Origin of the sequence: Olleya sediminilitoris (genome assembly GCF_016785945.1) — a bacterium.
GTDB classification, from domain to species: Bacteria; Bacteroidota; Bacteroidia; order Flavobacteriales; family Flavobacteriaceae; genus Olleya; species Olleya sediminilitoris.
Genome location: NZ_JAEMEF010000006.1, coordinates 1 through 57,671 on the forward strand (window position 1 = coordinate 1; position 57,671 = coordinate 57,671).

Below are 57,671 nucleotides of genomic sequence, written 5' to 3' on the forward strand. Positions count from 1 at the left end.
CTACATACACCGAAAGATTTAAGGTGATTATAGCGATGGGGCTCACCTCTTACCATTCCGAACAGAGAAGTTAAGCCCATTTGCGCCGATGGTACTACATTGTGGGAGAGTAGGTCGTCGCCTTTTTTAGAGAATCCTCAACATTTATTTGTTGAGGATTTTTTTTGTTCTATACTTTACTACAATCTTAAATAGGATATGATTAGAATACTTGTCATAGCTTAAACTAATTACAGAATTATTGAATACTTTAATCCTCCAAAGTGTGTTAATCTATTTATTAAGAATAAGAGTTTAATACACGAGGTCATATCCATTTAATTTAGGTCATAATGTGACAAGTTTACTAGTATTAAAACCAAAGACTATTACTGTAGAATAAAATAAACTTAATAAGAGTTTAAAACACGAAATCAAATTTATATCAACAGCTAGATACTAAATTTGAAAATTAGATGTTTTATTATAGTCTTTAAATAAGATTGTCCAAAAAAGATTATTTATACTTCTTACTTTTAAATATACTATCTAAAATAGTATTGATACCTTTAAATATAAATATTACAGCTATACAACATATGATTATCGATATTGTTAATAGCAAATAAAAGAATGGTCGTTCTCTGTTGGTTAATACTAAATGTAATAAAGTAGGTCCAAGTATTAATAGTGTAAGTGCAATACCTAATTGTTTTATTCCTTTTACTAATATATCTTTATCTGTAGATTTAGTTTTCATTGTTGTAAGTATTTATTGCTTTACGAACCGTTTTATGTTTTGTAAGTAATGAGTTAGCTTCAGTGTATGGTACATTTAATTCGCTCATGATCATTTTTATACCTCTATCAACTAATTTATCATTGCTTAATTGCATATCAACCATTTTGTTGCCTTTTACTTTTCCTAATTGAATCATTGTTGAAGTAGATATCATATTAAGTATTAGTTTTTGAGCAGTTCCTGCTTTCATTCTAGAACTACCAGTCACAAATTCAGGTCCTACAATTACTTCAATTGGGAATTGTGCTGTTTGACTTAACGGACTGTTTTTATTACAAGTAATGCATCCTGTAATTATATTGTTTTTATTGCATTGTTGTAATGCTGAAATTACATATGGAGTTGTACCTGATGCTGCTATCCCAATAACTACATCATTATCTGAAATTTTATGTTTTTGTAAATTTGTCCAACCTTGGTTTGTAGAGTCTTCAGCAAACTCTACAGCCTCTCGGATTGCTTTATCTCCTCCAGCTATTAACCCTATTACCAAATCATATGATACTCCGAAAGTTGGTGGACATTCTGATGCGTCTACGATACCTAATCTTCCGCTTGTTCCTGCTCCAATATAAAATAATCTTCCTCCTTGCTTTAACTTTATGACTATTTGATGTACTAAAATTTCTATTTGGGGAATGGCTTTTTGAACTGCAAGAGGTACTGTTTGGTCTTCTTTATTTATATTGTTTAACAGGTCTGACAAGGACATTTTTTCTAAATGATTGTAATTTGAATCTTGTTCGGTTGTTTTTATAAATGACATTGCTTAATTATTGTTGTGTTTTGCGTTAGGGATTGAGGCATTTGTTGAAGCTCCTCGCAGAGAGCGACTGCCGAAAGCGCAACCCTTGTGGTAAAGCCCAAATTTTATTGTACAATATAGGTAAATTGATAGGCTTGTGAAACCCTAAAGTATCCTAATGGATAGTTTTCTGGATTTGTTATATTCACACAGTTTCCTCTAACTGTTGCTGGTTGTGTTTCAAAAGGACCTCCAGAATCAGAACTTGATTGTTGTAATAATAGATCCATGAATTGATAGAACTGTTGTGAGATACCATAATTTGTGATTGTTACTTCGTCTCCTGATTGTAAGTCTTCTTCTGTATAGAATGCAAAAATTTGGTTTCCGTCTGTAAATTGATCATCATATACTTCAAGATTTGGTATCTGTGCTATGTTTGTTTCGAATTGATAGAAGTAATAATTATTGATGTTTGCTGGATCTGTGTAATAGGCTTTAAGTTCTATATCTTCTCCAGAAAATCCGCCTTCATCATTTTGTTCTATATAGTCTACAGCTGTTGTTGTAATTAATGTTTCTGTACCAACATAGGTTTGATTATTATAAATAATTGTTAGATTATATTCTTGATTTATTTCTGGTATAAAATTGTTTGTTTGATAGATTCCTGTGTTATTAATTTCTGTAAAATTAAATAGGTTTCCGTTTGTATCTTCAACGTTTATTATAGCATTATTTGCTGGTGGAACCTGACTGTCAAAAAAAGGAGCTGATAGTGATAGTTTTATTTGTTGTTGAGATCCATCTGTACCTTCAAACCAATTTAATGAGGCCTCTATTACTAATTTTGGATCTGCAGTTGGTAAATCTAAATCTATTACGTCCTCACAATTAAATAACAATATTGTTATTATTAAGTATATTGTTTTTTTCATGTTATTAAAATTTAAAATTGTAAGATACAGAAGGAATTAGCCCGAAAATAGCAAGTCTTGTTGCTTCGTTATTACCTGACATTCTATTTTCTCCAAAAGTTATTGAAGCAGCATTACGACGATTATACGCATTATAAATACTAAATACCCAATAGCTTTGCCATCCCTTACTTGTTTCGGGTTTAGGTGTGTAATTTGCCGAAAGGTCTAAACGATGGTAACTTGGTAATCTATCGGCATTACGATTACTATAACTTGGTATACTTATATTATTATAAATATATTGACCATTTGGATACGTTGTTGGTTGTCCTGTTTGATATAAGAAATTAGCGCTAAACACCCATTTTTTATTAAAGTCATAACTAGTTGTTATTGATATATCATGAGTTTTGTCATAAGCTGTATTGTACCAATTACCATTATTTATTCCTGTTTCTTGTGGTGTTCTTCCAGGTGTTTTTTGTTCTGATTTAGATAATGTATAGGATAACCATCCTTTAAATTTACCTTGATTTTTACGAAGTAATACTTCTAATCCGTAAGCTCTAGCTTCTCCGTTTAAAATGACTTGCTCTATTGCATCATTTGCTATAAGATCTGCTCCATCTATATAATCAATTCTGTTTTTATTTTTTTTATAGAAACTTTCTACTTCTAGTGAGTATTTGTCTTCATTTATACTTTTAAAATAGCCAATTGCAACTTGATCTAATTTTTGAGGTTGTATGTATTTACCACTTGGAGCCCAAACATCCAAAGGTGTAGGAGAGGATGTATTGGATAATAAATGTAAGTATTGAGTCATTTTATTATAACTGGCTTTTACAGATGTATCTTCATTTAATTGATAGGATAATGCAAATCTTGGTTCTAGATTTGTAAAAGTCTTTATTATGTGACTACGATTAAAGCTTTCAGTTCCTGTGGGTTCAGCTTTTTGATAAATTTGAAAATCTTCATTAAATACTATAGCTTGATTGTTGTTGTATGTGTTTAATTGATCTTGCCCTAATCTTAAAAACGAACTTAATCTAAATCCATAACTTAAAGCTAATTTATCGTTTATAGTATGTTCTGCATCTACATATAATGCATTTTCAAAAGCATATTTGTCTGTAAGTTTAAAAGAATTAATACCAGATGATGGTGTTGAAGGTTCTATTTGTCCAGGATTAAATTTATAATACATACTATTTAAACCATATTGTAACTTAAATTGATTTGAAACATAGTGCTTAAGATCGTATTTGAAATTAAAATTTTGAATACCTGAATCCCAATCAAATTCGACAAAATTTAATTTTAAACCATAATAATAGTCCGAATAAATTAAAGACATATTAGAAAATAATTTATCAGAAAATAAATGATTCCATCTAAAATTTACTACTGTATTTCCATAGGTATTGTCAAAGCTATCTGCAATTCTAAATACATCTCGGCCAAAATATCCTGATAAGTAAATGCTGTTATTATTATCTAAATCGTAACTTAATTTAGTATTTAAATCATAAAAATAGGCTTTGTTATCTATATCAAAAAGTGGTAAAAATAGGTGAGCGTAGCTACTACGACCTCCAAATAAAAAAGAACCTTTGTCTTTTTTTATAGGTCCTTCTGCCAATAGTCTGCTGGACACTAAGCCAATTCCACCATTCATATGAAACGCTTTACTATTTCCTTCTTTTTGGTAAATATCTAAAACAGAAGACACACGTCCTCCATAGCGTGCAGGTATTCCTCCTTTATATAATTTTAAATCTTTTATGGCATCAGGATTAAATACCGAGAAAAAGCCGAAAAGATGTGAAGAGTTAAAAACTGTCGCTTCGTCTAAAAGAATAAGGTTTTGATCTACTGCACCACCACGAACATTAAAACCAGAAGACCCTTCTCCAGCATTTGTAACTCCTGGTAGTAATGTAATTGCTTTAATTACATCTGCTTCACCAAGTACTACAGGTATGCTCTTAATAGTTGATGCACTAAGTGCATTAACACTCATTTGAGGTTTTTTGATATTTAATTTTTCGATGTTTTCAGTAATAATTACTTCGTCTAAGTTTTCAAAAGATTCTTCTAAGCTAAAGTTTTTACTAATATTTTTATTTAAATCAATAGTTTCGGTTATATCCGAAAATCCTAAATATGAGACAACAACTTTATAATTTCCTTTAGGGATTGTAATAGAGTAGAAGCCATATTCATTTGTAACTGTACCAGTATTTAATTCTGGAATAATCACATTTACACTAATTAAAGTTTCATTACTACTAGCTTCTGTTATTTTTCCGCTTAAAGTATAGTTTTCTTGGGCAAAAATGTTTACTGCAGATAATAGGAATGCGATTAGGAGTCCTTTTCTTATTAATTTCATTTTTTGATTTTGAATAGTAAAAATAACTAAAAATCAAGTTATATATTACTTTTTAATGTTTTCAAATTGTTGTTTATAACAAAAAAAAAGCTTCTTTAAAAAAAGAAGCTTTTTATATTATTTTAAAAGTATGTTTTATATACTTTTTAATAAGTCATTAAATAATTGAATAGGCCTCATGGCTTTAGACGTTAATGTTTCGTTTGGAGAATAATATCCTTCAATGTCAACAGCAACTCCTTGTATATCATTTAAAGCTGAAACTATAGTATTTTCTTCTGCTTTAAAGGCTAATGCAACTGGTCCAAATTGAGCTTTTAAATCAGCATCTTTTTCTTGATTAGCTAAAGCTTCTGCCCAATACATTGCTAAATAAAAGTGACTTCCTCTATTATCAATTTCGCCAGCTTTTCTTGATGGTCCTTTTTTGTTTTCTAATAATTTCTCTGTAGCATCATCTAATGCATCACCTAAAACTTTAGCTTTTGGATTATTATTCACTTGGCTAAAATGCTCTAAAGAAACTGCAAGTGCTAAAAATTCTCCTAAACTATCCCAACGTAGGTGGTTTTCTTCAACAAATTGTTGTACGTGTTTTGGAGCAGATCCTCCTGCACCAGTTTCAAATAAACCTCCACCATTCATTAATGGAACTATAGATAACATTTTTGCAGAAGTACCTAATTCTAAAATTGGAAATAAATCTGTTAAGTAATCACGTAAAACGTTTCCTGAAACAGAGATTGTATCGTCTCCAGCTTTTACTCTTTTTAAAGTAAATTCTGTTGCTTTTATTGGTGATAATATATGAAGTTCTACGCCTTCAGTATCATGATCTTTTAAGTAAGTATTTACTTTGGTAATTAACTCAGCATCGTGAGCTCTGTTTTCGTCTAACCAGAAAACTGCAGGAGTTTGAGAGGCTTTAGCACGTGTTACTGCTAATTTTACCCAGTCTTGGATTGGTGCATCTTTAACCTGACACATTCTCCAGATATCTCCAGATTCTACAGTATGCTCAATTAATACTTTTCCGTCAGCATCAATAACCTGAACTTTTCCATCTACAGAAATTTCAAATGTTTTATCATGAGAACCATACTCTTCAGCCTTTTGAGCCATAAGTCCAACATTTGGTACAGTTCCCATTGTTGTTGGGTCAAAAGCCCCATGTTCTTTACAAAAATCAATAGTTGCAGTATAAATCCCAGCATAACTACTATCTGGTATTACAGCTTTAGTATCTTGAGATTGTCCATCTGCATTCCACATTTGACCAGAGTTTCTTATCATTGCTGGCATTGAAGCATCAATAATAACATCACTTGGTACATGTAAGTTTGTAATACCTTTATCACTATCTACCATTGCTAAAGATGGGTTTGCTTTAAAAGCAGTATCAATATCAGCTAAGATTGTATTACGTTCAGCTTCTGGTAATTCATTTAAATTACTTAATAAGTTTCCAAAACCATTATTTACATCTACACCAATTTTTTCAAATGTTGCACTATGTTTAGCAAATACATCTTTAAAAAACACACGTACTGCATGTCCAAAAATAATTGGATCTGAAACTTTCATCATTGTTGCTTTCATGTGTAATGAAAACAATACACCAGTTTCTTTAGCGTCTTTAACTTGTGCTTCTAAAAATGATAATAACGCTTTTTTACTTAATACAGTAGCATCAATAATTTCGCCTTTTAATAAAGCTAAATCACTTTTTAAAACTGTTTCAGTTCCGTTATTGTCAGTATGTACTAATTTAACTGTTGTAGCATCAGCTAAAGTTACAGACTTTTCGTTATGTGCAAAATCTCCTTCGGTCATTGTTGCTACATGTGATTTAGAGTCTTTTGACCATTTACCCATAGAGTGTGGGTTTTTCTTAGCGTAGTTTTTAACCGCTTTTGGTGCACGTCTATCCGAGTTTCCTTCACGTAAAACTGGGTTTACAGCGCTACCTTTAATTTTATCGTAACGTTGTTTAGCATCTTTTTCTTTATCGTTAGTTACTTCTTCAGGATAACTAGGAATAGCAAAACCTTTAGCTTGTAATTCTGATATAGCAGCTTTTAACTGAGGTATAGAGGCACTAATGTTTGGAAGTTTGATAATATTTGCTTCAGGTGTTTTAGCTAAGTCTCCTAAATATGCTAAATCATCAGACACACGTTGGTCTTCTGTCAAGTAATCAGGAAATACTGCTAAAATACGTGCAGCTAATGATATGTCTTTGGTTTCTAAACCTATTCCAGAAGAGGCAGTAAATGCTTGAACAATTGGTAAAAATGAACGCGTCGCTAATGCAGGCGCTTCATCTGTAATAGTATATATTATTTTTGATGAGTTTGACATAAATATAATTTAAATTTTGTTTAGTTTTAAGCTTGGCGAATATACAAAAAATAGAAGGTTTTTTAAAGCGAAAACGTTTACTTAACATCTATATTTAGTTGAATATTAGCCACAACGACGTTTATTGCGGATTTAATAAAATATAGGTGTTTTTTTAAGAAATATTAATTTTGTAATGTTCCAGGAGTCCTTCAATTTGGTCTTTCGAAAATTTAGCACCTTTAATTCTATTATTTTCAGGATTAATAATATAATTATAAGCTGTAGTAAAATCTGCTTCTTCTAGATTGGTGTTAAAAAAAATAGCTTTTCTAAAGTCACAATCTTTAAATATAGATTTACTTAAATTAGCTTCTGTAAATTCAGTTTTATTAAAAACACATTTAGTAAATAGGCTATTAGTTAATTTTAATTGATAAAATGATGCAAAATCTAGTTGGCAATTTTCAAAATTAATAGCCATTATTAATTGGTTACAATCATTAAAAAGCATGCCTAATAATTTACAATTTATAAATTTTACATTATTTAGTGTAGTATCTGATGTTTTACAATTACTTAAATTACAATCTATAAATTGGCAATCTATAAAGTTTATCATAGATAAATAGCAATCGCTTAAGTTACAATTGATAAAAGTACAATTATCATACTCAGCTTTTTGTAAAGCAGTTGTAGTAAAATCTATATTTTTAAAGTCTTGATCAGCTATAAATGGTGCACTCATGATTAGTATTTATAGTAAAAATACAAGTTTTAGGATTATTAAAAGTTAAAAGCCATAACATAATAGAATTAACTATTTTTTGTTATGGCTTTTTTGAGATAACATTTAGCTGTCTTATTTAATTTTCATTAAATCAATCCAAAACTATTGTTTTACATTTTGTCAGATCAAGCTTTTAGTTAAATCAAGAGTACATTTATGTGTAACTTTCAAAATGTATTGACCTGTTACTAATTGTACTTGTAAAATTGTTTTTTTTGATTGATTATAATATTTATTTCACTAAATATTAAAAATCTAAGGTTTGTATTTAAAACTTAATGTGACTACACCTATATTTAAAATAAAAAAAACAATTGAACTAAATCAAATTCAACATTTAATTGAAACCAATATTGCTATTGTAATTAATTGTTGTACTAATTTAACTATTTTTCTAATTAGATTTTAATATTTAACTATTTATATATCAACAATTTACAAACAGTAATTATTAACAAAAGTTAATAACTAAAAAAGCCTAACTTAATTAAGTTAGGCTTTTTAATATATTTCAGGTCAAAAAAATTACTTTCTTCTAGCTTCTTTAATTCTAGCTTTTTTACCTGTAAGGTTTCTAAAGTAAAAGATTCTTGCTCTTCTAACTTTACCTCTTTTATTAACTTCTACTTTTTGTAAAGCAGGTAAGTTGATAGGGAAGATACGCTCTACACCAACTGTTCCTGACATTTTTCTAATTGTGAAAGTTTCAGAAGATCCTGTTCCTCTTCTTTGTAATACAACTCCTCTAAAAAACTGAGTTCTTACTTTTTCTCCTTCTCTAATTTCGTAGTACACAGTGATTGTGTCTCCAGCTGAAAATTCAGGAAAGTCCTTTGTTGTTACAAACTCGTCCTGTACAAATTTAATTAAAGATTCCATCTTTATTTTATTTTAAAATGATTGATTCAGAGCAACATTCACGTATCTCGCCAGAGGTTAATCCGAAATTGGGTGCAAATATAAGTAAATTGTAAAACTTATAAAGTAAAAACTTTAAAAATATCTAGTTCTTTTTTATAGTCTATAATTTTAGTCGTCTAATAAGTCTGGACGTCTCTCTTTGGTACGTTTATAAGCTTGATCTTCTCTCCATTTATCAATATTTGCTGCATGTCCTGTTAATAATACTTCCGGAACATCTAAGCCTTTATAACTCCTTGGTTTTGTATAAATTGGAGGTGCTAATAAATTATCCTGAAAACTATCTGTTAAAGCAGAAGTTTCATTTCCTAAAACCCCAGGAATTAATCTTATAATTGCATCACAAAGTACAGCTGCACCAAGTTCTCCTCCAGATAAAACATAATCACCAATACTAATTTCTTTAGTAATAAAAAGATCGCGTACACGTTGGTCAACTCCTTTATAGTGACCACATAGTATAATAATATTCTGTTTTAACGACAAGTGGTTTGCAATACCTTGATTTAAAGTTTCACCATCAGGTGTCATATATATGACCTCGTCATAAGTTCTTGCTTCCTTTAATTTTGTAATGCATTTGTCTATAGGTTCAATACTCATAACCATTCCTGCTCCACCACCAAATTGAGTATCATCAATAGATTTGTAGTTGTCTGTAGTATAGTCTCTTAAATTATGAAAATGAACTTCAACTAAGTCAGCTTCTATGGCACGTTTTAAAATGGAAGCTTCAAATGGACTTCTTAATAATTCAGGTAAAACGGTTATAATGTCAATTCTCATAATTCTATTTTAATGGTTGCAAATATAGAAGAAATGTTTGAGTAGAAATTGCTGCATAGTCTTAAAATGATATTTAGTATTTAATAAAAATTAAGTTTTTTGTGTTCATTATAAAAAAAAAAGAATATTTATTGAATAACTAGCTTATATACTAATTTAGTCTTAATATCTTAAAATTTTGTGAAAAGACTGTATATTATTTAATAATATTGGATTATTTAACCTTTTTGTAGTTTTTTTTATTAAAAAAAAGGTGTTTTGTTGCGAAATATTTAATAAGTTTTTTTGATATGTTCTTTTTTTTTTTAATTTTGTAATTCCTTAAAACTTAATTAATTTAACCACGCTTATTATGAAAAAAATTACTAAAACCTTATTTGGTACTTCACTTCTTGTTGTAGTACTTTTTACATCTTGTAAATCAGAGCAAGAAAGTGCTTCTCAAAATTCTTATCAAAATAGAGATATGATAGTAAAAGCCAAATTAGAAAAAAGAATAAAATCAAAATTAGAATATCCAGATAGTTACGAGTTTGTTGAACTTACATTAAAAGATTCAGTTTTATTTAGTGATAATGTTAAATACAACAAAAATTACTACTCACAAATTATAGAAGCTGACAAAAAAATTATACAAAAACAAGAAATGTATAAAAAAGAAGGTTCTTCTTCATATAAACAAGAAAAGGTAGAGCGTTTACAAGCAGCTATTTCTAAAAACGAAAAAATATTAGCTGAAATAGAGAGAGTATCTTCAGGTTTAGGAAACAAAGCTTATGAAACAGCTTCTTGTACTTATACTTATTCTTTTAAAAGTAAAAACACTTCAGGAAAAGATGGTTCTTACACTTATGTTGTACAAGCAGAACATGCGCCTGAATACAAGGTGACTATGGTTGCAAAAGAGTCTAATTTATTAGCATCTAATTCTCATTATTTCCCAGGTTATGATGAAATAATGAAATCTTTTGAATAATTAATATTTCTACATAATACATTAATATAGTCTTAAAATTATATAACAATTAAAGGCCAGATTTGATTAAGTGTAAAACACTTTTTCTAATCTGGCCTTTTGACTTTTAGTAATTATAAGTACGTATTTGTATTAAATACTAGTCTTTTTATTACTTTCGCAACTTAAAAAACAGACCATGATTTCTATAGATAATTTAGCAGTAGAGTTTAGCGGAAGTCCACTTTTTAGTGATGTATCTTTTGTTATTAATCCAACAGATAAGATTGCTTTAATGGGTAAGAACGGAGCAGGAAAATCTACAATGATGAAAATTGTTGCAGGACAACAAAAAGCAACAAGAGGTCATGTTAGAGCACCTAAAGATGCAGTTATTGCATATTTACCACAGCATTTATTGACTGAAGATAATTGTACCGTTTTTGAAGAAGCAGCAAAAGCTTTTAAACATGTGTATGCCATGAAAGATGAAATGGACGCACTTAATAAAGCTTTAGAAACTAGGACAGATTATGAGAGTGATGAATATATGTCAATTATTGAAAAGGTCTCTGATCTTGGTGAAAAATACTATGCTTTAGAAGATGTAAATTACGATGCAGAAGTAGAAAAAGCTTTAAAAGGTCTAGGTTTTAAGCAAGAAGATTTTACAAGATTAACTAACGAGTTTTCTGGTGGATGGCGAATGAGAATAGAGCTTGCTAAGATTTTATTACAAAAACCTGATTTAATTTTATTAGACGAGCCTACAAACCATATTGATATTGAATCTGTAATTTGGTTAGAAGACTTTTTAATAAATAAAGCAGATGCTGTTATGGTAATATCGCATGATCGTGCATTTATTGATAATATTACTAATCGTACAATTGAAGTTACAATGGGTCGTATTTATGACTATAAAGCTAATTATAGTCATTATCTACAATTAAGAGAAGATAGAAGAAGTCATCAAATTAAAGCGTATCAAGAGCAACAAAAATTTATTGCAGATAATATGGCTTTTATCGAGCGTTTTAAAGGAACATACTCTAAGACAAATCAAGTAACTTCAAGAGAACGTATGCTAGAAAAGTTACAAATTATTGAGATTGATGAAGTCGATAACTCTTCCTTAAAATTAAGTTTTCCTCCAGCACCAAGATCTGGTGATTACCCAATTACTGTACAAAATTTAATTAAAAAATACGATGATGTTGTTGTGTTTAGTCAGGCTAATATGTCTGTTAAACGTGGTGAAAAAGTAAGTTTTGTAGGTCGTAATGGAGAGGGTAAGTCTACCATGATTAAAGCTATTTTAGGTCAAATAGATTATGATGGCGAATGTAGTTTAGGTCATAATGTTAAAGTTGGTTATTTTGCACAAAACCAAGCCGCTTTATTAGATAATGATTTAACTGTTTTTCAAACGGTTGATGATGTAGCTAAAGGAGATATCAGGACTGGAATTAAAAATATTTTAGGTCGTTTTATGTTTAAAGGTGATGATATAGATAAAAAAGTTGGTGTATTATCAGGAGGTGAAAAAACTAGGTTAGCTATGGTAAAGCTATTATTAGAGCCTGTTAATTTGTTAATTTTAGATGAGCCAACCAATCACTTAGATTTAAAATCAAAGGATGTTTTAAAAGATGCGTTGAAAACTTACGATGGTACTTTGGTTTTAGTGTCTCACGACAGAGATTTTTTACAAGGATTATCTGAAAAGGTTTTTGAGTTTAAGGACCAACGTGTTATTGAGCATTTTGAAACTATTGATGTTTTTTTAGAACGCAACCGAATTAAAAGTATTGCAGATATAAATTTAATGAAATAGATTATAAACCTAAACGGTCTTCGATATTACTAACGGTTTGTTTTAAAAACTTTGGTGGATTAAATCTATATCCAAAATAAAGACTAGCATAACTTTTATCATTTACCATACTTTGTTTTAAATCTTTATTTACTGCATTGTTATCAAAGTTAAATCGTGCTCCTGCACTTATAGTTTCAGAGGTGTATCCAAACTGAAATGTAAGGTCTAAAGATCGCGTAATAAACGTATCTTTTTGTGTGTTGTCGTTTGATTTTTCAGTTGTGAAGCGTACACCAATAGCAGGAGCAATAGAGGAGGATATAAACCAATACTTTTTAAAAGCCCAAGTATAATAGTAAGCAGGAGCAATGGATAAGTCAAAACTGTTTTCTACTACTTTTTGAGCATCAATATTATTACTTAATCTATTAAAACCATAATGTAGTGTTGGTGTAAAACTACCAGCAGTTACACGTTGCCATTCTGTTAAATGAGTTAAGTGTTTTAAAGAAAAATCATGATTTAATACATAAGAAGTTGTACCAGTCCAGCTTGTTGTTTTTAAATCCGGAAACTCAGCCAATTCTTGTGCATTGGTTTCTTGGTAAAAACCTTGAACTTTACGGTATTCAAAACTTTGAATCCATTGTTTAATAAAAATATTTAATTGCGGATTTAAAAACTTTGATTTTAACCCAGAAGACTTGTTACTTGGTGAAAAACCAATTTTTAAGCCTAAAAATTTGTAATTAGCACCAACTTCTAGTCGGTATGTATTATTAGCATTAACTAAAATAGATTGTCCATTGTCTTGTACAGAAAAAGATTCGGTTTGTGTATTAATATTAGATTTTAATAATAGTTTTTCTTTAAATGAAAGTACGCTATTTTGACCATAGGTTATGGTACTTAGTAAACCAATAACTAACAAGTGTTTAATGGACATAGTTATAATATTGAAATAAAAGTATTCATACCGTTTGTAGCTGTTTCAGGAATAACTGTTAAGTGCTTAGTACTAGAAATTGATGGATTAGGGTCTATAAAATACTTTGGTGTACTTTCTGGCACATAATGCATTAAGCTTGCAGCAGGATAGACCTGTAACGAAGTTCCAATAATTAAAAGTAGGTCTGCTGTAGCACAAATATCTACAGCTGTATCAATTAAAGGCACAGCTTCTCCAAACCAAACTATATGAGGACGTAACTGGTTTCCGTTTTTGTCTAAATCACCTAAATTTAAGTCTTCTTTCCAGTCCAAGATAATAGTTTCATCTTTAATGCTTCTAGCTTTTAGTAATTCGCCATGTAAATGGATCACGTTTGTGCTTCCTGCACGTTCATGTAAATCATCTATGTTTTGTGTTACAATAGTGACTTTAAAGTGCTTTTCTAAAGTCGCTAAGTCTATATGTGCTTGATTAGGATTTACAGTTAATAATTGACGTCTGCGTTGGTTATAAAATTCTAAAACAAGTTCTGGATTGGTTTTAAAACCTTCAGGAGATGCGACTTGCATAACATCGTGTCCTTCCCAAAGTCCATCTGCACCTCTAAATGTTTTAATACCACTCTCTGCACTCATACCAGCACCTGTTAAGACTACTAAATGTTTCATTTTTTTAATTAACGCTTTTAAGTTTCCAGTTTTTATAGCTTTTAGAGTCTACTAAGGGTTGTAGTATGTTTAAGCCAAAGGCATCATTTTCTTCAATGTAATTAATAATGTCTTGTTTTGCATAACCATCTTTTATTAAAGACGCTACATATTTAGTGGCTTTATCATAATTTTTCATCATAACTAAAGTGCTTAAATAACCAGCTTGACCTTCAAAAAAATCAGGATAATTATCAATAGTATATTTATAATTATTTAATGCAAAGTCATAATTTTTGTCTTCAAAGGCAACATTAGCTTTTAGGTAATTTAAAAAATCATCCTCAGTTTCTACTTGTAATTGATTAATCACTTGAATAGCTTCAAAATATTCGTTTTTATAAATATGATAATCAATTTTATTTAAAACAATAGTTGGGTCGTTTGGGTAAGTGTTTATTAATTCTTCTAAAGCAGCTAAATATTTATTATCATCTACATTACTTGCAATAAGTGTTTTAAAAATTAAAAAAAACTTATCCTTACTAACTTCAGATTTTATAGTATTTATTAGTTTGTATGCTAGCTCATAATGACCAGAGTTTTTAAATTTCAAGGCAACAAAAAGATTGTCAATATCTTTGTTTTTTGGCGAGTCTACTAAACCTAATATTTTGTCTTTTGGTGTGACATAGCTCATTAACCTTGACATGGTTTGTGATAAATTTTCTCCTGAATAATAAATATAGGCGTCAGAAAATAGCATTTCGCCATTTTTTTTGTGCACTCTAAAATCATGATAATTCATGCCACCTTCGGTTGAATATAGTCTAAATAATAAATAATAAGTTTGCAAATATTGATCGTATCTGTAATTTACAAAGTCATAATAAGAACCATTTTGGACTTCTGTAACAATCTCGTTTGGAAATTTATCTAATCCTTTTTTGATACCACTAACAAAGGTTTTGGCGTAATCAGCAGTCATGCTGCCAGAATTTGGGTTTAAATCAATGATACGTTTAATAAATACATTTTTATACCATTTGGAAATAAAATCATCCACCTGATTGTTATGGACAGCAGCTTCAATAGCGCTACCCAAGGCAACTACTTTTTCGCTGTTACTATCATTATAAGTGATAGTGTCGTTAGGGTTGATTTTAAAAGTCTGTTGCGCATCAACTGTCTTAGATAATAGTAATAATATAACTAAAGAGGATATGAGTTGTTTTAAAGCCATTAATATTTTATTACTTTTGGTGTTTAGATTATAAACTTAAGATTAATCCCTTTACTATCTTAATGCTTTGCAAAAAAAAGTTGATATTTAAATATTAATCTCTAATAAATATAAAACACTTTTGTTAATTATTAAAATACTGTTTTTATAAATTGTTCAGATAATAGTAATTAAGACCAGATTGCTATTTTAGATTTTAAAATTTTGATATTAAAGACTCTAACAACTAAGTTTTTTATTTTAAATATATGGTAGACTTACAATTATTAAAACATTTAGAGACGTATTTAACGGATCATAGATTACAACGTTTTACAAAAGTTTTAAAACAACGCACCAAACATTTTACAGTTGCAACAGAAGATGTGTATCAATTACATAATACTAGTGCTGTAATGCGTAGTTGTGATGTTTTTGGTATACAAGAAGTTAATATTGTTGAAGAAGTTAATAGTAAAAGTATTGATGGAGAAATAGCAATGGGAGCACAAAAGTGGGTAGATTTAAATAGATACCATTCCGTTACCAATTGTATAACCGATTTAAAAGCTAAAGGTTATCAAATAGTTGCAACGACACCACATACTGAAGATTGCGAATTATATGATTTTGATGTAACAAAAAAGTCTTGTTTTTTCTTTGGAAGAGAAACCGAAGGTTTATCTGACGAGGTTATTAAACAAGCAGACAGTTTTTTAAAAATACCTATGGTTGGTTTTACTGAAAGTTTAAATATATCTGTCAGTGCTGCCATAATATTACAACATGCTACATCTAAATTAAAAAAAACTAATATTGAATGGCAATTAACTGAAACCGAAATATTAGAAAAACGACTTGATTGGTGTAAAAAAACAATCAAGAGTTATGATGATATTGTGACTAGATTTTATGAGAATAATTCTATAAATCAATAGGATAGGATAAGACATGAAAAAACTCAAATTTAATAATTTGAGTTTTTTTATGTCTTATTGTGTGTACAATTAAATTCTTTTTTTACGACCTCTGTTTAGTACTTTATACTCTTCATAACACTCACTAATTGCATCTAATATTTGAAGGTCATTGGCTGTTGTTACAAATTCTTGCGAATAATTACATTGGCTAACAATCTCATCTAAGTCAACTTTATTGACACCAAGTAATGCTGTTAGCATTTCTCTGTCAAATCGTGTTGCTAAAGTGTTTCGGATGTTATCATCATCTTTCATCTTTTTTAGTTTACGTAACTCTTTACCTTTAGAGCTAAACGTATTATATAAAAAATCTAATGGATTAAATATAGAGCCTAAAACCTTGGTAACTGCACTTGGTTGTCTTTTTCCAGCTTCATAACCATTTGATAAACCAGAGATGCTATATCTGTAATTTGTATTTATATTAACCTGTTTAATGTCTACTTCTAAATAGCCAGTTAATTGTAAACCTGTAACAACAACTTCTTCTAAAGCTAAAGCCAACTCTGTTAAAGTGATGGTAGATTTTTCAATTTTATTCACCCAATCGTTAGTTACTTTTACCTTAATAGATTTAAATCCTAAATAGGATAGGTGTAGTGTATCATTAGCTTGTGCACGTAATTCAAATTCACCTTTATTATTTGTTGCAGTACCAATAACTTGATTTAAGTTAACAATATTTACATTTTCTAAAGGTCTTTTTGAAGTGGCATCAATAATAATACCTTTTACAGTTGAGTCTTTATTGATAGATGTCGAGTCTGTATTTTTTTGTGTAGTTGCAACAGTCGTTTGGCCTTCAGATTTTACTTGTGCTAATCCAAAAGTTGTGCTTAAAGCCAACAGAACAATTAATAGGTAGTACTTCATGTATATGTTTATAAATATAAAAATACAAAGAAAACGCTAAATATGGCGTTTTCTTTGTATTTTGACTAAATATTAACAGAAAGGTTTAATTAAAATTAAACTAAAGTTTAGTTTTAATCTTTACGTCTAGAGCGTGTTGGTCTAGAGTGAGAAGTTTTAAAAACCGATTTATCTCTATCTCCACGTCTTTCTCTTCCTTCTGAGTTTCCATCGTTATTTCTGCGTCTATCGCTTCTGTTTCCAGAGTTGTCATCACTACGTCTAGAACGTCTATCTCCTCTTGGTTTATCATCACGACGTCTACGGTCTCCACCATCACGACGTCTTCCGCCACCTCTATTTCTGTCGCGTCCACCACGACCACCACGTCCACCTCTGTCTTCTGTAACTTCTACATTAACAAAGCGTCCATTGTCTTTATAATCTGTGAAAAAAGCTAATACTTTTTCTTGGTGTTCTTTTTCTGTATTGAAAAAAGAGAAAGTTTCTTTTACATCTACTTTAAATACATCATCACGTCCTAAGTCTAAAACTTCTTTCAAGAAATCTTTTAACTTCATCCAGTCATAACCATCTTTTTCTCCTACATTAATAAAGTAACGTGTAGCGCTTCCAGAAGACTGACTTCTTCCTTCACGATTACTATCTCCAGCTGAAACATTTAAATTTTTAGCTTTTTGGTAGTAGTTAAAGAAACGTGTAAACTCAACTGAGAAAAACTTTTTAATTAATTCTTCTTTTGAAGTCTCTTCAAATAATGTGTTTATTTCTTCTAAATATGGATCAATCTCGCGATTGATTTCAGTAGTATGAATTTTGTTTGCTAAGGACTTAAGTTGTACTTCACAAATTTCCATTCCGTTAGGAATTTCTTTTAATTCAAACTTTTTATTTATAATACGTTCTATACTTTTTAAACGACGCATTTCGCTTCTAGAAACAATTACCATAGATACACCAGTTTTACCTGCACGACCTGTACGACCACTTCTATGCGTATATGTTTCTACTTCATCACTTAATTGGTAATTAATAACGTGTGTTACATCATCTACATCAATACCACGTGCAGCAACGTCTGTAGCTACTAACATTTGTATTTGACGTGTTCTAAATTGCTTCATCACAATATCACGTTGATTTTGACTTAAATCACCATGCAATGCTCCAGCACTATAACCATCTTCAATTAATTGTTCTGCAACTTTTTGTGTATCACGTTTTGTACGACAGAAAATAACAGAAAATATATCTGGATTAGCATCTGCTAAACGTTTTAAGGCCTGGTAACGGTCACGTGCATTAACCATGTAATATTCGTGAGAAACGTTACTTGTACTTTCATTTTTATGTCCAACTGTAATTTCCTTTGGATCTAACATGAATTTTTTGGCTATTCTAGCAACTTCTTTTGGCATTGTTGCAGAAAATAACCAAGTGTTTTTGTCTTCAGGAGTACCAGATAAAATTTCTGTAATATCCTCTTTAAAACCCATGTTTAACATCTCATCAGCTTCATCTAAAACTGAATATTGAATTTTTGTAATGTCAACTAATCGTCTGCTAATCATATCTTTCATACGACCAGGAGTAGCAACAATTATTTGTGCACCACGTTTTACTTCTCTAGCTTGATCAGTAATACTTGAACCACCATAAATAGCAACCACATTTAAACCTTTACAGTATTTACCATAGGCTTTCATCTCGTTTGCAATTTGTAAACAAAGTTCACGCGTTGGAGATAATATTAAACCTTGAGTTGTACGACTGTTAACGTCAATTTTTTGCAACATTGGAAAACCAAATGCTGCTGTTTTACCAGTTCCAGTTTGCGCTAATGCAACTAAATCTGTTTCTTCACTTAATAAAATTGGGATTGCTTTTTCTTGTACTTCAGATGGTTTTTCAAATCCTAAATCTGTTATACCTTTTAATAGATCTTCGTTAAGACCTAAATCTTGGAATGTGCTCATTCTTTAAATATGTATTTCAATGTCAATCTGTTTGGTGTTACAAATAGAAGTGCATTGAACATACTTAACCTAAAACTTCTAGTAACACATCCTCTCTCTGAGGAGTAATAAACCACTTGGGTTTTTCAAGTTGCAAAGGTACACTTTTATTTAACATTACTACTAAAGGGATGTTATTATTGCTTTAAGTTACTAATTGTACAGTGTTTAAAGGTAATTACAAAGGTTTTACATTTAAAAAAAAATGTTTAATTATAGTTTTAAAAATAAAAAAGCGATTCTGAAAACATCAAAACCGCTAGAGATTGTATTTTTTATGGTAAAATTTATGTTGCACTTTTGCTAAAGTACTTTTTACGCAACCAAAAGGACACACGTACTAATAGTATTAAAGCTGGTACTTCTACCAATGGACCAATAACACCAGCAAATGCTTGTCCAGAATTTAGTCCAAATACAGCAATGGCTACCGCAATGGCTAATTCAAAATTATTACCTGCTGCAGTAAAAGCTACAGCTGCTGTTTTATCATAATTGGCTCCCATTGCTTTAGTAAAGAAAAAGCCAATAATAAACATTAACGTAAAGTATATTAATAAAGGAATAGCAATGATTAAAACATCCATTGGGATTTCTACTATTAACTCGCCTTTTAAAGAAAACATGATTACAATTGTAAATAATAATGCGATTAATGTCATTGGTGAAATGGTTGGTATAAACTTATTATTATACCAATCTTCTCCTTTTAGTTTGACTAATAGTAATCTGCTCAAAATTCCTAATACAAAAGGGACACCTAAATAAATAGCAACACTTTCTGCAATTGTAGCTACAGATATGTCAACGATAGCACCTTCAAAACCAAAGTAAGGCGGTAAAACCGTTATAAACAACCAAGCATAAAAACTATAAGCAAACACCTGAAAAATACTGTTTAAAGCGACTAACCCAGCTCCATACTCGCTACTACCTTCAGCTAAGTCGTTCCAAACTAAAACCATTGCAATACAACGTGCTAATCCAATTAAAATTAAGCCAACCATGTATTCTGGATAATCTTGTAAAAAAGTTATCGCTAAAATAAACATTAAAACAGGTCCAATAACCCAGTTTAATAACAATGAAATAGAAAGAATTTTAGTGTTTCTAAAAACTTTAGGTAATAAAGAATAGTTAACCTTTGCTAGAGGAGGATACATCATTAATATTAATCCGATTGCTATCGGAATATTTGTCGTTCCGCTATTAAATGAATTGATAACATCCGGAAATGATGGAACAAAATATCCAATTGCAACACCAATTGCCATAGCGACAAAAATCCAAAGGGTTAGATTTCGGTCAAGGAAACTTAATTTTTTTTTAGTCATTTTTATTATATTAAAATTACTACTCAATTTGTATATCGCAATATTACGATTAATAAATTTTTACAACAAGCTATTTTAATTTAAATGTATGTTAAATTACATTGAGTTTAAAAAATCAATTAGAAGTTGGACTGCTTTACCACGATGACCTATGGTGTTTTTTTGTGTTAAATCCATTTGTGCAAAAGTTTTGTCAAATCCATTAGGTTTAAATATTGGATCATAACCAAACCCTTGGTTACCTTGTTTAGTAGATGTAATTTCTCCTTTACAAATCCCTGTAAATGTATTTAGTTTACCATCTAATTCTAAGGCTATGACAGTTTTAAATTGTGCGTCTCTTGTAGGTTTGTTGTTAAGATTTTTTAGAAGTAAATCCATGTTGTCCTGATCATTACGTTGTGGTCCAGCATATCTAGCTGAAAACACACCAGGAGCTCCATCTAACGCTTCAACTTCTAAACCAGTATCATCAGCAAAACAATCGTAACCATAATGTTGTTTAATGTAGTTTGCTTTTTGTTTAGCATTACCTTCAATGGTTGGTTGTGTTTCTGGTACGTCTTCAAAGCATTCAATATCTTTTAAGCTTAAAAGTTTGATATGACTAGGTATAAGACTTTGGACTTCTTTAACTTTATTTAAGTTGTTGGTAGCAAAAACAATTTGCATAATTTAAAATTTTAATTAAAATTGTGTAACAAAGTTATAGAATTTACGTCTTATCCAGTATGAAAAAAATAATTATAATCAACGCAGTTATTTGGGCAGCTTTTATATTGCTAGGCTCATATTTATTTAAAGACAATGCTAATTGGAAATATTTTTTTGGATTTGCATTAATGTCTGCTACAATAATGAACAGTTTACTATCAAATGCTTCTAAAAAGGAGATTAAATCCTGTAAGGTTAGAAGTAAAAAGTAACACCTGTTTTTTAAATTGAAATATAATATTACACACCAAGATTTAGAAAAAAGGAGTTATGGTATGTCTTTTAAGTACTATAATGATGATTTTTTGAATTATATAGACCTTCAAAAAAAGCAAAACAATCCTATTTTAAGTCATGCAAATATTAGTTTAATTGAACAGAAAACTTTAAAAAGTATCAATCAAAGTATTGTGTTATTTTCCGTTTTTGGTTTGTTAGCTATCAGCTATGGTGTGTTTGTTTTTATAAATTATCAACCTAGGTTAGCTGTAAATTTATATACTCAATTTCCTTACATTGATAATGGTTCTGTAACAATAGTTTTAGGTTTAGCTTGTTTAATCGGTAGTTTTATTAGTTACATAAAACGTGATGCTGTATTAATAAGTAAAGTTAAAACTAAACTAATTGAAGATTTAAAAAAAGAGAAAAACCATTATAAGCCTTCTACAGTTTCAAAAAAGCAGAAACGTTTCAGACAAAAGTTTAAACATCATAAAAAGTCTAAACGCTAATCATATCTTTATCTATGATGGTAAGGTTCGTTTCTTAAAATAGTAAATCCACGATATAATTGCTCAATAACAAAAAGGCGTACCATTTGATGTGAAAATGTCATTTTAGATAACGATATTTTACCTTGCGCTTTAGCATACACTTCAGGACTAAACCCATAAGGTCCACCAATTACAAAAACCACTTGTTTAATACCAGAATTCATGTGTTTTTGAAGGTAATTAGAAAATCCAACCGAGTCAAATTGCTTTCCATTTTCATCCAATAAAATCAAAATATCAGTAGGTTTTAGCTTATTTAAAATAAGCTCACCTTCCTTTTGTTTTTGTTGGTCTTCGCTTAAGTTTTTTACCTTCTTTAAATCCGGAATAATGTCTAAGTCAAATCCAATGTAAAAACCTAAACGTTTTGTATATTCATCAATTAAGTGTTGTAATTGCTTATTGTCCGTTTTGCCTATGGCTAGTAGTTTAATAGTCATACGCAAATTTACAATTTAAGATTTTACGGATTATACTTTTTTTATTCTAAAAATAGTATTTCAAAAATCAATTCTTATTTTTACATTAAATAAATACACAACATGATAAGTAAAGCTCAATTTGATAAAGAAATAGATTTAATTATTGCCAATGCAATCCGTGAAGATGTTGGAGATGGTGACCATAGCTCACTATCATGTATTCCTGCGTCAGCACAAGGTAAAGCAAAATTACTTGTAAAAGACGAAGGGATTATTGCAGGTGTAGCATTTGCTAAACAAGTGTTTAATTATGTTGATCCAAATATGACTGTGGAAACCTTAATTGAAGATGGAAGTCCTGTCAAATATGGTGACATTGTTTTTTATGTTACAGGTGCATCACAATCTATTTTAAAAGCAGAGCGTCTAGTGCTTAATGCTATGCAACGCATGAGTGCTATTGCAACTAAAACCAGACAATTTGTAGATTTACTTGAAGGTACAGGTACAAAAGTTTTAGATACACGTAAAACAACTCCAGGTCTAAGGGCTTTAGAAAAATGGGCAGTAAAAATAGGAGGAGGTGAAAATCATAGGTTTGCATTATATGATATGATCATGCTAAAAGATAATCATATAGATTTTGCAGGAGGTATTACCAAAGCAATAGATAAAACCAAACAATATTTAAAAGACACTAATCGTGATTTAAAAATAATTGTTGAAGCTAGAGATTTAAACGAAATTAAAGAAATTCTTGAATCTGATGGAGTTTATAGAATCTTGATAGATAACTTTAATTACGAAGATACTAAAACAGCAGTTAAACTAATAGGAGACCAATGCTTAACAGAAAGCTCTGGTGGTATTAACGAAAAAACAATTCGCGAGTACGCACTTTGTGGTGTGGATTATATTTCTTCAGGAGCATTAACACATTCAGTTTACAATATGGATTTAAGCCTAAAAGCTGTAGACTAAAAATATATTTGATGCCAGAAACAATAGAAGAGGAGCTGATTAAAGAACAAATGGTGGAAGAGCAGTTAAAAGAAAAATTGCTAAAAATACCAGTGCTTAATATTTTAATCAAACTACTAAGTAAAGTCAAGCTTCCAGGATTAGTAGGATTATCCTTATATGACTTATTAGAGCTTTACATCATAGGTATTGCAAAAGGAGCCCTAACAGCACGTGCAAGTGCAATTGCCTATAGTTTTTTTATGGCATTGTTTCCGTTTTTGTTATTTGTTATTATTGTTATTCCTTACGTGCCAATAGACGATTTTCAAACAGATTTTTTGATGTTTTTAGAGTCCTTTTTACCTCCAACAACATCAGATTTTTTCTCTGATAATATCTTTAATAACATTGGAGGTAACCAAAGTGGTAGTTTAGTGTCATCAGTTTTTTTGTTGTCTATATTCTTGATGGCCAATGGTATAAATGCTTTGTTTTCAGGTTTTGAAAATTCATACCATCAAATTCTTACAAGAAACGTTTTTAAACAATATATTTACGCTTTAGGTGTGGCATTAATTTTGTCTATACTATTAATGTTAACAGTAGCCTTTTTAGGATATTTTAATATTTATGTATTAGACAATTTAAAAGATCATGGTTTTATAGAAAAACGTCAAGTTAGCATCTGGAGCACTTTAGCACAATATGGCTTTTTTGTGTTAATGGTATATCTAGCAACAGCAGTATTGTATTACTTTGGAACAGCAGAAGGGAAGTCTTCAAGGTTTTTCTCGGTTGGTGCCTTATTTACTACAATATTAATTATGGTAACCTCGTTTTTATTTGGAATCTATATCGAAAATTTTGCCAAATATAATGAGCTTTACGGTTCCATTGGAGCCATTTTAATCTTGTTGTTTTATTTATGGTTAAACGCCAATATCCTTTTATTAGGATTTGAGCTAAACATGTCATTAAAGCAACTCCGTAAAAATTTTTAATTATGAAAAAAAGTATTTTAGTATTAGCCGTATTTTTAATCAGTTTATCAACTCAAGCGCAAAGTATATTTGGGCAATGGACAACAGTTGATGATGAGACTGGAGCCAAAAAATCTATTGTAGAAATCTACAAGAAAGATGGAAAAGTATTTGGTAAAATAGTTAAGATTTTTGATCCTGCTAAACAAAAAAATCTTTGCAAAAAATGTAAAGGAGAAGATTACAACAAACCAATTTTAGGATTACACCTTATTAAAGATATGACTAAAGATGGTAAGTATTACAAACATGGATCAATCGTAGATCCGCAAAACGGAAAAGTTTATGACTTACGTTTAGCTGTAACAGACGAGGACAAACTTCAAGTTAGAGGTTACATAGGGTTTTTATACTCGACGCAATATTGGGAACGCGTACAATAACACCCAATAATTAATCAAAAATATACGCATCCATTGCATTTTATAGATGTCATCCTTCCAATTCCTTTACAAAATCGCTTTACGTATAGTATAACGCAAGCAGAAAGTGGTTTTTTAAAGGAAGGAATGCGTGTTTCCATCCCTTTCGGGAAATCCAAAATTTACACAGGTATTGTAGCAGCAATACACCAAACCAAACCATTAATATACGATGCTAAGCAAATACATCAAATATTAGATGACACACCAATTGTAACTCAAAAACAATTGCAATTGTGGCAATGGATTGCAAAATACTATATGTGTACAGAAGGTGAAGTCATGCGTGCAGCTTTACCTAATGCTTTTTTGCTTGAAAGCGAAACTATTATTAGTAAAAACAATGCTATTCAATTAAATGAAACCGAGTTAAAAGACGACGAATATTTAATTTACGAAGCATTGCAACATCAGTCTTCACTTAAGATTCAAGATATATCTAATATATTAGATAAAAAAAATGTGCTTCCTGTAGTAAAACGTTTGGTAGAAAAGGAAGCTATAATTTTAAACGAAGAAATTTACGATAAGTATAAACCTAAATACGTTAGATACGTAAAATTAACCCAAGCTTATACTTCCCAAGATAGTTTAAATCACTTATTAGAAAACTTAAGTAGCAGAGCCACAAAACAACGCGATGTTATTTTAACTTTATTTTCAATAGCAGCAAAAACTAAAAAACCTGTAAAAGTAGCTGATGTAGTTGCAGAAAGTAATGCAACATCTTCTACAATAAAAACATTGATAGATAAAGGTATTTTAGAAGATTATCATATACAAATAGATCGTGTGGTTTATGAAGGCGAAGACAATGAAGCCTTAAAACAATTAAACCAGTATCAAACCGAAGCTTTGCAGCAAATACAGCAAAGTTTTAAAACCCAAAATGTGGTTTTACTTCATGGTATTACTTCTTCAGGTAAAACCGAAGTCTACGTAAAACTAATAGAACAAGCTTTATTAAATAATCAACAAGTATTGTACTTATTGCCAGAGATAGCTTTAACCACACAATTAGTGACGAGGTTGCAAAATTATTTTGGAGAGCAAGTGGCTGTGTTTCATAGTAAATACTCGGCTCATGAGCGTGTAGAGGTCTATAATCAAGTGCTTAGTAATTCCGCGAAAGCGAAAATAGTTTTAGGTGCTAGATCATCTATATTTTTACCATTTAGTGATTTAGGATTAATAATTGTGGATGAAGAACACGAGTCTTCCTTTAAACAATTTGATCCTGCGCCAAGATATCATGCACGTGATGCTGCAGTAGTTTTAGCTTCAATATTTAAAGCTAAAACGTTGTTAGGTAGTGCAACACCAAGTATTGAAAGTTACCATAACGCACAACAAAAAAAATATGGTTTAGTTAACATCAATAGACGCTATAATAATGTCCAATTACCAGATATAGAATTGGTAGATATTAAGGATAAGCAAAAGCGTAAAAAGATGAAAGGTCATTTTTCGGATAGATTAATTGAAGAAATGAATGAAGCCATTAAAGAAGGACATCAAATTATATTATTTCAAAATAGAAGAGGATATTCTCCAATTGTAGAGTGTAACACTTGTGGTCATTCTCCGCAATGTCCTAACTGCGATGTAAGTTTAACGTATCATCAATATCGTAAACAATTGCGTTGTCATTATTGTGGTTATAATAGTGCAATGTTAATTAAGTGTATGGCTTGTGGCACACCTGGATTAGATACGAAAGGTTTTGGTACAGAACAAATAGAAGCTGAGGTTAAATACATTTTTCCTGATCTTAAAGTGGGTCGTATGGATTTAGATACTACACGTGGTAAATTTGGTTATGAAAAAATAATTACAGCTTTTGAACAAAAAGAAATTGATGTTTTAGTTGGGACACAAATGTTAACTAAAGGTCTTGATTTTAGAAACGTAAAATTGGTTGGTATAATGAATGCCGACAATATGTTGAATTTTCCAGACTTTAGAGCTCATGAACGTAGTTTTCAGTTAATGCTTCAAGTGTCAGGAAGAGCAGGACGTACAGAAAAACGAGGAAAAGTATTAATACAAACCTATAATCCGTATCACAAAATATTACAACAAGTCTCAACTAATGATTATGTTGGTATGTTTAAAGAACAGTTGGAAGAGCGTTATAATTATAAATATCCACCATTTTACAGATTAGTAAAAATCACATTAAAGCATCGTGATTATAATAAAGTAGACATGTCTGCAGACTGGTTGGCAAAATCATTAACGCAATTGTTTAAACATAATGTTTTAGGACCAGAGTTTCCTCCAATTTCAAGAATTAGAAATCAATATCATAAAAATATTTTAATTAAAATACCTCAAGGACAACCTTTAGGGAAAACAAAAGAAGCCATTAAAAAGGTGCAAACGTCTTTTGAAGCTATTGGTAATTTTAAAGGTGTCAGGATTGTGGTAAATGTAGATAATTACTAAACAAAAAAAGCCTACTTGAATAAGTAGGCTTTTTTTTAGGGCTTATATTTTGTTAGTTAAATACTATTTAAAGCATCAACTAATTGTGTTTTTTTGTTTCGGCTTAAAGGTATTTCATAGGCACCAACTTCAACATTTTTACTATTAAATCTATCTACTTTGTCAAGGTTAACAATATAAGATTTATGGATTCTTAAAAACTTACCTTCTGGTAATTCGTGTTCAAATGCTTTCATTGTAGATAAAACAACAAGACTTGTATCTTCGGTCACTAACTTAACATAATCACCAAGTGCTTCAATCCATTTAATGTCTCTAATGTATACTTTACGTTTTTTTAGGTTACTTTTAACAAAAATATGCTCGCCTTCTTCTTGGTTAAAATCAAGTTTAAGTTTGTGTTGCTCTACAGCTTTATCAACCGCTTGACTAAAACGTTCTCTAGTAATTGGTTTTTGTAAATAGTCAGTAGCATCATAGTTAAAAGCTTTAAATGCATATTCTGTTTTACCTGTTACAAAAACAATCTGAGGTTTATTATTTAATACATCTAATAACTCAAAACCATTAAGTACTGGCATTTCTATATCTAAAAATATAAGATCAACCTTGTGTGTGTTTAATCCATTTTTAGTCTCTAAAGCACTGCTGTATTCCGCAATTAGATTTAGATGATTGTTATTTTCAATTAGCTTTACAATAGATAGTCTTTGTATTGCTGAATCATCAACTACTACACAATTTAATATCATAGTATATTTTTTAATAGGTTAATTTATCGACAATAGTACAAAAAATTCGGATTAAAACCAAAAAACATCGCTTAAATGTAAAAATTAACATTTTATTTATCATGTGTTGAATGTTATTTATTGATATGGATAAAAAACAATTTGTGAGATTAAATAAAAAGAAGTATTTTTGCACTCATTTTTAACACAAATAAATTAGATTTTTATGAATCATTATGAAACTGTTTTCATCTTAAATCCCGTTTTATCTGAGACACAGATAAAGGAAACAGTAAAGAAATACGAAGATTTTCTTGTTTCTAGAGGAGCTAAGATGGTATCAAAAGAAGATTGGGGACTTAAAAAGTTAGCTTACCCAATTCAAAACAAAAAAAGTGGATTTTATCACTTATTTGAGTACCAAGTAGAAGGAGAAGTAATTAATCCTTTAGAAGTAGAGTTTAGACGTGATGAGCGTTTTATGCGTTACTTAACTGTTGCAATGGACAAACATGCTGTATCATGGGCAGAACGTAGAAGAGTTAAATTAAAACAAAAAGCGTAATCATGGCAAGTATAGATCAACAAGCAAAAGGAAAAAAAGAAGGAGAAATCAGATATCTTACTCCTTTAAATATTGAAACTAACAAGAATAAAAAATATTGTCGTTTCAAAAAGTCTGGAATCAAGTACGTAGATTACAAAGATGCAGATTGGTTATTAGGTTTTGTTAACGAGCAAGGTAAAATTTTACCTAGACGTTTAACAGGTACCTCTTTAAAGTATCAAAGAAAAGTGTCTGTAGCTGTAAAAAGAGCACGTCATTTAGCTTTAATGCCTTACGTAGCAGATTTATTAAAATAAAAATAGCATAACAATGGAACTTATATTAAAACAAGACGTTGAGAATTTAGGATTTAAAGACGATGTTGTAACGGTTAAGAACGGTTATGGTAGAAACTTTTTAATCCCTACAGGACATGCAGTTTTAGCAACTAACTCTGCTAAAAAAGCATTAGAAGAAACTTTAAAGCAACGTGCTTTTAAAGAAGCTAAAGAAGTTGAAGAAGCTAATAAAGTTGCTGAAACTATCAAAGCTTTAGAAATTAAAATACCTGCTAAAGTTGGACAAGGAGACAAATTATTTGGATCTGTTAACAACATTGATGTAGCAGAAGCATTAGCTAAAGAAGGTCAAAGTATAGATAAAAAATTCATTTCTGTAACTACAGTAAAACGTTTAGGTAAGTATACTGCTGCTGTACGTTTACATAGATCAGTAAATGTTGATTTAGAATTTGACGTTGTTGCACAAGCATAATTTGTAATTTGTTAACAAAAAGTTAATAAATTACTTCTAAATATTAAAGCTACTCATATCGAGTAGCTTTTTTTATGTTAATTTTGTAAGATATTATGCACGCATAATATGTTTATAACATAACACACAACAACATGAAAAAATTACAATTAACTATTACTTTATTGTTATTCGCAGTTATGAGTTTTGCTCAAGTTACTACGTCTAATATCAAAGGTTTAGTCACAGACGACTCAAATGTCACCTTATTTGGTGCTAACATTGTCGCTGTACATGGTCCAACAGGTACTAAGTATGGTGCAATTAGTAATGTAGACGGTAGATATAACCTATTAAATCTTAGGGTTGGAGGACCTTATACGGTTACTATTTCTTACGTTGGATTTACAGATAAAACTTTTGAGAATGTTTATTTAACTTTAGGTAAAACAGCAAACCTAGATGCAACAATGAATACTAGCGAAGAGGCGTTAGATGAAGTTGTAGTTACAGGCTCATCTTCAGGTACTTTTGGTAGTGATAGGACAGGAGCCGAAACTAGTGTTGGAAGAAGAGAATTAACAAGATTACCTACAATTTCAAGATCAGCTTCTGACTTTACAAGATTAGAGCCATCAGCTTCAGGAAACTCTTTTGGAGGAAGAAACGATCAGTTTAACAATTTTACTTTGGATGGAGCTGTATTTAATAATCCATTTGGATTAGATGCTGCAACTCCAGGTGGACAAACAGACTCTCAGCCAATTTCTTTAGATGCAATTGACCAAATTCAAGTGTCATTAGCACCTTATGATGTTACCTTGTCTGGGTTTACAGGTGCTGCTGTAAATGCAGTTACTAAAAGTGGTACTAATGAGTTTCATGGTACAGTTTACGGTTTTACTAGAAACGAAGATATGACTGGAGGAAAGATAAAGGGAGAAGATGTTTTTCAATCTGACTTAAAACAAAACCAATATGGTGTAAGTTTAGGTGGACCAATTATAAAAAACAAATTATTTTTCTTTGCAAACTTTGAAAAAGATGAACGTTCTGATTTAGGTACAAACGGTTTTGCTCCTAATAGAGGCACAGGTGCTATTAATGAAACTCGTGTTTTAGAGTCTGATTTAATAACTGTTCAAAATGGGTTAGCTAGTATTGGATATGATACCGGAAGATATGAGGGCTTTAATTACGATTCTAACTCTACTAAAGGAATATTTAAATTAGATTGGAATATTAGTGACAATCATCGTTTAGCTGTAATTTACAATTTTTTAAATGCGTCTAAAGAAAAACCTGCACATCCATCTGCTTTAGGATTTAGGGGACCAAGTTTTGCTACCTTACAATTTGAAAACTCAGGTTATGAAATTAATAATAATATAAATTCAGTTCAATTAGAATTAAATTCAACATTATCAAGTCGTATTACTAATAAATTACAAGTTGGATATACTCATTTTGATGATTTTAGAAACCCTTTGTCATCTCCAATGCCTGCTTTTAGAATATTAGATGGAGCAGGAACCAACTATATTGTTGCAGGGCATGAACCCTTTTCAATTAATAATAAATTAGACCAAAAGGTTTTACAATTTTCTAATAATTTAAATTATGTTAAAGGAGATCACACTTTTACAGCTGGAGTATCTTATGAAAAATTTGAATTTGATAATTCATTTAACCTAGGTGCTTATGGTTATGGTTTTGGACCAGGTCAATACCCTGAGTATCCAGATGGTGGTTATGTAGGTGCTTTTTATGGTGATTTTGCTGATATTGAAGCGTTTAACACTGCTATTTCTAGCGGTATGCTAGCAGATGCTATGGCTAATGCGCAAAATGTTTATGATACAAATACAAATAATGACAGTTGGGCTTTAGCAGAAACTAATGTTGGTCAATTTGCTTTTTATTTACAAGACGAATGGAATGTTACTGATAATTTCAAATTAACTTATGGAGTAAGATTTGATAAACCATTGTTCTTTGATTCTTCTACAAAAGCTCAAGAGGTAATTGATAGAGCATGTTGTTATTCTCCAGATATAGAGTATATTAATCCTAATACAGGAGAAGGCGTATTTTTAGATAATACTAAAATGCCTTCTAATAAATTTTTAATTTCACCAAGAATAGGTTTTAATTATGATGTGGAAGGAGATAATAGTTTTCAAGTCCGTGGAGGAACAGGTTTATTTACAGGGCGTTTACCATTTGTTTGGTTAGGTAACCAAATTGCTAACCCAGAAGTTTTCTTTTACCAGATGGTGGATCCTGATTTTAAATTCCCACAAGTATGGAGAACTAATATTGGTGCTGATTATAGATTTGATAATGGTATTGTTGCTACGGGAGATATTTCTTACACAAAAGATATTAATGGAGCACACGTACAAAATTGGGGATTACGTAATCCATCTGGTACTTTAGGTGCACCAGGTGATAATAGACCTGTTTATACAGATGCAGATATAATTAATAATGCCTATGTATTTACAAATTCTGATAAAGGACGTATTTGGAACTTTACTGCTAAAGCTCAAAAAACATTTGATAACGGATTGTATACTAGTTTGGCTTATAATTATTTGAATTCAAAAGACGTTAACTCAATTGAGGCAGAAATTACAGGAGATGCATTTGCTTTTAATCCTGTAGTTGGTAATGCAAATGATGATGTATTATCCTATTCTAAATATGGTGATACACACCGTTTTATTGGTGTTGCTAGTAAAAATTTTACCTATGGAGATGACAAATGGTCAACTACAATTTCTACTTTTTTCGAGTACGCTCAAGGTGGACGTTTTAATTACACTTACGGAGGAGATTTAAATGGAGATGGTTCGGCATTAAATGATTTATTATATGTTCCAACTGCTTCAGAATTACAAAATATGCAATTTTCAGGAGCTGGTCAAGCAGAAGCTTATGAAGCGTTTATCCAACAAGATGATTACTTAAGTGAGCGTCGTGGTGATTACGTAGAGCGTTACGGAGCATTAGCACCTTGGAGAGGTCGTTGGGATCTTAAATTATTGCAAGATTATAATTTTAATGTTGGTGGAGGTAAAACAAATACAATTCAATTAAGCTTAGATGTTTTAAACATTGGAAATTTAATAAATAGTGAATGGGGAGTTGTACAACAACCAACATCTGTTCAACCTGTAGGTGTAGATGTTGATGCTTCAGGAGTACCAACATATACATTTACTGGAGTTACTGAAACTTTTTCATATGATACAAGTTTATTATCAAGATGGCAAGCACAATTTGGAGTTAGATATATTTTCTAACATTTAAATAGACAGATTTTATAAATAAAAAAGCGGATAATTCTAATTTAAGAATTATCCGCTTTTTCTTTAGTAAGAATTTAAGCTTATAATTGGCTTACAATTTCTTTCTTATATTTTTTAAGTAATGCTCTAGTCATACCTAAGTTTGCCTTGTCAGAATCAACAGCTAAGTAAATAAAATACTCACCGTTTTCAGATACATCAATAATGTGTATTTGACTGTTAAGTGTAATTAAAATATCTTGGATGTTAGCATCAAGGTCTAAAGCTTTAATTGCATTTTTCTTAGCTTTAACAACCTCAAGGTTAAAAGCAGATGCGATTTCAGGATCAAAAGTAGGAGAGTTAGAGTGTGATACATAACATACACCAGAGCTAACCTCTGTTACAGATACAGCAATGTAACCTGGTACATTTGATTTAATATCCTCTGTGAATTGTTCTAGAAAGTTTGACATAATTGATTTGTGGTTTATTTATTAATATTTAATGAATTCATTTGTTTAAGTAGTAGTCCAAAACGCGAGATGTTATCGGACGCTAATAAAATTAAATTATCAGAGTCTAATTTATTAACAACCACAAAGTTTTCTTCAGACCTAGCTATTAACTGATTTAGATTACTACCTGTAATATCTTTAAGTAAGTCATTACACATAGCAAAACTTGTTTCAGTCATTAGTGCTAAATTATTAGAATGTTCAGTGTTAATAGAGTCTATTACATTACCGTCTTTATCAGCAAGTATAGCAGTAATAGCTCCAGTATCTTGAAGTAATTGTTGTAGGTTAATCATATTTAAATTTGGTGATAAGGTCGCAATGTAGTATTTTATTACATTTTGCAAAGTTAAATTATTACTAAATACTACACATATAGATTAAGTGTTTGTTTTTAGCGATTAAAAGCGGGTTTCGAATAAGGTAAAGATGCTTTTTAATCACACATAAATAGGAGTTTAGCTAAATATTATTTAAAATTGCAAATTCAAAACTATAACCCAAGTTTAAAATATGAGCTTAAAAGAAAAATCTAGAGAAGAATTAGTAGACATCTTAGAAAACCGAAAAAAAAGATTTGAGGCAAATAAAACAGGGCTAAAAAACTATAAGGAAGAGGTAATACAAACTATAACTGAAGAAGCTGATCCAGTAATTGAAGCGATAGAAGTTGCCGAAGTACCTGTTGCTGAAATTTTAGAAATTGAAAACCAAGACATCGTTTTTGAAAAGGTGAAACCGGATGAAGTTGAGAGTAAAATTGAAACAGAAACAGATAAAATTGACAGCGATTCTAAAGCTTCAGGGTTTGATCCAACAGCATCAGGTGCTAATAAAACATACAACGCACGTATGAAAAGCGGTTATTTTGGAAGAAGAAGACGATAAACAATACAGATAGTCATTACATAAAATAATTCTATTGATATTTAAAATCTAGAATTGCAGACTATATAAAACTACAATATATTATGTAAATTTGCGCTCCTTTTAAGGAGCGCATTTTTTTTTAATCATTTGTTACAAAATCTATTTTAAATGAAATTATTTTATCGCTTTTGCGGAAATCAGGCCATCAAACAGTTAATTTTATTAGTGTTTTTAATAAGCGTAGTGTCTTGTAAGGATGCAAAAGAAGATGTATCTAACACTACCGAAACTAATACTGAAACCAAAGCACAAACAGAAAAGCAATCAGTATTAATTGAAACTTTTAAATATAATCCAAAAGACGATCTAATTATAAGTGTACATCGTGGAGGTAAAGGTTTAAAGCACTATCCAGAAAACTGTCTAGAAACTTTAAAATATGTCAATGACAGCATACCTGCAATTTATGAGATTGACGTCGCACAAACCAGAGATAATGTATTAGTCTTAATGCACGATAACACTCTTGAGCGTACAACAACAGGAACAGATAGATTAAACAAATATACTTATGAAGAGCTTCAAGCCTTTAATCTAGTTGATGATTATGGAAATGAGACTACATTTAAAATTCCAACATTAAAAGAGGTTTTACTTTGGGCCAAACAAAATAATGTAGTGTTAACTTTAGACAAAAAACGTAGTGTATCTTTTGATGCAATTGTAGCATTAGTAAAGCAGGTTGAAGCAGAAGATGTTTCAATACTTATCACCTATGATATCAAGCAAGCAACAGAAGCTTACGGATTAGCACCAAATTTAATGTTATCGGTTTCTGCTAGAAACCAAAAAGAATTAGATTGGTTATTACATTCAAAAATACCAACACAAAATATGCTGGCTTTTACAGGTACAAAATTATCACCAAACCAGTTTTATAAAACCGTACAATCGCATGGTATAAAAACAATGTTAGGGACTTTAGGTAACCTTGATAAACAAGCCAAAGCTAAAGGAGAAGTACCTTACAAAGTTTGGAGAGATAAAGGTATAGATTTGTTTGCAACAGACAGACCATTTGACGTTGCAAAAGCATTAAATATAACAAAGTAACATAATGAAGTATTCAAGACTTACAAAAGAACAATTTGAAGAATTGCATCAAGAATTTATAAATTTTTTAGCCACACAATCTATCACAGCAGAGGAGTGGGCCACTATTAAAACAAAACAACCAGAAGTAGCAGAGCAAGAATTAGATGTTTTTAGTGACTTGGTTTGGGAAGGTGTTTTAAAATCAGTTAAATATGTCGAGCAAATATCAGCTCAAAATATACATCTTTTTAGTTTTAAAGAAGATCATATGCACGTTATTGGTATTAAAATAGATGGACCAATAGATGTGACCACAAAAGATGGATTTAATTGGCTTCGTGAGAATTTAATGGATGAAACCGTAACTTTTACACAAGGTAAAAAAGACTATTCTGAAGATAAAAACTTAGATAAATTTAAGTTAATCCAATCAGGAAGCGCTATTACAAAAGGCGAACTGTATGAGTATATGAATACGTTAATTAACTAAATCAATTTTAATAAAAGCAATACTATTGTTTTTCCTTGTAAAAGTAAACAAAGACAACAGTATTATATATTTTTGTATTATTAGTATTTTAAATACTATTAAAGTAAAAAGTAATCATTAAAAACATTTCTGCTTTTGCAGGAAATATTATGGCACAAAAACCAAGCATACCAAAAGGAACAAGAGATTTTAATCCAGAACAAGTAGCAAAGCGAAATTATATTTTTAGTACTATAAAGTCTAAATTTCAACGTTTTGGGTTTCAACCAATCGAAACACCTAGTTTTGAAAACTCTGATACTTTAATGGGTAAATATGGAGAAGAAGGTGACCGTTTGATTTTTAAAATTTTGAATAGTGGTGATTATTTAAATCCAAAAAAAGGAGCTATTTCTCAAGAAGATTACATAAAAAGAGAGAGTAATTTGTTAACGAAGCAAATCTCTGAAAAAGCACTACGTTACGACTTAACAGTTCCTTTTGCTAGATACGTAGTACAACACCAAAACGAAATAGATTTTCCTTTTAAACGTTACCAAATGCAGCCCGTTTGGCGTGCAGATAGACCACAAAAAGGACGTTTTAGAGAGTTTTACCAATGTGATGCAGATGTTGTAGGTAGCGATAGTTTATGGCAAGAAGTTGAGTTTGTACAATTGTATGACGAGGTGTTTACAGCCTTAAAACTTGAAGGAACAACCATTAAAATTAACAACCGGAAAATATTATCTGGTATTGCAGAAGTTATTGGTGCTAGTGATAAATTAATAGATTTTACTGTTGCTTTAGATAAGTTAGATAAAATAGGAGAAGCTAAAGTTAAAGAAGAAATGCTTAGTAAAGGTATCCCTGAAGAAGGTATAATTAAGCTTCAACCATTATTTACATTATCAGGAGATTTTGGGTCTCAAATCGATAGCCTAAAAACGATATTGTCAACTTCTGAAGAAGGACAAAAAGGTATTGAAGAGTTAGATTTTATTAATAATGCAATTGAAATTTTAGGTCTAAAATCGGCTAAATTACAATTAGATGTTACTTTAGCTAGAGGTTTAAATTATTATACAGGCGCTATTTTTGAGGTTTCAGCACCAAAAGGTGTTGCTATGGGATCCATTGGTGGAGGTGGTCGTTATGATGACTTAACTGGTATTTTTGGTCTTAAAAATGTAAGTGGAGTAGGTATTAGTTTTGGATTAGATCGTATTTATTTAGTTTTAGAAGAGTTAGGTTTGTTTCCTGAAACAATCACAAAATCTACTGAAGTCTTATTTATAAATTTTGGTGAAAAAGAATCGTTATTTAGCTTAAAAGCAATAAAAGCTTTAAGAGAACAAAATATTAATGCCGAGTTATACCCGGATAATGCTAAAATGAAAAAGCAAATGAATTATGCTAATAAGCGTAATATTCCGTTTGTTGTATTAGTAGGTGAAGAGGAATTGAAAAATAATCAATTCACTTTAAAAAATATGATTTCTGGTAATCAAGATAAAATTGATTTACAGACTATGATTTCTAGACTAAAATAAGCACATTTAATATATGACTATCCAAAAGCTACCTGGACAATACCAAATTGAAGGTAGTAATCAGGATGATAATAGTTCAGGTTACAAAGGTATTTTAGACTTACAGTTGGATGAAAATAACAGAGTTAAAGCTAAATGGCTAATTAATAATAATCAAGAGCAGTTTGGAACTGGTTTTTTTAAACACAACATCTTAGTTATTAATTTTAATTATAAAGGAGAAGATAATGTTATTTACAAAGGCGTTGTAGTTTACAAATGTGTAACCAATGATATATTAGAAGGTTTTTGGTCAGAAAAGCATGGTAATCCATTGTATTTAGGAGAGGAACGTTGCTTTAGGATTAAAAAAACGCCAATACCAATCAATTAGCTTGTATCGTTTTTCTTAAAATTTTCTGGATATCTAAATTGTCTTTCTGCGGAATTAAATAATGTTCTAATTCTTCTTGATTATTAATTTGTTCTGTTTTATCAATAAATCCATAACCTTGATATATGCTATCTTTTATAAGTATAAAACCCTCTTCGTTGGTATGTCTACCTTTTTGTTTGATAACCATATCCTTTTTTGAATTAATTGTAAACTGTATCGCAGAATTTACCCTAAGGTTATAAGCCTCAACAGATTCATTAGCATCACAAATTCCTTTACAAGTTTTTATTTTGTAATGTGAGCATTGTGTAATACCATCTTGTAAGTGACAAAACTTGGGGCACAATTCAAAATCATTACAAAGTTTTTCTAAGTATGATCTACATTCTGCAATATTAGAAAAGGTTTCAATTGGGTTAGGTGTTGCTTTAAAATTGTTATATGCTAAGTGTTTTATACCTTGTCTATCTTCATAACTAAAAATTGAAAATGCTTTAGGTGTGCGTTTAGAGACTATATTAAATTCTGGGTAATGTTCTTTTATAGCTGCATCTTCCATTAATAAAGCAATCAGTTCTGTTCCAGAAAGTTCAAAGTCTATATCAGAGGTGTTTCGGCATAGGTCTAAAGACTTTTGAGCTTTACTGTAAAAGTGGCTTAAAACACGTTTTTTGATGTCTTTAGCTTTGCCAATATAAATAATTTTTCCTTTTTTGTTTTTAAAGTAATATATACCAGCTTTATTGGGTAAATTATTAAAAACAGATGTCGGTAAGTTGGAAGGTAATGTCGCTTCTTTGGAAGATTTTTTTAAAAAATCATTAAACACGGTTTCAGAGTCTTGCTGATTAAGTAGTAATTCAAATAAAATAACCGTTGCTTCCGCATCTCCACGTGCTCTGTGTCTGTCTTCAATATTTATATCTAAATCGTTACAAAGTTTACCTAAGCTATAAGATTTGTGACCTGGTAAAAGTTTTCGTGATAGTCTTACTGTACATAATTTTTTTCGATTAAAATCTATGTCTATCTCTTTAAATTCGTTTCTAATAACATTATAATCAAAATTGACATTATGGGCTACAAAAATGGTGTCTGAGGTTATAGCCAAAACATCTTCTGCAATCTCTTTAAATGTAGGTGCATTGGCTACAGTACCATTATCAATACCTGTTAGTGTTGTGATGTAAACAGGTATGAAAACCTCTGGATTTACCAAAGAAGTAAATTCATCTACAATTTTATTTCCATCGTATTTAAATACTGAAATTTCAGTAATCTTATTAGTTGGACCACTAGTTTCTACATCAATAATAGTATACATCATTTTATACTTTTTTCTAATGCTTTTAACTCAATACCTAACTGATTAAACATGTTAAGTATACTACTTATTTTTAATTCTTCTTGACTGTACTCTTGTGTGTTAATACTGCAAGTAAACTCCCATATTTCCAATACTTCGTTAATTGAAATACTGTATTTTTGATAGTTTGAATTGTCAGATATTAATGTTAAAGTTTGGTTTGCGTCAATGTTATTTTGGACGCGTTTATAAACCATACCATCATTGATGGTTACCAATACATAAGTGCGACCACTTTTAATCTCGTTTCTATCTTCTATAAAACGACCAATAACAAACGATCCGTCTTTCATGGGTAACATAGAGTCTCCTTTGATAGGAAATGCGCGATGTTTTCCGGTAGGTAAAAACGGAAGCTTTATTTTTTGTAACTGCTCAATATATTCTGGGTCATCATAACCTGATAAATATCCCGCAGAGGCTTTTACAGGAACAATCTCAATTAAGTCATCATTAGCATCGTCTACAGTAATAGGAAACAGTATACGTTGTTCATTTAACTGAATAAACGTTGTCGCATTACTTTTTGATAAGTCATACTTTAATAGTAAATCTATAGTGATTTTGAAATGTTTTGATAAAGAAATTAAAAACTCAATAGTTGGAGCAGATCTTTTTTCTTCATAGGATCCAATTCGGGATCTTGACACATTAAGTATTTCTGCTAAATCTTGTTGAGATAGATTTTTAAGACCTCTTAAGTGTTTTATGTTTGTAGCGATGTAATTCATTATGCTACAAATATAGGTAAGAATAACTTGTATTTGTAGTTTTTGTTTAAGTCAACGCTAGTTATTTTTCAAAACGAAACATTACGACTTGATCTTTAGTGTTTTAAAAAACTGAAAGATATTTTTTTAAATACTATAAAAATTAAGTATTCTGATTTACAATCCAAACGTATTCACAATCGTATGCAAAAGAAGTTGCATACATTAAAATTAAGCATAAAAAAACGGTTTAGAAAACTAAACCGTTGATTTTTAATGTGTAAATTTTGTAGCGAGAACGAGATTTGAACTCGTGACCTCCGGGTTATGAATTCTAAATTTGAATACGTTTAAGCCTAAATATAGGCTATACCATGCTACTTCTATAAAAAATCGTATGCAGTTTAATCTTTTGATTAATAAATATTTCAGAGCAATTTAAAGAAAATATTGGTACATCTTATTATATTTTTCACCATTTTTTTATCACTAAGAGTACTTGAAGGAAATTGATTTTTAATAGCTTGAACAAATATGTTTCTTAATCATGTAAACTGTTATTGGTTTCAAGGTTTTTCCAGTTTCAGGATGTAACCCATAACTTGTAAAATAATTTAATTGTTTCTTTTTATTCTTACCATACCATAATTTGACATCTCCATTTTCTGAAAAATAGGAGGTTTGGCAATTAGGTTCTATCATTTTGAAATTTTCAATACTCTCTTTTTTATAAATTTTAAGTAAATTAGATTGTAACATGTCTTTGATAAATGGAGATTCTTCATAATGGTCATTTTGCCAAACCATCCATTTTTCATTATTTACTTTAAATATATTAATTGTAAAAAGTAACAATATAAAGATAGCGGTAGTAATAATGGGAGTTTTATTTTTCACCAAAAACGGTGTTGACTTTTCCGTTATTTCTAAATTAGTATTTAGACTAGGTTTTATATCACTTTCTGTTCCTAAATATTGTTTTAATGCTTCTGCAGCATAAATTTTTAAAACAATTGGTTCGTCTCCATTTTTTATAGCTTTATTGTATTTAATTCTTAAAATTTTTTCTCCATAAGGTTCTCCAGTATTTTCATTTATATAATCAGAAAGGAATGTACTGATGTGTGTTTTTTTTATAAATCCCTGTTCTTCTTTAGCTTTTAAGTAAGCGTCCAAAAGTAATTTTCTATGCATATAATTCTAGTTTTTAGGTGTGGAAATTCTTTTCCATAAACTTTCCATATCTATTCCATATAATTTTACCAAATCGTTTTTTATTTGACACAGAGTTTGAAAATGCCTTCTCGTAATAAGGCTTGCGAGTTTTTTATTCTCTTATGTGAAGTATTGCTTAGTACCAAAATTGTAATTGGAAAGTAACAATTTTTATTGAGTAATAGACTTCACTCTTTCCAAAATAAATGAAGAGTTACCTCTTCTAATTTAGTGTGTTGCTATGCAAATATAAAAATCTGATAAAACTATCGGACAGCAACACTATTGTCAAATTTTAAATTTTAATAAAATGAAGAAATTATTTATTATAGTGTTTACGGTTTTCCTTAATGTTGCATTTTATTCATGTACTCCAACTAGTTTAGACGACGAGTCTGATAAAGTTGAAATGGGTACAGGTGGAGAAGATGGAGAGATTCTTCCAGAAGATCCGGAAGATGATGGAGACAACGATTAATTTTTTTTAATATATGGGTAAAAAATAATTTAATAGTTAATAAATTAGAGGAATGAAAATAGTCAACAAATCATTCCTCTTTTTTTGCTTAATAAACTTATTTCTGAGTTCTGTTTTGTCGCAGGAGACTCTCAATGATGAAGACAGTATTGCATTTTATTACAAAAAAGCAAAGGATAAAACTATAGGTTTTGAAAGTAGGCTAAATTTAATTTCAAACGCATTAAATCGTGTAAATAACAATACAGAAAATAAATATTTTCTTCAAATAATAAACACAAAAAGCTATCTGCACTATTCCTTGAAACAAACAGATAGTGCATTAATTTTTGCAAAGCTTTTATTGGATAGGAGTAAGGAGAGTGAGGATTTTAAAATGCAAAAATTGGCATTAAAAAAATTAGCAGACTACAACCGAATAAATTTAGATTACATAGAGTCATATAAGTACTATGTTAATTTGAAAGAATTAAGTAAAAAAACGGAAGACACTTTATCTGCTATAAAAGCCTTACAATTTATTTCAAGTATCCAAAGTGTAATAGGTTTACCTTATGAAAGTGAAGCTTCAGCAGTTGAATGTTTAGGTTTGTTAGATGAAATAAACAGCACATCTAAAGTCTTAAAATCTAAAGTAGGTATATATAATCAGTTAGGTATTATATATAAAGATTTGAAAAACTATCAACGAGCATTAATACTTTATAATAAAGCTTTAGCTATTACTAATAATACAGGATATATCTCTACCTTATTAAATAATAAAGCAAATGTGTATAGAGAGTTAAACAAATTTGAAGAGGCAGAAAAGCTCTTAGATAGTGTTTACAAAAGAAATATTAACAACAAAAATAGCGCCATCAGAAACAGAGCATTAGATAATTTAGGCTTTGTACAATCCAAACTCGATAAAGAAATCGGTATTCAAAATTTAAAATTAGCACTCAAATATAGAGAGAAAGATAATGACGAATTTGGTGTTTATACAAGTTGCATGCATATAGGTGAACATTATTTAAACAAGAATGAAATAAAAAATGCTAGATTTTATGCTTTAAAAGCATTTAATATTGCAGAAAAACTTGAAAGTAAAACATATACATTAGAAGCTTTGGAATTGCTTAATAAGTTATCAGATGATAAGTATGTGAAAGAATATATTACGCTCAAAGATAGTATACAAGAGGCTAAATTAAAATCAACTAATAAATATGCTTCGGTTAAATACGACTATGCTAAACAAACACTTTTAGCTAAAGAAAATGAATTAGAAAAAGAAAAACAGAAACGCCTGAAGTTTGTATACTTAGCAGGTATTATTTTAATACTAATTAGTGCAGCTTTTTTGTATTTTTTATTGAAAGCAAAACATAAAAAAGAAAAATTACAGCAAGTATTTAATACTGAAGCTAGAATATCTAAAAAGGTTCATGATGAAGTCGCTAATGATGTTTATAAAGTAATGACTAAACTTCAAAGTAATGATAGTTCAATATCCAATGATTTTGTTTTAGATGATCTAGAATCTATTTACACAAAAACTAGGGATATTTCTAGAGAAAATAACTCTATAGAAGTTGAAGAAGATTTTGAGAACTTAATTACAGATCTTTTACTAAGTTTTAAAAATCAATCTACCAATATTATTACTAAAAATTTATCCAATTTAGATTGGACTTCTATTTCCGCATTAAAGAAAATGGCTATATATAGAGTTTTACAAGAATTGATGGTTAATATGAAAAAACATAGTGAAGCTTCTTTTGTAGTAGTAAATTTTTCAAAAAAGAACGAGAAACTTATTATTAAGTATACAGATAACGGTAAGGGTAGTACATTAAAGAAAGCAAATGGTTTGGATAATGTGGAAAACCGTATTTCTGCAATTGATGGAACTATTACATTTGAAACAGAAAGCAATAAAGGCTTTAAAGCTCTAATAATAGTATAGTATGTTTAAAAATGTTTTAGTCTCAGACGATTTATTAAGTATAAACCAAGGTGTTTTAACGATATTAGAAACCTTGAACATTAATAAAGTGCAGGAAGTACAATATTGTGACGACGCTTATTTAAAAATTAAGAAATCTATTTTAGATAACCAACCTATAGATTTATTGATCACGGATTTATCTTACAAAAAAGATCATCGAGATCAAAAATTGAATTCTGGTGAAGATTTAATTATGGCTTTGTATAATGAATATCCTAAACTAAATGTTATTGTTTATTCGATAGAGGACAGGTTACAAAAAGTAAGAACTTTAGTTAATAAATATAATGCCAAGGCTTATGTTTGTAAGGGTAGAAAAGGATTGGTGGAACTAAGTAAGGCTATCGAAACAGTTTATGCTGGAGAAAAATACCTATCTCCACAAATTCAGTCAGCATTATCATCAAAAAGTAATATTGAGATAACAGATTTTGATATAGAATTATTACAACAACTTTCCTGTGGTTTATCTCAAGATGATATTTCTAAATTTTTAAAAACAAATAACATATCTCCATTTAGTTTAAGTTCTGTTGAAAAAAAAATTAATAAACTTAAAATTCAATTTGAGGCAAATAATACAATTCATTTAGTTTCAATAGCTAAAGACCTCGGACTTATTTAATTTTCTTAAGGCTTAAATGCTTGTAAATAAGTCTTTTATTTGCAGTTTATGGTATACCGTAATATATAAAATATTCTATTATATAAGTTTGTATCTGTAAGTCGGAACTAACCGAAAACAGACTATAAACAGAAGTAGGTGCTTAATTATAAACTTTTTAAATAATGAAAAAAGCCTCTATTTTATTACTAATTGTCTCTCTTTTTTTTACTAGTTGCGCATCACATTATGGTTTGCCTAAAAATTAGAATCAAAATACAACAGAAGTTATTTTAACAAAAAATAATTTTAGAGTTGTAGATATTGTTAAGGGAGAAGCAGAAGCGACCTATATTTTTGGAATAGGTGGTTTAGCTAAAAATGGATTGGTTGCAGAAGCTAAAGCAACAATGTTGAAAAAAGCAGGTATGAAAGGAACAGCAAGAACAGTTGTAAATGAAGTTGTAGAAGTCAAAACTTCAGGGTTTCTTTTTATAAATAAATATAAGGTCATAGTATCTGCTCAAATAGTGGAGTTTATTGAATAAAGTTAACTGTTAATTTGATTATATCCAGAGCCTTACGGAATTCCGTAAGGTTTTGTTTGTTTATGGGTTTAAGTTTGAGGAACTAAACTAAAACAACAAATTATGAATAAACATTATTTATTATCACAAATGAAATCATCAGGAACTGCATACTTGTGTTGGTTCTTTTTGGGATGCCATTATGCTTACTTAGGAAAATGGGGTTTACAGTTTTTATATTGGTTTACTCTTGGAGGTGTTGGTATATGGTGTCTTATCGATTTATTTCATATTCCGGCAAAAGTTAGTAATCACAATATGATAATTAGTAGTCAAATTGCAGAAATTGAAAAGGGTGAAAAAGAAGAAAATCACTCAAGAAATATGGCAATGATTGCAGCATCTAAATATAATTAATATGATATCTACTGAATTGAAGAGTCATTTTCTAAGACTTTATCAAATAGCTTTTGCTGACGATAATTTTGATGTTTTAGAAATGCAGATGCTTTATAAGTTTGCAGAAGAGCGAGGATTGAGTAAAGATCAACTTAATCAAATTTTATTAAATCCTTCTCATGATACATTAATTCCTAATTCATTGGAATTAAGAGTAGAGTATTTATACGATCTGGCAATTATGATTTGGGCTGATGGTAAAGTTACTGAAGACGAATATATTACTCTAAAAAAGTATTGTAAGAAATTTGAGTTTTTAGATGAAAATATAACAGAACTAGCAGATTACTTATTGAAATCAGCAAAAGAAGGTGTGAGTAAAGAAAAAATTATAACTGATATAAATTCATAAACATGGGAGCGATCAAAAAAATTTTTAAATTAAAGAATAGCGAACCAAGTAATTTTTTGACAGATACTACGGGAGAGGCAAGAGAACAAGTTAGGATAACTTACTATCAAAGTGGGTATGGAGCGTCCAAGAAAGCTGAAGGTAACCCTGTGACATTTGGAGTAGGTTTACATAACTTATTTAATACTTTTGAAAACCTATGTAGAAAACAACTTAATGAACAAAAAATATTAAAACAACCTTACATTGAATCTCAAGAAAGAGAACGAACAGAACTAAAAAAAAGAGAAACAGCTAAATCCATTTATGAGGATCAAATAAAAGGTATTGAAGACAAAATTGATAAAGCTAAATTCGAAATTATTGATGTTAAACAGTATCCTGATAAATATGGTATTGACTCAGACAAAAGACCTAAAGCACAGTTTTATATTGGATTGTTTTTATTGTTGCCAATAACAATTTACCTTTTTGTCTTTTATATTTCAGCGACATATTCAGCTTTTTTTAAAGATTTTGAAACAGATAGCTTAACAGCTGCTATTTTTGACTCTAACGCTTTCGCTAAAGCTATAAGTGATGGATGGTTGGAAGCTATTTTTGTTGGAACTTTGCCATTTGTTTTTATGGGGCTTGGCTATTTAGTACATATGTTTCATAAAATTAAAGGTTGGAAGTCAATCATTAAAATAGCATCACTTTATGTGTTAACATTCATTTTTGATGTGATTTTGGCATACTTAATAGAAAAGAAAATCTTTTTATATGACGCAGTGCTAGGACAACAATTTTCACCTGCTGATGCTTTGGGTAGTGTTAATTTTTGGGGGATTATTTTTGCTGGATTTGTTGTTTATATTATTTGGGGTTTAGTCTTTGATTTTGTGATGAAAGAACATGAAAACGTTGATAAAGTCAAAGTTTTCATACTAAATCAAAAAGAGACCATAAAAAATGCTATCAAAAAGAAAGGAGAACTAACTATCCTTGTTGATACAGTGGAAAAAGAGATAACAGCAATTAAAGGTAAAATCACAGAATTACAAGCAAAAATTGATGGTTTTATTTTTCCCGTAAAGGAGTATTTGCATTATCATTATCAATATGTTGAAGGTTGGTATCAGGCTATAAATTCAGAATTACAATTTCCTATAAAACAATTAGATGAAATAAGAGAGAATTGTGAGGTAGTTGCTTTAAAACATCTTGAAAATTTAAATCTTAAAGATCTTGAAGTTCAGAATATTATCTATGAAAAAAAATAAAATGATGAAAAATAAAATTAACATATTTTTTTTACTTTTAATTGTTGTTTCCTGTAAAGAAGACGTTAACAAAGGAGATACAGATATAGAAGTAAATACAAAAACGTCTGTATCGCATAAATCAAAGGACAACTTAAATATTAGTTTTTTATTGGATTTGTCAGATAGAATAAGTCCAGAAAAATATCCAAATAGTACAATGGAATATTATCGTAGAGATATAGCCTATATTAAATCTGTGTCCGAAGCTTTTGATATGCATTTAAGAGGTAAAAAAGTTAGAGCAATTAATGATAAAATGCAATTGTATTTTGATCCAGAACCTAGTAATCAAAATATCAATACTATTTCTAACAGTTTAAAATATAGTCTTGACAAAAAGAATGTAACGTTGTCTGTTCTTGATGATATCAAAGAAAGTTATGCTTCAAAGCCACAAAAAATATATGACTTGGCAATTGCAGACAATAAGTATGTTGGATCTGATACTTGGCGTTTTTTTAAGTCAAAGGTTAATGATTATTGTATTGAAGAAAATTATAGAAATATTTTAGTTGTCCTAACTGATGGTTATATCTATCATAAAAACACTAAAATTAAAGAAGATAATTTAACAACATATCTAACACCTAGTTTTATTCGAGAAGTAAAATTAAATAATAAAAATTGGGAGAGTAAAATTGAAGATCAGCAATTTGGTTTTATTCCAGCAGTTCATGATTTATCTAATCTAGAAATCCTTGTTCTAGGTATTAATCCGGATAATAAAAATCCTTATGAGGAAGATTTAATTAAAAAATATTGGAGCGATTGGTTTGATGCTATGAAAGTGAGACATTATCAAATTAAAACATCAGCATTACCATCTAATCTGGATAAAATAATTAAAAATTTTATTTTAAATAACTAGTTTAATTGTATTTTGCTTAAGCTAAAAATCATAACCAAACCATGCCAAAACTATTCATAGTATTTTTTTCTGTATTCTTTTGTTCCATTGTAATTAATCAGCCCATATTAGTGAAAAAAACTAATATACATGGTAAGGTTGTAGGGATCATGGATGGAGACACATTTAAACTTCTTTTAAGTGATTCAACCACAGTAAAAATTAGATTAGCCAACATAGACTGCCCAGAAAAAAAACAGCCATTTTCAACAAAGGCAAAGCAATTTGTTTCTAATGCAATTTTTAATAAAAATGTCACCGTTCAAGTATTAAAAAAAGATAGGTACAGACGTTTAATAGCTAATGTCTTTTACGGAGATTCAATAAATCTAAACCATCAATTGGTTGAAAATGGATTAGCATGGCATTATGTGAAATATTCAAAAGACACCATTTTACAAAGTTTAGAAGATAAAGCTAAAAAAGATAAATTAGGTTTGTGGCAAGATCCAAATTCTATTTCTCCTTGGCAATGGAGAGCCAATAAAAAAGAAGCTTCTAGAATTAAAAAACTTAATAAAGCAAAAGCTAAATAAACTTTGTATTTATGAAAGCTTTAAAAATTGTATTTTTTTTTATTGCATTTTCTTTTGGAGTTAATGTGTTTTCGCAAACTGTTTACACTACAAAAACAGGCGAAAAATATCATAAATCAACATGTCATTATTTAAAATATTCTAAAAAAGAATATAGTTTAAGCAAAGCTATCACTTTGGGGTTTAAAGCTTGCTTAGTGTGTAAACCAAATAATAAAACAGTAGATGCTGGCAATGCTTTAGCAAATAGAAAACAAACAAATATAACACCAACTAAAGCTACTGTAGCAAAACAATGCACAGGTAAAACAAAAGCAGGTAAGCGTTGTAAACGGAAAACAAAAAACGTTAATCAAAGGTGTTATCAACATTAATGTAATTTGTACAGATTACGGTTTTCCTCTTTTTTATTAGGCTTCTGCTATATAGCTTTGAATCAAATATTAAAAACTATATGTTATGAGAAAATTATTTACAGTTCTAATAGTGCTTTTACTTATTTCCTGTTCAACTCCGCTAGATAAAAAATACAATGAGGCTAATTTTGAAAGTGATGCTAAAGAAATAAAAGAGAGCGGTAAGCTTTCTGAAGAAGAAGCAAAGTTAATGGTAGGCTATATATTAAAAGCGAAATTGAGAGGAGAAAACATTGAGGGGAAATCGTATAATGAAATCATTCAAACTGCAAAAGACTTTAAAAAAGAACAGTTACAACTTGCAGAGAAGTCTAGAATTGAAGAAGAAAATAAAAGACAGAAACTAAGTAGTGCATTAACTGTGGCTATGTATGATAAAGGTTATGATAAATACGATTATCAAGATTATTTAACATATAGCTTTGTGTTTAAGAATAAAACAGATAAAGAAATTAGAGCCTTTAAAGGGAGTGTTTCTATTCAAGATTTATTCGATACAGAAATCAAGGTTATTAATTTAATAGTAGATGATGCCATCAATTCTGGTGAAACAGTAAGGAAAACCTATACTTCAGATTATAATCAATTTAAGGACGAAGATTCTAGGCTTAGAAATAAGGATATGGAGGACTTAAAAATAATTTGGACTCCTGAGAAAATTATTTTTGCAGATGGATCAACTTTAGAATAATAAATTAACGTCAAACGGGTTATTCGATTTTAAAGCTTACCATGATTTTAGTAGAAAATAGATATGTGTCAAATATAACAACAAAAGTATTTTGATAGAAGTCTATAATGACTGGCTTGCTAAGCTTAGCTGTAAATAGTTTTATTTACGATTTTTTACAGAATTGTTTTTTAAAAAGGCTTTATATTTAAACACTCTCCCTAATTATAATTGATTTTTCATAAATGTATTTTGTTGTCAGCTTGGTGCTAAAACAAAATGTGTGTTCTATTAAAAGTATCTAACTAAAACAATAAATAACATGAAAAAAACTATTTTAATTCTATTTGCATCGCTTTATCTTATTCCTCAAAATAGTAATGCTCAAAATGAAGGTGCTGCGGTAATAGCTGGAGTACTGGCTATTGGAGCCGGTATTGGAGCTGTAGAGCAAATTAAAGAACAAGCAGAATTAACTGCAACACAATGGATTTTATCAAATCACCCAGAGCTTAGTAGCTTCTCATTACAAACATTAGATTTTAATGGTAAAAAATTAAAAGATATGTCTGCTGTTTCAGTGATGACATTTAAAATACAAGAATTTACACCTTCAGATAAGCCAGAGTTGGATGGAAAAAAACAAGTCCTATTTGGATTTACTTCAGCAGGTTGGATTAGTAAATATGGGATTAATTTTGAAAAAGTTAATTGGCACTTAGTTGATAATGCAGAGTGGTTAAATATGATGGTATCTTATGTTAAAGTATCATCCAGTGAGAAAAATACTTCAGAAATTAAAAGCACCTTAAAAGAAGGTAGAGTTGTAAACAAAGGAGTGAAAGTAAAAAATAAGTTAGTAATACCTTTTTTTAAGCTAACAGGAGACATGTATTTTGTTACAGATTATTCTTCAAATATGAAACTTGTTTATAACGAACGCTCATTAGGTATCTTTTTAAAAGATACTCAAGATTTAGTGCAAATTAGTCGATCGGGTATTATAGATATTCATCACTTTTTTTTTATGAAGGATAATTTATTTAAAAAAATATAATAATGGGATTATTAAATAAAATATTAGGTAATGCAAGTCAAGCATCTACAGAACAGTTAAACGAAAAATACGCACGCTTATTAATTGTTAACGAGGAAATAGAATTAGGTTTCAAACTTTTTAGGGACGTATTTATGTTTACTAACAAGCGTTTAATATTAGTAGATGTTCAAGGTATAACAGGAAGTAAAATAGAGTATAAGTCTATGCCTTATAAAAATATTTCTAGATTTTCTTTAGAAACCTCAGGAACATTTGATTTAGATGCCGAACTTAAAATCTGGATTTCAAGTGAGAATATCCCATCGGTTAGTAAAAAGTTTAATAAAAGTATAGATGTTTATGAAGTACAAAAATATCTAGCAGGAAAAGTGATGTAATGCATAACCAAAACAATATTATAATCTGTTTTAAAATTTTAAGAAAAGAAAATAAAATAGTAGTAGTTTAAAAAGTAAATATATATGAAAATCATATCATTTGGAGTAAATAATTTTAGAGGCTTATCAGGAGGGATAACTAATAACACTATAGAGTTTAAGGACTCAAATACTATTTTTTTATTAGGACAAAATAATGTTGGAAAATCAAGTTTTTTGAAGGCTTATGAGTACTTCTATGAGAATAAAAATATGACCGCTGAAGATATATACAGAATTGATGTTAAAAATAATATTGAATTTGAATTAATACTTCAACTGGATGATTTTGATTTTGAGAAAGAAGCGATTAAAAAAAAGCAAGAAGGACTTAAAAAATGGTTGAATGAAGATAATTTACTAAAAATAAGAAAGGTAATTAAGTCAAAAGCAGGTAAGAAAATCACTTTTGAGAAAACAGAAAATTATACTTGGGATTATACCAATGAAAAATGGGAGAAAAAGAATTATGGAGGTATTGGTTTAGATACAGTTTTTCAGTCGGCTTTACCAACACCTATATTTATAAAAGCTATGCCGAATGAAGGAGAAGTGGAAAGTATTATTAATGAAATATTAAAGCAAAAAGCTTCACTAAACTTAAAAGATAAAGAAAGGCAGGAGCTAAAAGATGCTCAAGATAAGATTCAAGAACTACAAGATAAATTATATAACCCTGAATCTATTTTATCTTATAAAGAAGAAGTTAATAAACATTTTCAAGAGCTTTTTCCAAATACAAAAATTGAGCTTGATGAAAAGGATAAAGTAAAATGGACGGAAAATTCAATAGGTAAAAGTTTTTCAATTCATTTTGAACAAAAGAATAAAGATGGTATGAAAGATGATTCCATACCAACAAATTATGATAAAGTAGGTCATGGAGCTGTTCGTTCTGCAATATTTTCTTTATTATTAATGAAAGATATCGCTGAAGAATTTGAAAGAGTTATAAACAGAAAAGATTATATAGTACTTTTTGAAGAACCTGAACTTTTTTTGCATCCAAAGTTAATGAAACAGTTAAGGTCTTTAATCTATAAAGTAAGTGAAGCAGAGTCGCCATACCAAGTTTTATGTGCTTCGCATTCACCCCAAATGATTGATATTACTAAAGAAAAATCCTCTTTAGTAAGAATGGTTAAGGATGATTTTGGGACTATATTTTATCAAATAAATGACGAATTTTTAAAGGAATCCAGAGAGATACAAACTAAAGTGCAACTAAAACAAGAAATGAATGAACTATTGAGGTTTAATCCTTTTTTATGCGAATCCTTTTATGCGGATGAAGTTATTTTAGTTGAAGGGGCAACAGAAGAGATAATTATTAGAGGGTATTTGTCCGAGGTTGAGGTGTCTAAAGACCTTTTTGTTGTAAACTGTGGCACTGTTACTAATATTCCATTCTATCAAAAGATTTTTGCTAGATTTTCAATAAAATATCATGTGATTTGTGATACAGATTCAGCAATACAAAATGGGGTTGATGAAAACTCATTACCAATTTTTGATTCAGGAATTCAAAAATCAATTTATGAGCAATGTAAAACAGATTACTTACGTGATAATTATCAATTGGGTTTATTTCAGCTTCATTCAACAACATTTGAGCCAGCACATCAACATGAGGATTTAAATAAAGAATTGAAATATCCAAATTACAATGTCTCTGATGGTAAGCCATATAACGCAAATTTATACTGGAAAGATATTTTATCACCAAATTTAAATCATAAGGATATTAATTCTGTTCCTATAATAAAATACCTTAAAAATATAGTTGAGCATTAATTTCACTAGCAATCTATGCATACACAACAACACTTCCAACAAACCTTTTTAATATAAAAATTTGGTTACCTAAATTTGGTGGTGCTTTTCAGCACGCTGGTATATTTAAACCTAATACCAAAGAAAAAAGACGTACGTATTTTAGAAATATGCTAAGAGGTTACGTTGAGAATATCATATTAGACTTCGAATTCAATAACTTAACGTTTTATCATATTTCATTATTAGTTATAAGATAAGATTTTGTGTGTTATTATTGACTGCAAAAAAAATAATAAAACCAAAAGCAATATTATAAAGGGATTAATTAAAAAACAAAGAATAACAATTATAGACTAATGAAACAATTTTACTTACTACTATTACTTGTGTTTTCAACACAATCACAAGCAGAAACAAACCCGATAAATGTAGTCGATTTAAATTTTAGAATGTCTGCAATGTCAATACATCAATTAGCTTATGGATTTGCAAAAGGCGATAAAATAATACTTAACTACACTGAAGAGAGAGGGAAAAAGCTTAAAAACTTTGAAGTATTAGAATATAACGGTTCTAATATCTATTCAGACTTTAATGTAGTTAGCATAAATAATAAAGAGCTTACTATAAAGAAAACAGGTATCTATATTTTTAAATTTGAAAGCACGTCTTTAGCAAGACGTATTTGTAAATTTAAAATAGATAGGATTCCAGTATCAGAAGATTTAGTGTCTTTTAATACAACAGTTAAAGAGCGTACATTAACAGATACTACCTATACAGTTAGACAAGAACGATATATTAAAAGCGAATCCTATAAAGTAAGAGAGATTACAAAAAATCAACAATTTTATGTAAATAGTGGTTCTAACGCTTTTTTTAAAGGAGGGAAATCTAGAGTGGTTTTACCTTTTAATTTACCAACTAATACAGTAAAATGGTATTATTCGGTATCTTCTTTTAGAGATAAAACAAAGATAGAAAGTACATCTAGTCAAATTAATTTAGTTGCTGATTTAAGCCAATTAATTGATGAAACTGGAGCTTTAGGGTTTGCTATTGAACAATTAGGTAATCCTCCTGGAGCAGATTATTGTGATGTGTATTTATTAGATCATGCCAATAATAGTCTTTTTTTAAATAAAGAAGCTTTTATGCATTTTCCAGTTGGTACAAGAGAAAATATTATTGCAGCTAATGTTGAAGTTGGAAATTCTTGGTCAGAACAAATGTATTTAGGCATTAAAAATCCAGATTCTACACATGGTATTAATGTATTAGTAAGTATTGCAGCAATAGTTTTAGAGCAAGAAATAGGTGAAAGAGAAATTAAAACACCTCATGTAACTTATACTAAAGAGTTATACCTAGAAAACTAATTGAAAAAATGAATAAACTTGCAGTAGAATAACTTGAAAATGTTTTATAAAGTTATTGAATAATGAAGATGTTACTTAAGTCTTCGGTAATATCATCTCCATAAAATCAGAAGAGATGTCAAGATGTTTTACAAAGCAACATGCTTGAAGATTTTACAGAAAAGATTATAACTCTTTATCATGAAATCTATGATATTCTAAAAACCATTGCGCATAAATTCGATTTTAATTATCCACCAATTACAAAAGATGAGGTGTTTAAATCGAGTTTTGAGTAAGTTGAGAATTAAAAAAAGTATAATTAAGTAAACTATTAGGAACATAGAACTCAAAGTTAAATTATCAGAAAGAAGTAGCTATAAATTATATTGAGAGATAAGAGTCAAACTAAATCGATAGGATTATTATTAAATAATTTAGTTTAGATTTAAGGAAAGCATTTTTCATGTTTTAAACCTACTATTTCAAAGTTTCCTCTAAAGCCTTCAACTCCATACCTAACTCATTAAACATACCTATAATACTACTAAATTTTAATTCCTCTTGCGTGTATTCTTGTGTATTGATGCTGCAAGTAAATTCCCAAATTTCTAAAACTTCATTGATAGGTACATTATAGTTATCATAGGATTTATTGTCTGACTTTAGTAATAAAGAATTGTTTAAATCAATAGTATTATAAACACGTTTGTAAACCATGCCATCATTTAAAGTCACTAACACATAAGTTTTTCCATTTTTAATATCACTTCTATCTTCAATAAATTGACCAATAACAAATGTGCCATCTTTCATTGGAAGCATAGAGTCTCCTTTTATAGGGAATGCACGATGTTTTCCTGTAGGTAAAAAAGGTAATTTTATTTTTTGTAGTTGTTCAATATATTCAGGATCATCATATCCTGCTAAATAACCAGCAGACGCTTTTACAGGTACTACTTCAATTAAATTTTCATTGTCATCATCAACAGTTATTGGAAATAGTACTCGTTGATTGTTCAATTCTATAAAAGAGAAGTCTTTAGCTTTAGTCAAATCGTTACGTAATAAAATGTCTATTGGTATTTTAAAGTAATCTGAAAACGTAATTAAAAACTCAATGTTAGGAGCAGATCGGTTCTCTTCGTAAGAGCCTATCCTTGATCTAGTAACGTTTAACTCTTCTGCAAGTCCCTCTTGAGATAGCTTTTTGAGAATTCTTAAATGTTTAATGTTTTTGGATATGTAATTCATAATACTACAAATGTAAGCAATGATTACTAAAATATGTAGCTAATTTTGCAATATGCAAAATAATATTTTACATCTAGATTTGGATACGTTTTTTGTCTCATGCGAAAGACTAATAGATAGTCGTCTAAAAAACAAACCTTTATTAGTCGGAGGGACAGGGGATAGAGGTGTAGTGGCAGCTTGTAGTTATGAAACTAGAATGTTTGGTGTTCATTCTGGTATGTCTATGAAAGTGGCTAGACGCTTATGTCCAGAAGCTATTGTTATTAGAGGAAATGCTTCAATTTATACAAAGTTTTCACATCAAATTACTGAGATTATAAAAGAAAAAGTTCCAGTTTTTGAAAAAGCAAGTGTTGACGAATTTTACGCAGATTTATCAGGAATGGATAAATTTTACGGTTGTTATAAATATGCTTCAGAGCTTAGACAAAAAATAATTAAGGACTCTGGATTACCTATTTCATTTGGATTATCTGCTAATAAAATTGTATCTAAAGTAGCAACAGGAGAAGCTAAACCAAATAACCAATTACAAATAGACTCAGGTTTTGAAAAAGATTTTTTAGCGCCATTGTCCATTCGTAAAATACCATCGGTCGGAGAAAAGACATATCAAGTTTTAAGAGGTTTAGGAGTGGATAAAATTAGCGTCATCCAACAAATGCCATTAGAAATGATGATTAGCGCGTTAGGTAAAAATGGACGTACTATATGGAAGCGTGCTCATGGTATAGATAATCCACCTTTAGTACCATTTTATGAGCGCAAATCTCTATCTACAGACCGTACTTTTGGAAAGGATACCATAGATATGGTTAAGCTTAGAACTACCATTTTTGCTATGGCAGAAAATTTAGCATTTCAATTACGTAAAGGAGATAAACTAGCAGGTACGTTAAGTGTTAAAATCAGATACTCAGATTTTAATACCTATTCTAAACAGGTTAAAATACCCTATTCTAGTGCAGACCATGTTATAATTCCTAAAGTTTTAGAATTGTTTGAAAAGCTTTATGAGCGTAGATTATTAATCCGATTAGTGGGTGTGAAAATTAGCGATATAGTAACAGGAAATTATCAAATTAATCTTTTTGATGATACCGAAGAAATGTTAAGTCTTTATAATGCAATGGATACAATAAGAAATAGATATGGGGATTTAAGTATTATGAGAGCCTCTGCAATGGGAGCTAAAACCATTGGTAGGTTTGATAATCCTTTTAATGGAGAACCACCAATTTTATTAGCACATCGTAACCAATAATGTATTTAAATTGTCATTCATATTATTCTTTGCGTTTTGGAACGTTTTCTGAAATCGATCTCTTGGATTTAGCTCAGACAAATGGACTAAATAGAATTGCGTTGACAGATATTAACAATACATCTGCTTGCTTAAATTTTGTACGTCACGCAAAAAAACGCAAAATTAAGGCAATAATTGGTATAGATTTTAGAATTGGTGCGCAACAAAACTATGTAGGCTTAGCAAAAAACAACGAAGGTTTTAAGCAATTAAACCAATTTTTGTCAAAACATTCTGAAGAAAAAATGAAATTGCCTGATATTGCGCCAACTTTTGACGATGCTTTTATAATTTATCCTTTTGAAAAAATATTACAGCATAATAAAAATACTTTTGCAAAAAATGAATTTGTTGGTGTATCAATCGCTGATTTGCGCAAGCTTAGATTTTCAAAATTAAAACATCAAAAAAGTAAAATTGTTTTATTACAGCAAGTAACAGTTAGAGATAAAAAAGATTTTAATGCTCACAGATTATTAAGAGCCATAGATAATAATACATTATTAAGTAAACTAGATAAATCAGAAGAGTGTAATCCTTCTGATAAAATGTTGTCTATAGACGAATTAAATACTGCTTTATCTGAATTTCCTTTTATTTTAGAAAACACAAAAGCTTTAATGCAGCAATGTGATATTAATTTTGGCTTTGGTGATGAAAGAGAGTCTCAAAACCAAAAACTATACACTGACTCGTTTGAAAATGATTGTTTGTTACTAGAAAAATTATGTGATCAAGGTTTGCCTAAACGCTATACTAACCCAACACCAAAAGTGTATGCACGTTTAAAAACAGAATTAGACACTATCAAGTCTATGCATTTTGTTTCCTTTTTCTTAATCAATCACGACATTGTGTCTTACGCTAAAAGCAAAGGTTATTTTCATGTTGGTAGAGGTAGTGGAGCAAATAGTATTGTAGCTTATATTATTGGAATTACAGATGTTGATCCAATCGAGTTAGACTTATATTTTGAGCGATTTATAAACCCATTCAGAGCATCTCCACCAGATTTTGACATTGATTTTTCTTGGAAAGATCGCGATGATGTGACAGATTATATTTTCAAAAGATTTAAGCATACAGCTTTATTAGCAACTTACAACACATTTAAGTATAGAGCAGTAGTTAGAGAGTTAGGAAAGGTGTTTGGTTTGCCAAAAGAAGAAATAGATAAGCTTAGTAAGAATAATTATCAGATCGCTAGCTTAGATGACATTTCAAAATTAGTTTTAAAATATGGTAAATTAATCGAAGGATTTCCAAACCATTTAAGTGTGCACTCCGCAGGAATATTAATATTAGATAAGCCAGTACATTGTTATTCCGCTACAGATTTACCTCCAAAAGGATTTTCTACTGTGCAATTTGATATGATTATTGCAGAAGATGTTGGTGTGTTCAAATTTGATATTTTAGGACAACGTGGTTTAGCAAAAATTAAGGAAGCACTTGAAATTATAGCAGAAAATAGACCAGAATTACCACTA

General features: G+C 29.8%; 57 protein-coding genes, 1 rRNA gene and 1 pseudogene (1 of these 59 running past the window's edge). 36 read left to right on the forward strand and 23 right to left on the reverse strand.

The features are described 5' to 3' along the window. The first annotated feature begins 19 nt into the window (after positions 1 to 19). Positions 20 to 126, forward strand: a 5S ribosomal RNA gene (rrf, locus tag JAO71_RS08295). Between the two features lie 370 nt (positions 127 to 496). Here the strand turns inward: rrf and JAO71_RS08300 are convergent. The 8 genes from JAO71_RS08300 to trmD all read right to left on the reverse strand — a co-directional run bounded on the left by JAO71_RS08300 (position 497) and on the right by trmD (position 9,681). Further along, positions 497 to 739, reverse strand: coding sequence for a DUF6095 family protein (locus JAO71_RS08300; protein WP_054850618.1), 243 nt, complete (start codon positions 737 to 739; stop codon positions 497 to 499). Next, complete coding sequence (murQ, locus tag JAO71_RS08305; RefSeq protein WP_203000202.1) at positions 729 to 1,547, reverse strand: N-acetylmuramic acid 6-phosphate etherase; 819 nt, start codon at positions 1,545 to 1,547, stop codon at positions 729 to 731. The genes JAO71_RS08300 and murQ overlap by 11 nt, the downstream gene beginning before the upstream one ends. A gap of 104 nt (positions 1,548 to 1,651) precedes the next feature. Further along, positions 1,652 to 2,464, reverse strand: a complete 813-nt coding sequence (locus JAO71_RS08310; protein ID WP_203000203.1) for a DUF4249 domain-containing protein — start codon at positions 2,462 to 2,464, stop codon at positions 1,652 to 1,654. 4 nt (positions 2,465 to 2,468) lie between these two features. After that, positions 2,469 to 4,844 carry a TonB-dependent receptor gene (locus tag JAO71_RS08315; protein WP_203000204.1) on the reverse strand — a complete coding sequence of 792 codons (2,376 nt, stop codon included), beginning with the start codon at positions 4,842 to 4,844 and terminating at the stop codon, positions 2,469 to 2,471. A gap of 135 nt (positions 4,845 to 4,979) precedes the next feature. Continuing rightward, on the reverse strand, positions 4,980 to 7,205 hold the full coding sequence (locus tag JAO71_RS08320; RefSeq protein WP_203000205.1) for an NADP-dependent isocitrate dehydrogenase: 2,226 nt from the start codon (positions 7,203 to 7,205) through the stop codon (positions 4,980 to 4,982). 154 nt (positions 7,206 to 7,359) lie between these two features. After that, positions 7,360 to 7,932, reverse strand: coding sequence for a pentapeptide repeat-containing protein (locus tag JAO71_RS08325; RefSeq protein ID WP_203000206.1), 573 nt, complete (start codon positions 7,930 to 7,932; stop codon positions 7,360 to 7,362). 567 nt (positions 7,933 to 8,499) lie between these two features. After that, a complete protein-coding gene (rplS, locus tag JAO71_RS08330; protein ID WP_116824427.1) occupies positions 8,500 to 8,853 on the reverse strand; it encodes a 50S ribosomal protein L19 in 354 nt (117 codons plus the stop codon). Positions 8,854 to 9,003: 150 nt separating this feature from the next. Continuing rightward, a complete protein-coding gene (gene trmD, locus JAO71_RS08335; RefSeq protein ID WP_116824428.1) occupies positions 9,004 to 9,681 on the reverse strand; it encodes a tRNA (guanosine(37)-N1)-methyltransferase TrmD in 678 nt (225 codons plus the stop codon). Positions 9,682 to 10,033: 352 nt separating this feature from the next. Here trmD and JAO71_RS08340 point away from each other — a divergent pair, with 352 nt between their 5' ends. Next, a complete protein-coding gene (locus JAO71_RS08340; RefSeq protein ID WP_203000207.1) occupies positions 10,034 to 10,657 on the forward strand; it encodes a hypothetical protein in 624 nt (207 codons plus the stop codon). Between the two features lie 178 nt (positions 10,658 to 10,835). Further along, positions 10,836 to 12,473, forward strand: coding sequence for an ABC-F family ATP-binding cassette domain-containing protein (locus tag JAO71_RS08345; RefSeq protein WP_203000208.1), 1,638 nt, complete (start codon positions 10,836 to 10,838; stop codon positions 12,471 to 12,473). A gap of 1 nt (position 12,474) precedes the next feature. Here JAO71_RS08345 and JAO71_RS08350 read toward each other — a convergent pair whose 3' ends face one another. From JAO71_RS08350 to JAO71_RS08360, 3 genes are read right to left on the reverse strand one after another with little or no spacing between them, the layout of a single operon-like run. Further along, a complete protein-coding gene (locus JAO71_RS08350) occupies positions 12,475 to 13,401 on the reverse strand; it encodes a DUF4421 family protein (protein ID WP_203000209.1) in 927 nt (308 codons plus the stop codon). A gap of 2 nt (positions 13,402 to 13,403) precedes the next feature. Then, positions 13,404 to 14,075 (reverse strand): SIR2 family NAD-dependent protein deacylase, encoded by a 672-nt coding sequence (locus tag JAO71_RS08355; RefSeq protein ID WP_028291314.1) that lies wholly within the window; start codon positions 14,073 to 14,075, stop codon positions 13,404 to 13,406. Between the two features lie 4 nt (positions 14,076 to 14,079). Beyond that, entirely contained in the window at positions 14,080 to 15,297 is a 1,218-nt protein-coding gene (locus JAO71_RS08360; protein WP_203000211.1) for a tetratricopeptide repeat protein, read from the reverse strand. Between the two features lie 248 nt (positions 15,298 to 15,545). Here JAO71_RS08360 and JAO71_RS08365 point away from each other — a divergent pair, with 248 nt between their 5' ends. Then, positions 15,546 to 16,214, forward strand: a complete 669-nt coding sequence (locus tag JAO71_RS08365; protein ID WP_116824434.1) for a TrmH family RNA methyltransferase — start codon at positions 15,546 to 15,548, stop codon at positions 16,212 to 16,214. 69 nt (positions 16,215 to 16,283) lie between these two features. Here the strand turns inward: JAO71_RS08365 and JAO71_RS08370 are convergent, their stop codons facing one another. The 4 genes from JAO71_RS08370 to JAO71_RS08385 all read right to left on the reverse strand — a co-directional run bounded on the left by JAO71_RS08370 (position 16,284) and on the right by JAO71_RS08385 (position 21,150). After that, positions 16,284 to 17,129, reverse strand: a complete 846-nt coding sequence (locus JAO71_RS08370) for a carboxypeptidase-like regulatory domain-containing protein (protein WP_028291317.1) — start codon at positions 17,127 to 17,129, stop codon at positions 16,284 to 16,286. Positions 17,130 to 17,242: 113 nt separating this feature from the next. Beyond that, the gene (locus tag JAO71_RS08375) at positions 17,243 to 19,105 is read right to left on the reverse strand and encodes a DEAD/DEAH box helicase (RefSeq protein WP_203000213.1); all 1,863 of its coding nucleotides are present in this window, start codon (positions 19,103 to 19,105) and stop codon (positions 17,243 to 17,245) included. A gap of 326 nt (positions 19,106 to 19,431) precedes the next feature. Further along, entirely contained in the window at positions 19,432 to 20,478 is a 1,047-nt protein-coding gene (gene arsB / locus JAO71_RS08380) for an ACR3 family arsenite efflux transporter (protein WP_116824437.1), read from the reverse strand. Between the two features lie 96 nt (positions 20,479 to 20,574). Next, positions 20,575 to 21,150 (reverse strand): non-canonical purine NTP diphosphatase, encoded by a 576-nt coding sequence (locus JAO71_RS08385; RefSeq protein WP_116824438.1) that lies wholly within the window; start codon positions 21,148 to 21,150, stop codon positions 20,575 to 20,577. A 59-nt stretch (positions 21,151 to 21,209) separates the two neighbouring features. On the opposite strand from JAO71_RS08385, the gene JAO71_RS08390 reads away from it, so the two are divergent. Both JAO71_RS08390 and JAO71_RS08395 read left to right on the forward strand, forming a co-directional pair. Beyond that, the gene (locus JAO71_RS08390; protein WP_028291321.1) at positions 21,210 to 21,404 is read left to right on the forward strand and encodes a hypothetical protein; all 195 of its coding nucleotides are present in this window, start codon (positions 21,210 to 21,212) and stop codon (positions 21,402 to 21,404) included. 15 nt (positions 21,405 to 21,419) lie between these two features. Next, entirely contained in the window at positions 21,420 to 21,926 is a 507-nt protein-coding gene (locus JAO71_RS08395) for a hypothetical protein (protein ID WP_203000215.1), read from the forward strand. Between the two features lie 8 nt (positions 21,927 to 21,934). Here JAO71_RS08395 and rlmH read toward each other — a convergent pair whose 3' ends face one another. Beyond that, a complete protein-coding gene (gene rlmH, locus JAO71_RS08400) occupies positions 21,935 to 22,408 on the reverse strand; it encodes a 23S rRNA (pseudouridine(1915)-N(3))-methyltransferase RlmH (RefSeq protein ID WP_116824440.1) in 474 nt (157 codons plus the stop codon). Between the two features lie 102 nt (positions 22,409 to 22,510). On the opposite strand from rlmH, the gene nadC reads away from it, so the two are divergent. From nadC to priA, 4 genes are read left to right on the forward strand one after another with little or no spacing between them, the layout of a single operon-like run. Continuing rightward, positions 22,511 to 23,371 carry a carboxylating nicotinate-nucleotide diphosphorylase gene (nadC, locus tag JAO71_RS08405; RefSeq protein ID WP_054850636.1) on the forward strand — a complete coding sequence of 287 codons (861 nt, stop codon included), beginning with the start codon at positions 22,511 to 22,513 and terminating at the stop codon, positions 23,369 to 23,371. 11 nt (positions 23,372 to 23,382) lie between these two features. Beyond that, positions 23,383 to 24,354 carry a YihY/virulence factor BrkB family protein gene (locus JAO71_RS08410; protein ID WP_215906978.1) on the forward strand — a complete coding sequence of 324 codons (972 nt, stop codon included), beginning with the start codon at positions 23,383 to 23,385 and terminating at the stop codon, positions 24,352 to 24,354. A 2-nt stretch (positions 24,355 to 24,356) separates the two neighbouring features. Continuing rightward, complete coding sequence (locus JAO71_RS08415) at positions 24,357 to 24,776, forward strand: DUF2147 domain-containing protein (RefSeq protein WP_028291326.1); 420 nt, start codon at positions 24,357 to 24,359, stop codon at positions 24,774 to 24,776. A gap of 33 nt (positions 24,777 to 24,809) precedes the next feature. Then, positions 24,810 to 27,263, forward strand: a complete 2,454-nt coding sequence (priA, locus tag JAO71_RS08420; protein ID WP_116824441.1) for a replication restart helicase PriA — start codon at positions 24,810 to 24,812, stop codon at positions 27,261 to 27,263. A gap of 56 nt (positions 27,264 to 27,319) precedes the next feature. Here priA and JAO71_RS08425 read toward each other — a convergent pair whose 3' ends face one another. Further along, entirely contained in the window at positions 27,320 to 28,015 is a 696-nt protein-coding gene (locus JAO71_RS08425) for a LytR/AlgR family response regulator transcription factor (RefSeq protein ID WP_028291328.1), read from the reverse strand. A 205-nt stretch (positions 28,016 to 28,220) separates the two neighbouring features. Here JAO71_RS08425 and rpsF point away from each other — a divergent pair, with 205 nt between their 5' ends. The 4 genes from rpsF (at position 28,221) to JAO71_RS08445 (ending at position 32,602) form a co-directional block, all read left to right on the forward strand. After that, on the forward strand, positions 28,221 to 28,559 hold the full coding sequence (gene rpsF / locus JAO71_RS08430) for a 30S ribosomal protein S6 (RefSeq protein ID WP_054850638.1): 339 nt from the start codon (positions 28,221 to 28,223) through the stop codon (positions 28,557 to 28,559). A gap of 2 nt (positions 28,560 to 28,561) precedes the next feature. After that, entirely contained in the window at positions 28,562 to 28,858 is a 297-nt protein-coding gene (gene rpsR, locus JAO71_RS08435) for a 30S ribosomal protein S18 (protein ID WP_028291330.1), read from the forward strand. A 13-nt stretch (positions 28,859 to 28,871) separates the two neighbouring features. Then, entirely contained in the window at positions 28,872 to 29,315 is a 444-nt protein-coding gene (rplI, locus tag JAO71_RS08440; RefSeq protein WP_054850639.1) for a 50S ribosomal protein L9, read from the forward strand. 134 nt (positions 29,316 to 29,449) lie between these two features. Beyond that, entirely contained in the window at positions 29,450 to 32,602 is a 3,153-nt protein-coding gene (locus JAO71_RS08445) for a TonB-dependent receptor (RefSeq protein WP_203000217.1), read from the forward strand. Positions 32,603 to 32,688: 86 nt separating this feature from the next. Here JAO71_RS08445 and JAO71_RS08450 read toward each other — a convergent pair whose 3' ends face one another. Then, on the reverse strand, positions 32,689 to 33,063 hold the full coding sequence (locus tag JAO71_RS08450) for a hypothetical protein (protein WP_028291333.1): 375 nt from the start codon (positions 33,061 to 33,063) through the stop codon (positions 32,689 to 32,691). A 14-nt stretch (positions 33,064 to 33,077) separates the two neighbouring features. After that, the gene (locus tag JAO71_RS08455; RefSeq protein WP_028607086.1) at positions 33,078 to 33,401 is read right to left on the reverse strand and encodes a roadblock/LC7 domain-containing protein; all 324 of its coding nucleotides are present in this window, start codon (positions 33,399 to 33,401) and stop codon (positions 33,078 to 33,080) included. A gap of 217 nt (positions 33,402 to 33,618) precedes the next feature. Between JAO71_RS08455 and JAO71_RS08460 the strand changes: the two genes are divergently transcribed. From JAO71_RS08460 to JAO71_RS08480, 5 genes are all read left to right on the forward strand, one after another. Beyond that, positions 33,619 to 33,993 carry a hypothetical protein gene (locus JAO71_RS08460; protein WP_203000219.1) on the forward strand — a complete coding sequence of 125 codons (375 nt, stop codon included), beginning with the start codon at positions 33,619 to 33,621 and terminating at the stop codon, positions 33,991 to 33,993. Between the two features lie 150 nt (positions 33,994 to 34,143). Further along, positions 34,144 to 35,088, forward strand: a complete 945-nt coding sequence (locus JAO71_RS08465) for a glycerophosphodiester phosphodiesterase family protein (protein ID WP_203000221.1) — start codon at positions 34,144 to 34,146, stop codon at positions 35,086 to 35,088. Positions 35,089 to 35,092: 4 nt separating this feature from the next. After that, a complete protein-coding gene (locus JAO71_RS08470; protein WP_028291337.1) occupies positions 35,093 to 35,560 on the forward strand; it encodes a DUF6495 family protein in 468 nt (155 codons plus the stop codon). A gap of 149 nt (positions 35,561 to 35,709) precedes the next feature. Continuing rightward, positions 35,710 to 37,092, forward strand: a complete 1,383-nt coding sequence (gene hisS, locus JAO71_RS08475) for a histidine--tRNA ligase (RefSeq protein ID WP_203000223.1) — start codon at positions 35,710 to 35,712, stop codon at positions 37,090 to 37,092. Positions 37,093 to 37,105: 13 nt separating this feature from the next. Further along, complete coding sequence (locus JAO71_RS08480; RefSeq protein WP_028291339.1) at positions 37,106 to 37,465, forward strand: hypothetical protein; 360 nt, start codon at positions 37,106 to 37,108, stop codon at positions 37,463 to 37,465. Here JAO71_RS08480 and JAO71_RS08485 read toward each other — a convergent pair. From JAO71_RS08485 to JAO71_RS08495, 3 genes are all read right to left on the reverse strand, one after another. Next, positions 37,458 to 38,795: an exonuclease domain-containing protein gene (locus tag JAO71_RS08485; protein WP_203000225.1), complete on the reverse strand. Its 1,338-nt coding sequence runs from the start codon at positions 38,793 to 38,795 to the stop codon at positions 37,458 to 37,460. The genes JAO71_RS08480 and JAO71_RS08485 overlap by 8 nt on opposite strands. Continuing rightward, on the reverse strand, positions 38,792 to 39,565 hold the full coding sequence (locus JAO71_RS08490) for an XRE family transcriptional regulator (protein ID WP_203000227.1): 774 nt from the start codon (positions 39,563 to 39,565) through the stop codon (positions 38,792 to 38,794). Before JAO71_RS08490 ends, JAO71_RS08485 begins: the two co-directional genes overlap by 4 nt. Positions 39,566 to 40,060: 495 nt before the next feature. After that, positions 40,061 to 40,738, reverse strand: a complete 678-nt coding sequence (locus tag JAO71_RS08495; RefSeq protein WP_203000229.1) for a hypothetical protein — start codon at positions 40,736 to 40,738, stop codon at positions 40,061 to 40,063. Between the two features lie 331 nt (positions 40,739 to 41,069). On the opposite strand from JAO71_RS08495, the gene JAO71_RS08500 reads away from it, so the two are divergent. From JAO71_RS08500 to JAO71_RS08570, 15 genes and pseudogenes are all read left to right on the forward strand, one after another. Then, entirely contained in the window at positions 41,070 to 41,237 is a 168-nt protein-coding gene (locus tag JAO71_RS08500) for a hypothetical protein (protein ID WP_203000231.1), read from the forward strand. A 52-nt stretch (positions 41,238 to 41,289) separates the two neighbouring features. Next, complete coding sequence (locus JAO71_RS08505; RefSeq protein WP_203000233.1) at positions 41,290 to 43,188, forward strand: ATP-binding protein; 1,899 nt, start codon at positions 41,290 to 41,292, stop codon at positions 43,186 to 43,188. A gap of 1 nt (position 43,189) precedes the next feature. Beyond that, positions 43,190 to 43,855, forward strand: a complete 666-nt coding sequence (locus JAO71_RS08510; protein ID WP_203000234.1) for a DNA-binding response regulator — start codon at positions 43,190 to 43,192, stop codon at positions 43,853 to 43,855. Between the two features lie 260 nt (positions 43,856 to 44,115). After that, positions 44,116 to 44,382 (forward strand): annotated as a pseudogene (locus tag JAO71_RS15945) (DUF6567 family protein); the annotation flags it as partial. Positions 44,383 to 44,484: 102 nt separating this feature from the next. Further along, positions 44,485 to 44,778 carry a TM2 domain-containing protein gene (locus tag JAO71_RS08520; protein WP_203000236.1) on the forward strand — a complete coding sequence of 98 codons (294 nt, stop codon included), beginning with the start codon at positions 44,485 to 44,487 and terminating at the stop codon, positions 44,776 to 44,778. A gap of 1 nt (position 44,779) precedes the next feature. Then, positions 44,780 to 45,172 carry a hypothetical protein gene (locus JAO71_RS08525; RefSeq protein ID WP_203000238.1) on the forward strand — a complete coding sequence of 131 codons (393 nt, stop codon included), beginning with the start codon at positions 44,780 to 44,782 and terminating at the stop codon, positions 45,170 to 45,172. A 2-nt stretch (positions 45,173 to 45,174) separates the two neighbouring features. After that, positions 45,175 to 46,437 (forward strand): ABC transporter permease, encoded by a 1,263-nt coding sequence (locus tag JAO71_RS08530; RefSeq protein WP_203000240.1) that lies wholly within the window; start codon positions 45,175 to 45,177, stop codon positions 46,435 to 46,437. After that, positions 46,424 to 47,347, forward strand: coding sequence for a hypothetical protein (locus JAO71_RS08535; protein WP_236011220.1), 924 nt, complete (start codon positions 46,424 to 46,426; stop codon positions 47,345 to 47,347). The genes JAO71_RS08530 and JAO71_RS08535 overlap by 14 nt, the downstream gene beginning before the upstream one ends. Before the next feature lie 110 nt (positions 47,348 to 47,457). After that, complete coding sequence (locus tag JAO71_RS08540; RefSeq protein ID WP_317193474.1) at positions 47,458 to 47,922, forward strand: thermonuclease family protein; 465 nt, start codon at positions 47,458 to 47,460, stop codon at positions 47,920 to 47,922. A gap of 11 nt (positions 47,923 to 47,933) precedes the next feature. Next, the gene (locus JAO71_RS08545) at positions 47,934 to 48,296 is read left to right on the forward strand and encodes a hypothetical protein (protein WP_203000244.1); all 363 of its coding nucleotides are present in this window, start codon (positions 47,934 to 47,936) and stop codon (positions 48,294 to 48,296) included. An 85-nt stretch (positions 48,297 to 48,381) separates the two neighbouring features. Further along, complete coding sequence (locus tag JAO71_RS08550; RefSeq protein ID WP_203000246.1) at positions 48,382 to 49,029, forward strand: hypothetical protein; 648 nt, start codon at positions 48,382 to 48,384, stop codon at positions 49,027 to 49,029. A gap of 301 nt (positions 49,030 to 49,330) precedes the next feature. Beyond that, the gene (locus tag JAO71_RS08555; RefSeq protein ID WP_203000248.1) at positions 49,331 to 50,065 is read left to right on the forward strand and encodes a hypothetical protein; all 735 of its coding nucleotides are present in this window, start codon (positions 49,331 to 49,333) and stop codon (positions 50,063 to 50,065) included. Positions 50,066 to 50,067: 2 nt separating this feature from the next. Next, positions 50,068 to 50,445 (forward strand): PH domain-containing protein, encoded by a 378-nt coding sequence (locus JAO71_RS08560; RefSeq protein WP_203000250.1) that lies wholly within the window; start codon positions 50,068 to 50,070, stop codon positions 50,443 to 50,445. 84 nt (positions 50,446 to 50,529) lie between these two features. Next, positions 50,530 to 52,278 carry an ATP-dependent nuclease gene (locus JAO71_RS08565; RefSeq protein ID WP_203000252.1) on the forward strand — a complete coding sequence of 583 codons (1,749 nt, stop codon included), beginning with the start codon at positions 50,530 to 50,532 and terminating at the stop codon, positions 52,276 to 52,278. A gap of 338 nt (positions 52,279 to 52,616) precedes the next feature. Beyond that, the gene (locus JAO71_RS08570; RefSeq protein WP_203000254.1) at positions 52,617 to 53,639 is read left to right on the forward strand and encodes a hypothetical protein; all 1,023 of its coding nucleotides are present in this window, start codon (positions 52,617 to 52,619) and stop codon (positions 53,637 to 53,639) included. A 459-nt stretch (positions 53,640 to 54,098) separates the two neighbouring features. On the opposite strand, the gene JAO71_RS08575 is transcribed toward JAO71_RS08570, so the two are convergent. Beyond that, positions 54,099 to 54,872, reverse strand: coding sequence for an XRE family transcriptional regulator (locus tag JAO71_RS08575; protein WP_203000256.1), 774 nt, complete (start codon positions 54,870 to 54,872; stop codon positions 54,099 to 54,101). Between the two features lie 52 nt (positions 54,873 to 54,924). Between JAO71_RS08575 and JAO71_RS08580 the strand changes: the two genes are divergently transcribed. Both JAO71_RS08580 and JAO71_RS08585 read left to right on the forward strand, forming a co-directional pair. Then, positions 54,925 to 56,139, forward strand: coding sequence for a DNA polymerase Y family protein (locus JAO71_RS08580; RefSeq protein WP_203000258.1), 1,215 nt, complete (start codon positions 54,925 to 54,927; stop codon positions 56,137 to 56,139). Next, a protein-coding gene (locus tag JAO71_RS08585) for a DNA polymerase III subunit alpha (RefSeq protein WP_203000260.1) crosses the window boundary here: on the forward strand, positions 56,139 to 57,671 show its 5' portion. 1,425 nt of this gene lie beyond the right edge of the window; the window shows 1,533 of its 2,958 coding nt (coding positions 1-1,533); it begins with the start codon at positions 56,139 to 56,141; its stop codon lies off the right edge, out of view. Before JAO71_RS08580 ends, JAO71_RS08585 begins: the two co-directional genes overlap by 1 nt.

What these genes read in the sequence shown, in the direction of transcription:
- JAO71_RS08300 (WP_054850618.1), bottom strand. Translation starts at nt 739, where the DNA reads ATGAAAACTAAATCTACAGATAAAGATATATTAGTAAAAGGAATAAAA.
- murQ (WP_203000202.1), bottom strand. Translation starts at nt 1,547, where the DNA reads ATGTCATTTATAAAAACAACCGAACAAGATTCAAATTACAATCATTTA.
- JAO71_RS08310 (WP_203000203.1), bottom strand. Translation starts at nt 2,464, where the DNA reads ATGAAAAAAACAATATACTTAATAATAACAATATTGTTATTTAATTGT.
- JAO71_RS08315 (WP_203000204.1), bottom strand. Translation starts at nt 4,844, where the DNA reads ATGAAATTAATAAGAAAAGGACTCCTAATCGCATTCCTATTATCTGCA.
- JAO71_RS08320 (WP_203000205.1), bottom strand. Translation starts at nt 7,205, where the DNA reads ATGTCAAACTCATCAAAAATAATATATACTATTACAGATGAAGCGCCT.
- JAO71_RS08325 (WP_203000206.1), bottom strand. Translation starts at nt 7,932, where the DNA reads ATGAGTGCACCATTTATAGCTGATCAAGACTTTAAAAATATAGATTTT.
- rplS (WP_116824427.1), bottom strand. Translation starts at nt 8,853, where the DNA reads ATGGAATCTTTAATTAAATTTGTACAGGACGAGTTTGTAACAACAAAG.
- trmD (WP_116824428.1), bottom strand. Translation starts at nt 9,681, where the DNA reads ATGAGAATTGACATTATAACCGTTTTACCTGAATTATTAAGAAGTCCA.
- JAO71_RS08340 (WP_203000207.1), top strand. Translation starts at nt 10,034, where the DNA reads ATGAAAAAAATTACTAAAACCTTATTTGGTACTTCACTTCTTGTTGTA.
- JAO71_RS08345 (WP_203000208.1), top strand. Translation starts at nt 10,836, where the DNA reads ATGATTTCTATAGATAATTTAGCAGTAGAGTTTAGCGGAAGTCCACTT.
- JAO71_RS08350 (WP_203000209.1), bottom strand. Translation starts at nt 13,401, where the DNA reads ATGTCCATTAAACACTTGTTAGTTATTGGTTTACTAAGTACCATAACC.
- JAO71_RS08355 (WP_028291314.1), bottom strand. Translation starts at nt 14,075, where the DNA reads ATGAAACATTTAGTAGTCTTAACAGGTGCTGGTATGAGTGCAGAGAGT.
- JAO71_RS08360 (WP_203000211.1), bottom strand. Translation starts at nt 15,297, where the DNA reads ATGGCTTTAAAACAACTCATATCCTCTTTAGTTATATTATTACTATTA.
- JAO71_RS08365 (WP_116824434.1), top strand. Translation starts at nt 15,546, where the DNA reads ATGGTAGACTTACAATTATTAAAACATTTAGAGACGTATTTAACGGAT.
- JAO71_RS08370 (WP_028291317.1), bottom strand. Translation starts at nt 17,129, where the DNA reads ATGAAGTACTACCTATTAATTGTTCTGTTGGCTTTAAGCACAACTTTT.
- JAO71_RS08375 (WP_203000213.1), bottom strand. Translation starts at nt 19,105, where the DNA reads ATGAGCACATTCCAAGATTTAGGTCTTAACGAAGATCTATTAAAAGGT.
- arsB (WP_116824437.1), bottom strand. Translation starts at nt 20,478, where the DNA reads ATGACTAAAAAAAAATTAAGTTTCCTTGACCGAAATCTAACCCTTTGG.
- JAO71_RS08385 (WP_116824438.1), bottom strand. Translation starts at nt 21,150, where the DNA reads ATGCAAATTGTTTTTGCTACCAACAACTTAAATAAAGTTAAAGAAGTC.
- JAO71_RS08390 (WP_028291321.1), top strand. Translation starts at nt 21,210, where the DNA reads ATGAAAAAAATAATTATAATCAACGCAGTTATTTGGGCAGCTTTTATA.
- rlmH (WP_116824440.1), bottom strand. Translation starts at nt 22,408, where the DNA reads ATGACTATTAAACTACTAGCCATAGGCAAAACGGACAATAAGCAATTA.
- nadC (WP_054850636.1), top strand. Translation starts at nt 22,511, where the DNA reads ATGATAAGTAAAGCTCAATTTGATAAAGAAATAGATTTAATTATTGCC.
- JAO71_RS08410 (WP_215906978.1), top strand. Translation starts at nt 23,383, where the DNA reads ATGCCAGAAACAATAGAAGAGGAGCTGATTAAAGAACAAATGGTGGAA.
- JAO71_RS08415 (WP_028291326.1), top strand. Translation starts at nt 24,357, where the DNA reads ATGAAAAAAAGTATTTTAGTATTAGCCGTATTTTTAATCAGTTTATCA.
- JAO71_RS08425 (WP_028291328.1), bottom strand. Translation starts at nt 28,015, where the DNA reads ATGATATTAAATTGTGTAGTAGTTGATGATTCAGCAATACAAAGACTA.
- rpsF (WP_054850638.1), top strand. Translation starts at nt 28,221, where the DNA reads ATGAATCATTATGAAACTGTTTTCATCTTAAATCCCGTTTTATCTGAG.
- rpsR (WP_028291330.1), top strand. Translation starts at nt 28,562, where the DNA reads ATGGCAAGTATAGATCAACAAGCAAAAGGAAAAAAAGAAGGAGAAATC.
- rplI (WP_054850639.1), top strand. Translation starts at nt 28,872, where the DNA reads ATGGAACTTATATTAAAACAAGACGTTGAGAATTTAGGATTTAAAGAC.
- JAO71_RS08445 (WP_203000217.1), top strand. Translation starts at nt 29,450, where the DNA reads ATGAAAAAATTACAATTAACTATTACTTTATTGTTATTCGCAGTTATG.
- JAO71_RS08450 (WP_028291333.1), bottom strand. Translation starts at nt 33,063, where the DNA reads ATGTCAAACTTTCTAGAACAATTCACAGAGGATATTAAATCAAATGTA.
- JAO71_RS08455 (WP_028607086.1), bottom strand. Translation starts at nt 33,401, where the DNA reads ATGATTAACCTACAACAATTACTTCAAGATACTGGAGCTATTACTGCT.
- JAO71_RS08460 (WP_203000219.1), top strand. Translation starts at nt 33,619, where the DNA reads ATGAGCTTAAAAGAAAAATCTAGAGAAGAATTAGTAGACATCTTAGAA.
- JAO71_RS08465 (WP_203000221.1), top strand. Translation starts at nt 34,144, where the DNA reads ATGAAATTATTTTATCGCTTTTGCGGAAATCAGGCCATCAAACAGTTA.
- JAO71_RS08470 (WP_028291337.1), top strand. Translation starts at nt 35,093, where the DNA reads ATGAAGTATTCAAGACTTACAAAAGAACAATTTGAAGAATTGCATCAA.
- hisS (WP_203000223.1), top strand. Translation starts at nt 35,710, where the DNA reads ATGGCACAAAAACCAAGCATACCAAAAGGAACAAGAGATTTTAATCCA.
- JAO71_RS08480 (WP_028291339.1), top strand. Translation starts at nt 37,106, where the DNA reads ATGACTATCCAAAAGCTACCTGGACAATACCAAATTGAAGGTAGTAAT.
- JAO71_RS08485 (WP_203000225.1), bottom strand. Translation starts at nt 38,795, where the DNA reads ATGATGTATACTATTATTGATGTAGAAACTAGTGGTCCAACTAATAAG.
- JAO71_RS08490 (WP_203000227.1), bottom strand. Translation starts at nt 39,565, where the DNA reads ATGAATTACATCGCTACAAACATAAAACACTTAAGAGGTCTTAAAAAT.
- JAO71_RS08495 (WP_203000229.1), bottom strand. Translation starts at nt 40,738, where the DNA reads ATGCATAGAAAATTACTTTTGGACGCTTACTTAAAAGCTAAAGAAGAA.
- JAO71_RS08500 (WP_203000231.1), top strand. Translation starts at nt 41,070, where the DNA reads ATGAAGAAATTATTTATTATAGTGTTTACGGTTTTCCTTAATGTTGCA.
- JAO71_RS08505 (WP_203000233.1), top strand. Translation starts at nt 41,290, where the DNA reads ATGAAAATAGTCAACAAATCATTCCTCTTTTTTTGCTTAATAAACTTA.
- JAO71_RS08510 (WP_203000234.1), top strand. Translation starts at nt 43,190, where the DNA reads ATGTTTAAAAATGTTTTAGTCTCAGACGATTTATTAAGTATAAACCAA.
- JAO71_RS08520 (WP_203000236.1), top strand. Translation starts at nt 44,485, where the DNA reads ATGAATAAACATTATTTATTATCACAAATGAAATCATCAGGAACTGCA.
- JAO71_RS08525 (WP_203000238.1), top strand. Translation starts at nt 44,780, where the DNA reads ATGATATCTACTGAATTGAAGAGTCATTTTCTAAGACTTTATCAAATA.
- JAO71_RS08530 (WP_203000240.1), top strand. Translation starts at nt 45,175, where the DNA reads ATGGGAGCGATCAAAAAAATTTTTAAATTAAAGAATAGCGAACCAAGT.
- JAO71_RS08535 (WP_236011220.1), top strand. Translation starts at nt 46,424, where the DNA reads ATGAAAAAAAATAAAATGATGAAAAATAAAATTAACATATTTTTTTTA.
- JAO71_RS08545 (WP_203000244.1), top strand. Translation starts at nt 47,934, where the DNA reads ATGAAAGCTTTAAAAATTGTATTTTTTTTTATTGCATTTTCTTTTGGA.
- JAO71_RS08550 (WP_203000246.1), top strand. Translation starts at nt 48,382, where the DNA reads ATGAGAAAATTATTTACAGTTCTAATAGTGCTTTTACTTATTTCCTGT.
- JAO71_RS08555 (WP_203000248.1), top strand. Translation starts at nt 49,331, where the DNA reads ATGAAAAAAACTATTTTAATTCTATTTGCATCGCTTTATCTTATTCCT.
- JAO71_RS08560 (WP_203000250.1), top strand. Translation starts at nt 50,068, where the DNA reads ATGGGATTATTAAATAAAATATTAGGTAATGCAAGTCAAGCATCTACA.
- JAO71_RS08565 (WP_203000252.1), top strand. Translation starts at nt 50,530, where the DNA reads ATGAAAATCATATCATTTGGAGTAAATAATTTTAGAGGCTTATCAGGA.
- JAO71_RS08570 (WP_203000254.1), top strand. Translation starts at nt 52,617, where the DNA reads ATGAAACAATTTTACTTACTACTATTACTTGTGTTTTCAACACAATCA.
- JAO71_RS08575 (WP_203000256.1), bottom strand. Translation starts at nt 54,872, where the DNA reads ATGAATTACATATCCAAAAACATTAAACATTTAAGAATTCTCAAAAAG.
- JAO71_RS08580 (WP_203000258.1), top strand. Translation starts at nt 54,925, where the DNA reads ATGCAAAATAATATTTTACATCTAGATTTGGATACGTTTTTTGTCTCA.